Raw genomic sequence first — 57,671 nt, 5'->3', positions numbered from 1 at the left:
ATAGAGTAGTATCTACTGGTGCAGGAATATCCATACGTGATTGTCCATCAGTGTATTTAGTTTCATAATCGTAGAATTCTGTTGAAGAAATATTTACGATTTCACCTGGATCTGTAGTTTTTACTTCATTGTATCCAAGAACGGCAACTTCGATTTCTTTAGCTCCGACAGCTCCTTGTTCAACAACGATTTTTTTATCAAATTTAAGAGCTTCTTCAATACCTTTAACTAATTCAGCTTCATCGTTACAACGGCTAATACCAACTGATGAACCTAAGTTTGCAGGTTTAACGAAAACAGGGTATTTAAGGTTTTCGCTGATTTCAGCGATAATAGCTTCTTTTTTATTTTTCCATGAATACTCGATAAAGTGAACATATGGAAGTTGTGGAAGGTCGTAAGCAGCGAATAACTGTTTCATAACTACTTTGTCCATACCAGCAGCACTTGAAAGTACATTGTTACCAACATAAGCGATATCCATAATTTCTAGTAAACCTTGGATAGTTCCATCTTCACCATTTGGTCCGTGAAGAACAGGGAAGACGATATCGAATTTACGTCCATCCTCAAATAATAGTCCGCTGATGTCGTTATCAAAGTTTGAGAAGATAAGGTCGTGTTGATCTGCGATTTCTGATGTAATTTGTTCACCACGAGCCCAGTTTCCTTCTAATGAGATAAAGATAGGGAATACGTTGTATTTTTCTTTATCAATTGCGTTAATAATTGATTTTGCTGTTAATAGTGAAATTGAGTGTTCAGCACTTTTCCCACCATAAATAATTCCAATATTTTGTTTTGTCATAAAAAATCTCCTAAATAAAATTTTTATATTGTTATTTTAAAAATTGTTGTTACAGTTCATAGAATTATGTGATAATAATTTACTACGCTACTAACACACTAGATATTAAATCTAGTATTATATCGTATAATTATACCACAAAAATATAAAGTAGAGTAGTTTTATAACTAATTTAAAATGTTAATTTATTATTTTAATGCATATTAATATTGTATTTTTGTAGTATCGAATTTATAATAGAGTATGTACAAAAAATGATATTAGTAGGAGGAAGTAAGGTTTGAATAAAAAATTAGAAGATAAATATGATTTTAAAACCTTGCGTAAAAGAAAGATTAATCTAGTATATAAATTTATCTTTGTATATATTGTGTTTCTTTTTGCATTAGCTATAACTCAAATGAAACTAGGGTATAGCGATACAGTAGCTTTTATTATATTCGCAATATTTTTCTTTATAATAGTTGGTTATTTTGCTATGGAAGGATATAAAATTGAAAATGTAATTGGATTAAAGTTATTAAATAATTTAGAATTAGCTGGATTTATGGATTTTATGCATGAACAACATAAAAATAAAAAATTAACTAGAAATAGTACATATTACAACTATATGGCACTAGTTGAGCTTATCTACGGTAACTTTGATAAGAGTGAAGAATATTTAGCAAAAGTAAAACTTACTCAATCAGGTTATATTAGAGGTGCCTTAAGAGGAACTGAAATATGGTATCACTTTACTAGGTTTATGTTAAATATTTTTACTGAAAAAGAATTTGATTTAGAAGAATTAGAAAAACAATTAGTGAAAACAGTTAATAAAAATCAAGAAGCTGTTCAAATGTATAATAATAAATTAGATAATATATATAAAGTGCTAGTTTTAAAAGAACCGGTTGATAATTTTAAAGAAGAATTAAATGATAATATAGTAGAGTGTTCGAAAGTATTTAATTATTATTTCTATCTTTGTAATGAAGTACTAAAAGAAAATAAAGAAGAAGCTAATAAGTACATTGACTTATTATTACAATATAATGAAAATTATTATGTAGTAAGGCAAGCAAAAGAAATAAGAGAAAAAATTTAAGGGTTGACCAATAGGCCAGCCCTTTTTATAATTTATATTTTTCTTTAAGTTCTGCGATGGTGTCACGAAGTTTCGCGGCCTGTTCAAACTCGAATTTTTCTGCGGCAGCGAACATTTGTTGTTCTAATTCTGCTAAGTGTTCTTCGATGTTATCATCGTTGATATTTGCACTTTCTTCAAGTTCTAGAATTTCATCATCTTTAGCGACTTCTTTCTTAGCACTTATAGAATCTCGAATATCTTTGATAATAGTTTGAGGAGTTATTCCGTGTTCTTCATTGTAAGACATTTGAATTTCACGACGTCGATTTGTTTCATCTATTGCTTTTCTCATGCTTCGAGTAATATTGTCAGCATACATTATTACACGACCGTTTGCATTACGAGCTGCACGTCCAATCGTTTGAAGAAGTGCTTTATCTCCACGTAAAAATCCTTCTTTATCTGCATCTAGAATAGCTACTAGTGAAACTTCAGGAATATCTAATCCTTCACGAAGTAGGTTAATTCCTATTAGAATATCGAATTTACCAAGACGTAGATTTCTAATTATTTCAGTTCGTTCTAAAGTTTTTATATCAGAGTGTAGGTATTCTACTTTTAGACCATTTTCTTTTAGATAAGCAGTAAGAGATTCTGCCATCTTTTTCGTAAGAGTAGTGATTAGAATGCGTTCTCCTTTAGCTATAATCTTCTCAGCTTCTTTAGTTATATCGAAGACTTGATCGCTTACTGGGCGAATATCGATAATAGGATCTAATAATCCTGTAGGACGAATAATTTGTTCAGTAATTTTTGTACTGTGTTCTAGTTCGAAATCTCCAGGTGTCGCTGATACGAAAATAGCTTGATTTAATTTTTTCTCGAATTCTTCGAAGTTTAATGGTCGATTATCTAAAGCTGTAGGTAATCTGAATCCATAATCAACAAGAACTTGTTTACGAGCTCTATCTCCGTTAAACATACCACGAACTTGTGGAAGAGTAACGTGAGACTCATCTACCACGAGTAACCAATCATCAGGGAAGTAGTCTAGTAATGTATAAGGTGTGCTACCAGGTTCACGAAGAGTAAGGTGAAGAGAGTAGTTTTCTATCCCAGAACAAAATCCCATCTCCTCCATCATTTCAAGGTCGTAGTTGGTACGTTGTTCAAGGCGTTGAACTTCTAGTAGTTTGTTTTCCATATTAAGAACTTTTAGTCTTTCTTCCAGTTCAGCACGAATTCTTTTAATTGCTTCTTTAGTTTTTTCATCACCAGCTACGAAGTGACTGGCAGGGTAGATTGCTATATGTTCTAGTTCACTTAATACTTCACCAGTAAGTGGATTAATCTCACGAATACGATCGATTTCATCTCCAAACATTTCTACACGAACCGAATTTTCACTACGAGATGCTGGGAAAATTTCAATAACATCTCCACGAACTCTAAAAGTACCACGAGTAAACTCGATATCATTTCTCATATATTGAATACTAATAAGTTTTTCTAACATTTTATTACGACTTATTTCATCTCCAACGCGTAATGATAGCACTAGAGAAGAATATTCTTCTGGAGATCCCAATCCATATATACAGCTGACACTCGAAACTATAATTACATCATCACGATCGAATAAAGATGATGTTGCACTGTGTCGAAGTTTATCGATTTCGTCATTTACTGAAGAATCTTTTTCTATATAAGTATCTGTCGATGGAACATATGCTTCTGGTTGGAAGTAATCATAGTATGAAACGAAATACTCAACTCGGTTATTCGGGAAAAACTCTTTAAGCTCGTTATAAAGTTGTCCGGCTAGTGTCTTGTTGTGAGCTAGAACTAGGGTAGGTTTGCCTACATTTTTCACAATGTTAGCTATGGTGAATGTTTTACCCGTACCTGTAGCCCCCAGTAAAGTTTGATATTTTTCTCCATTATTTAAACCTTCAGTAAGTTCGGCAATCGCATTTATCTGATCTCCTTTAGGTTCATACTTACTTTGAAGGTCAAAATCTACATGTAATCTATTAATTTCCAAAAAATCCACTCCTTTTTCAATAGTTGTATTGTGAGTAATGTTTTATAAATAAAGTAACTCACACAAAATGTTCATTAATTCTTTCTATAATATTATAATATAGAAAGAATAATAGTGAAAGAGATAGAAATTGATTAATTTATTCTATTTATAAAATATTAAGTTTTAAATCTAAAAGAAGTACCATATTTTAAAACATTTCTACTATATTTCATTTTGTTTTTTTGAATGTATATGTTAAGATAGTATAGTATGAAAAAAGGAGGAAGTAATGGATACACAAAAAATTATATATACTTCACCGAAAAGTGAAAGAATCGATAAATTTTTACAACAAGAATTAACAGATGTTTCTAGAACAAATATCCAGAACTTAATTTCTGAAGGTTATATTAAAGTAGATGGAAATAATATTAAAACAAATTATAAATTAAAAGACGGAAATGTTATTACTATTGAATACAAGGAACCTGAAGAATTAGACGTTGTAAAACAAGATATTCCAATTGATATTGTATATGAAGATGATGATTTAATTATCGTAAATAAAGCTAAAGGTATGGTTGTTCACCCATCAGTAGGTCACAAAGATGGAACATTAGTTAATGCCTTATTATTCCACAGTGAACTTTCAAGTATTAATGGTACTATTAGACCTGGTATTGTTCACAGAATAGATAAAGATACTTCAGGACTATTAATCGTTGCGAAAAATGATAAAGCACACGTTAAATTATCTGAAATGATTGCGAATAAAGATGTTAAGAGAAAATATTATGCTCTTGTTCACGGTAGTATCAAACATGACTACGGAACAATTGATGCTCCAATAGCTCGTAATCCAAAAGAACGTAAAGAAATGGCAGTTATCGATGAAGGGAAACCATCTATTACACACTTTAAAGTAGTAGATAGATTCGAGAAATATACACTTATCGAGTGTGAATTAGAAACTGGTCGTACTCACCAAATTAGAGTACATATGAAATACATCAACCACCCATTAGTAGGAGATCCAGTATATGGTCCAAGAAAAACATTAAATACTAATGGACAAGCACTACATTCAAAAAGTATCGAATTCAACCACCCAATCACAGGAGAACATTTATATTTTGAAACAGAAATTCCTGAATACATGGTTGAAACTATGTCTAAATTAGATAAATAGTAAAAAAAGTATAATATATCGCCTCAAATATTAGTATAAACAACTAGTTTTGGGGTGATTTTTTCAAATTCTAGAGGTGTACTAGTATAATAAATAAATTTAGAGAAAAAATTAAATAGTTTAAATAAATGAAAATTTTAAAAAAATCAAGTTAGAAAGTTTAAAGTGCGAATTTATAAAAACTAAAAAATTAACTATGTATACGTTAACAGAGAAAACTTGTGATACCAAAGAATAGAAGAATTAATATGTTAAAATTTAATAAATATTACACTTAATTGAAAATTATAAAAGAAAATAGTTTATTTTTTCTAAAAAGTGTAGTATTATAATATATAGTAAGTAGTTATTTAAGGAGGACAAACAACATGGTATTAGTACCAGCAAAAGACATGCTTGTAAAAGCAAGAAAAGAAGGATATGCAGTAGGGCATTTCAACATCAATAACTTAGAATGGACAAAAGCTATTTTAGCAGCTTGTGAAGAAGCAAAAAGTCCAGTAATCTTAGGAGTAAGTGAAGGAGCAGTTAAATACATGACTGGTTTCAGAACTGTAGCAGCTATGGTTGAAGCTATGGTAGAAGAAATGAAAATCACAGTTCCTGTAGCATTACACTTAGACCATGGTTCATACGAAGGGACTCAAAAAGCTATCGAAGCTGGATTTAGTTCAGTAATGTTCGACGGATCACACTATCCATTCGAAGAAAACATCGCTAAATCTAAAGAAATGATCGCTTTAGCTCACTCTAAAGGTCTTTCTATCGAGTGTGAAGTAGGTTCAATCGGTGGTGAAGAAGATGGAGTTATCGGTAGCGGTGAATTAGCTGATCCAAACGAATGTAAAACAATGGCTGACTTAGGAATCGACTTCCTAGCTGCAGGTATTGGTAACATCCATGGTAAATACCCAGAAAACTGGGCTGGATTAAGCTTTGAAACATTAGAAAAAATTTCTAACATCACTGGTGGAATTCCATTAGTATTACACGGTGGTTCAGGAATCCCAACTGAGCAAATCCAAAAAGCTATCTCTCTAGGAGTATCTAAAGTTAATGTTAACACTGAATGTCAATTAGCATTTGCTGAAGCTACACGTAAATACATTGAAGAAGGTGGAGATCAAAAACCTAAAGGTTTCGACCCTCGTAAATTATTAAACCCTGGATTTGAAGCTATTAAAGCTATGGTTCACGAAAAAATCGATATCTTCGGTTCAAGAAACAAAGCATAATAACTACGAAACATATTTTAAGACTCATGCTTTGCATGAGTCTTTTTTTAATAGAAGGGAGAATTCCAATGCAAGAAACAATAAATTATTTAAAAAAACTAACAAGTATAGTATCACCTACAGGTTATACTAAAGAAATCTCTGATTACTTAGTAGAAGAATTAGAAAGACTTGGCTACAATCCAATAAGAACTAATAAAGGTGGAGTGAATGTAGTAGTAAAAGGAAAAGATGATTCTAAACATCGTGTAGTTACTGCTCACGTTGATACTCTAGGCGCTATGGTTCGTGCCATAAAACCAGACGGAAGACTTAAATTAGCTAAAGTCGGTGGTTATCCTTGGAACATGATTGAAGGAGAAAACTGTCTTGTACACGTAGCGAGTACAGGAAAAACAGTAAGTGGTACTATCTTAGTTCATCAAACTAGCACACACGTATATAGAGATGCGGGTACTGTAGAACGTACAGAAGATAATATGGAAGTAAGATTAGATGCGAAGGTAACCAACAAAAAAGAAACTCGCGACTTAGGTATTGATATTGGAGACTTCATTAGTTTTGATCCTAGAACTATTATAACAGATACAGGATTCATTAAGAGTAGATTTTTAGACGATAAGGTGAGTGCAGCAATTTTACTAGACTTACTAAGAATATATAAAGAAGAAAATATTGCACTTCCATATACAACAAACTTTATGTTTAGTGTGTTTGAAGAAGTAGGTCATGGAGCAAACTCAAGTCTTCCGAAAGAAGCGGTAGAATACCTTGCGGTAGATATGGGTGCAATGGGCGATGACCAACAAACAGATGAATATACAGTATCTATCTGTGTAAAAGATGCTAGTGGTCCATATAACTATGAATTCAGAAATCACCTAGTAAATCTAGCGAAAGAAAATGGAATAGAATACAAACTAGATATATATCCATATTATGGAAGTGATGCTTCAGCCGCCATGAGAGCAGGAGCAGAAGTAAAACATGCGCTATTAGGTGCAGGAATAGAGTCAAGTCACTCTTACGAAAGAACACATGTAGACTCAGTAGAGCAAACACATAAACTAGTTAATGCTTATTTACGAAGTAATTTAGTGTAATGAGTATAAAAAATAACAGATGATTTAATAAATTATTTAATCTATATATAGTTGTATTAAAATTATTTACCTAAGTTATATTTACAGGGAAATATGTCAACTAAATGTTATATGAAAATAGTAATGGAATAGAAAAATGCCTATTTAATGCCTAATTTTAACAAAAAATCTTAAAAAACTTAAGAAAATAACTTGACTTTTATTACAAAACTCAATATAATAACAATATATACGAATACGATCGTATTAAAAAATAATATTATTAATGAAAAGGAGATTTAATACTATGAACAAAAAAGTATTATTATCAGTATTATCAGCTGGATTATTAGCAGCAACTGTAACACCAGCTTTAGCTAACGAAAACCCAATCAATGGTGGAGCAAATAAACCAGGTGCATATGATCAACCAACAGTTGGTGGAGGAGTTAACGATGCTTACAATTCACAAACTGAATTCGTAAGTGCTCGTACAGTAGAAGAGTACCTAAGCGGACATGCTGGAGAAATCGCTGCTGAAGCAGCTAAAGATCCTGCAGTAGTAGCAGCTAAAAAAGCTTTAGATGCAGTTGAAGGTGGATCTCACAACTATACTGAAATCAAAGCAGCTTACGACAAAGCATACAATGATGCTTTCTTAAAAGTACGTAACGTATATGTACAAAAATTCCAAAAAATTCAAAACTCTGCTAAAAAAGCAGAAAGAAATTACTACATCTTAAACGAAACTCCAGAACAAAAAAATGCACGTTACCTTAAAGAACAAGGTCTAGATCCAAAAGATGGATACAAAGTAGTAAATAAAGATGGTAAAACTGTAATCGTTGATAAAGACGGAAAAGTTGTTAAAGAAATTAAAGCAGCTAAAAAAGCATTACCAAAAACTCACGCAGTTAAATAATACTGACGAAGAATTAAAAAAAGGATGTTTGATTTCAAACTCCTTTTTTTTTATAGTGATTTTTATCGGTTGTGTACTAAATCCGGTGTATTGAAAAATTTCAATCCCAGATTTAATTTTTATACACAAAAACAACCTCAAAACTCAGATTGTTTCTGATGTTTGAAGGTTGTTTTTATTCTTATCTTATTGCTTTTAATCTGGTTGCCACTACTGTTCCTATAGCTGCGATGATTGCTGATGCGTAGAACACATATGAAGTACTAATATCCCATAATGCTCCCATAATATACAGTCCTATAGCCATACTTAGTTGGAAACAAATAGCTGTATACAGGTTTTGCATATCTATTATTTCTTTATTGTTGTAATCTCTATTTAGCATTAAGATGAATGCTATATGTGCAACTGCGAATGTTATCGCATGGAATGTTTGCATTACTGTAAATACATAAATATTATGGAAAGTCGCTAAGGCTGCCCAACGTATCACGGCGCAAACTCCCGCGAACACCAATAGATTTTTTGGTTTTATTTTATCTACCAATCTCTTTGAGAAGATAAAGAAGATAATTTCTGCGATTACCGATACGTTTAAGATTACTCCCGATAACCATTTAGCTGATATGTTCATACTTTCTAAATATATAGCGTTGTAATTGTTGTATGCTGTGTGAGAAAGTTGGTATAAGAAAATAGTTACTATTAATAATATCGCATTTCTATCTTTTAATACCCAGCCATATAGGCTTTCTTCTTTATCGCTGTTACTGTTATTATCTAAGTTTAAGTTTTTTACTAATTTTGGTTGTGGTAGGAACATAAACATTAAATATAGTGCTACTAAAAATATTAGTATGTAATATAGAGCTCCATTACCTACATATCCTAAAATTCCTCCGATAAATATACCAACAACTGTATACCCAAGCGATCCGTATGTTCGTGCTTTCCCGTAGTCTATATTTTCTTCACGTAAAAATAATGAAGCTAAACCTTCTACAAGTGGATTAATCATGAAGTAAATTAATCCGAATAGGAACGTGATAATTCCTAGTAATATTTTTTCGTTCGTGAATCCATAACTTACCGCAAGGATAAGACCCGAAGCCACAGACAATTTCATCGTAATATTTAAGTTGTATTTTTTTATTAAATACGGACTTAAAAATATACCACTGATAACCCTAGCGAAATACAGCATTGAGAATATTGAACTGGCCTCTAGAACGCTTAAGTTTTTTACAGAAGTCAGATAAACCATCCAGAATGGTAAGAAAGTCCCTGTTACTAAAAATTGTAAAAAGTAGTTAGACGATAACCAAGTTTTTGATGACATATTTACCTCCTAATTTACGAAAAATTGTACTAGAACTACTAAGCTATTCATTAAAATATGAGCTACGATAGGTGTAATTATTCTCTTAGTATGTAAATATAGATAAGAAAATACGAAAGACATTCCGATATAAACGATCATAATTGGTGAAAATCCATCGTGAGGTAGTGCGAATATTATTCCTGTGATTAATGCAGGAATAGTGAATCTTATCCACTTTTTACTACCTATCATTGCGTCGTAAAAATATCCAAATACTGCTTTTCTAAAGAATAATTCTTCCATTATTGGTCCTAGTACAGCTACATATAGTACGAAGTATGGTTTTAGTTTTATTACTTCAACAACGTTACTTGTGTTTTTACTTTTAGTAGGAAAGCTAAAAAAGTTTGATAGGTATACTAACAAACCGTTTAGAAGTCCTTGTAGTAACATCATCGAAATAAACCCAATAATTCCAATTGCAAATAGGGTGATAAGGTTATATTGTGACTGTTGTCTATCTAAATCATTAGTTCCTTTTCTAGAAATAAAACCAAGAATAAAGGTCGCTGTTAAAGATAATAATAACACAATAGTTACACGACTATCAACACTAATATTTCGAGGGAGTTGAAGTGGAATAACGAATACAGCTAGTATATAAATAATTCCACTAAGAAGTAGGTGGTTAACATTACCACGAGTTAATGAAAATCTCATAGACCCTCCTTATTAAATTTTAATCATTTTCTATTATAACATCTATAAATAATGAGTACAACCTTATTGATTAAAAGTTGTATATAATGGTGAAAATAATACGCTAAAAATTTAACTTAAATAATTTATCATTTATAAGTAAACGTATTCATGATATTTTTATTTATTTAACTTGAAAATTTATAAATTTAGTGATAGAATGTAAAATAAGAAAGCGAGCTGATGATGGTGAAAGTTCAGCAACAATATTGGCATTAAATACAATTTAATATTATTAAAGTTGAGTTTTTACTAATCAGGGTGGAACCGCGGAAATTATTTCGTCCCTAGATATGCTTCGGCATATCTAGGGCTTTTTATATTTTAAAAATTAGGAGGAAACAATAATGGAGAAAATTTTATCTCTAGCAAAAAATAGAGGATTCGTATTTCAAGGATCTGAAATTTATGGTGGATTAGCTAATACTTGGGATTACGGTCCACTAGGTGTAGAATTAAAAAATAATGTAAAAAAAGCATGGTGGAAAAAATTCATTCAAGAATCACCATATAACGTAGGGTTAGATGCGGCTATTTTCATGAACCCACGTACTTGGGAAGCATCAGGACATGTAGGTAACTTCAGTGACCCTATGATGGACTGTAAAGTTTGTAAATCACGTCTTCGTGCTGATAAACTAATCGAAGAATACTACTTCAATGAAAAAAATGAAGATGTAGTAGTAGATGGTCTTCCATTCGAAGAATTAGAAGCTATTATCGATCGTGAAAACATTAAATGTCCAGAATGTGGTAGCCATGACTACACTAACATTCGTCAATTTAACCTTATGTTCAAAACTAACCAAGGTGTAGTAGAAAATTCTACAAGCCAAATTTACTTACGTCCTGAAACAGCACAAGGTATCTTCGTTAACTTCAAAAACGTTCAACGTAGTATGCGTAAAAAATTACCATTCGGTATTGGACAAATTGGTAAATCATTCCGTAACGAAATTACACCAGGTAACTTCATCTTCCGTACACGTGAATTTGAACAAATGGAATTAGAATTTTTCTGTGAACCAGGAACTGAATTAGATTGGCACACTACTTGGAAAAATAACTGTGAAAAATTCTTATTAGATTTAGGTATGACTAAAGAAAATATCCGTCTACGTGACCACGATCAAGAAGAATTATCACACTACTCTAATGCAACTACTGATATCGAGTTCAAATTCCCATTCGGTTGGGGAGAACTTTGGGGTATTGCTTCAAGAACGGATTACGACTTAAAACAACATATGGAACACTCTGGTCAAGATTTAACTTACCAAGACTTAAGTACAAATGAAAAATTCATCCCATACTGTATTGAACCATCTGTAGGGGTTGACCGTGTTCTTCTAGCATTTTTATGTGATGCATACAATGAAGAAGAGGTTGGAGAAAATGATACTCGTACAGTTCTTAAATTCCATCCAGCTCTTGCTCCATTTAAAGCAGCAGTATTACCACTTTCTAAAAAATTAAGTGATAAAGCTGTTGAAGTATATCAACAATTAGCTGCAGACTTTATGGTTGATTTCGATGAGACTGGATCAATTGGTAAGAGATATAGAAGACAAGACGAAGTTGGTACTCCATTCTGTATCACTTATGACTTCGAATCAGAAAATGATGGAATGGTAACTGTTCGTGATAGAGATACTATGGAACAAACTCGTATTCCAATCGCTGAATTAAAACAATATATTGAAGAAAAAATTAAATTCTAATTAAATGAACACTCAGAACATGATCTGACCTCAAAAAGTTAGACTTAGGATAGCGTTGTAGTTGTAATGACTGCTTCGCTATCCTTTTTAATTTTATTTGGGTTAATTTATAAAAAATAGATTAAAAAACTTAAAATCAATTATAAATACTTAAAAATACTTGAAAAAACTTAAATAGTATGTTAATATAAATGCATAGATAATTAGACTCGGAGGAATTTTATGATTAAACATTTATTTTCAGATATGGATGGAACAGTTCTTAATAGTAATGGAGAAATAAGCGAAGTAAATATAAGTGCTATAAAGGAGAGTAAATTGCCTTTTACTCTTGTATCTGCACGCTCTCCTCAAAAATTGAAGAAAACAATTGATTCGTTAGAAATCGACGGTGTTCATGTATCATTTAATGGAGGATTAATCTTCGAGAAAATAGATAAAGAAATAATAATATTGCACAAAGAACCTATTGATTTTTCATTGGCTAAAAAGTTAGTTTTAGATATAAGAAATCAATTCCCGAATACAAGTATTAGTTTATATGATATAGAGAATTGGAATACGGATAAAAAAAATGATGGAATATTATCAGAAGCCAAAATTGTACATGTAGATGTAAATGTTGTCGATTTTAATGAATATTTTAAAGAAGAAAAGGACATTTTTAAAGTTTCTTTTATAGAATATAATAAAGAAATCTTTGATGAAATTGCAGATTACGTAGATAAAGAATTTTCTAAAGAAGAATTAACTATTCAAAGATCGCTTAGTGGATATTTAGAAATTACTCATAAAAATGCTAAGAAATCAAAAGGAATTGAGTATATTAGTAAACTTGAAAAATTAGAGAAAAATGAATTATTAGCATTCGGCGATGGTCAAAATGATATACCAATGTTTGAAACTGTAGGATATTCAGTTGTCATGGATAATGCAACTGACGATGTAAAAAAGTATGCTGACTATATTACTAAATCAAATAATGAAGACGGTGTAGCATATGCTATTGAAAATTTTGTTAAGAAGATATAAGGTGAAAAAATGTATCAAGAACAGAGATTAGAAAAAATACTTGAATTATTAAATGAAAAAGGACAGGTATCTGCTAAAGAAGTAGTGGAGTACCTTGGTGTATCAAGAGATACTATTAGACGTGATTTTCGAATTTTGGGTGAACGCCAAGATGTCCAAAGAACACATGGTGGATTAATATTACCTAAAGATAGAACCAATATAAGTTCGTATAAGGAAAGACTAAGAGAGTTAACGCCTTCTAAGGCGCAGATAGCATTAAAAGCACAAAAACTGCTGAAAGAAGAAGGGGTATATTTCGTAGATGCTTCTACAATAACTACTAAAATTGTAGAAGAGTTACCTAAGAATACAAAAGTATATTCTCATTCTCTAGATGTAGCGATAACAGTAAGTGAGAATGAAAATGTTGATTTTCATCTATTAGGTGGAGAATTTTTTAAGAAACAAAGATTTTATTATGGTAATGACATTGAAATATTAAAGTCTATTAGTTTTGATATAGTATTTACAGGAGCTGCAGGCATTAAGGGGGGGGGAATAACATTAGACGATTACGAAGATGTAGTAGTAAAAAAATTAGCGTTAGAAAATGCTAAAATCAAAGTCCTAGTAGCAGAATTATCAAAATTTGATAAAGATGCGAATTTTATACTCGATAAAATAAGTAATTTTGATTATTTTATTACCGATAAGAAACCATCAGAGGAAATTATGAAGTTATTAGGTAAAGATATTCAAATAATATATTAACAATGTCCTTATAAATATAATTTTTTATTATGACGTGTATAAAATTAATTTATTAGGAAAAAATATTAAGAATCAACTTTTATGTATTTAAGAGTTGGTTCTTTTTGTTTTATAAGAGCAAATAAAATATGATTAGATTAATTTTCTATCGAGAATATATAGAATATCTGTTTTTTCGTTATGTTAACTATATATTCATGTGAGAATTAACAATTAAAGTTCTTGTTTTAATTATATATATCAAATTATTTTTGAAAATATCCGAATTTTATTCTGTTTATACTTGATTAATATTTAAACAAGTAGTATAATTTGAATTATAGACGTACGATAAGAACGTTTTACGTAAATAGATAGTTAAAAAACGTACATTCAAAATAAAAAAGGAGCTTAAAGTATGAAAGTTGCGGTAATTATGGGTTCAAAGTCGGATTATACAACGATGGAAGAAACTTGTAAATTGTTGGAAGAGTTTGAAATTCCTTTTGATAAAAAAGTAGTAAGTGCACATAGAACGCCAGATCTTTTAGTTGAATTTTCTAAAAATGCAAAGAGTAATGGTTATTCGTTGATTATAGCGGCTGCAGGAGGTGCAGCACATCTTCCGGGTATGGTTGCTTCTATGACGACATTACCAGTCATTGGTGTTCCGATTAAATCTAGTGTTCTTAGTGGAGTCGATTCATTGTATTCGATAGTTCAGATGCCTGCTGGAGTACCAGTATTAACTATGGCAATAGGGATAGCTGGAGCTAAAAATGCGGCTATAAGTGCTTTATCAATACTTGGAATTAATGATGAAAAGTATGCATCTAAGTACGAACGATTTAAAAAAGAACAAGAAAGAATAGTATTGGAAGAGATGAAACTATGATTAAGACGATATTACCAGGAAAAACTATTGGAATAATTGGTGGTGGTCAACTAGGGAGAATGCTCGCGATGAGCGCTAAGGAGATGGGCTACAAAATTGCCGTTCTAGATCCTAGTGATAGTTGTTGTGCAAAAATTTTTAGCGATATTTTTATTCAAGCTGAATTCAATGATTTTGCTAGTGTTGAAAAGTTATGTTCGGTTAGTGATGTTATCACTTTTGAATTTGAGAATATTGATGCCGCTTCTTTAGAAAAACTAGAGAAAAAATATAACATTGTTCAAAGTGCAGAAGTACTAAGAACAACTCAACATAGATATTATGAAAAAGAATTTGCTAGAAAACTAGATATTCCAACAGTAGATTATATATATGTTGAAGAAGATACAAATGTAGAAATAACAAAGCCTTATTTAATGAAAACTGTACGCTTTGGTTATGACGGAAAAGGTCAGAAAAAAATAAGCTTTAGTGAAGAAGTAGAACTATATACTTTACTTGAAGAGTTCGTAAAACTTGATAAAGAAATCTCGGTAGTTGCGGTTAAAGATAAAGCCGAGGTAAATATCGTCGCAGTAGTCGAAAATGAACATAGAAATAATATTTTATATCGTTCGAAAGTACCAACTACCGCAACTAAAGAACAAGAAGCTCTTGCAATCGAGTATACGAAAAGAATTCTTAGTAATTTTGACTATTACGGAGTACTTACTGTTGAGTTTTTTATTAGTGAAGGAAAAGTTATTTTTAATGAAATAGCACCACGAGTTCACAATTCAGGTCATATAACAATGCAGAGTGCGACGAAGAGTCAATTTAGAGCTCACATTGAAGCAATTTGTGGCTTAAAAGTAGGTAAGATAGAAAATAAAGAAACAACACTCTATAATATCCTAGGTCAAGACTTAGATTTTTATATAGATGTGTATAAAAACAAAGGTGGTTACCTACACTTATATGAAAAAGAACCACGCCAAGATAGAAAAGTAGGACATATTAATTTTTACGGTGATGTAATTTTAGGAGGAGAACATGACTAACAAACGAATTTTTGTAAAGAAACGCAATGGATATAATAAAGAAGAATTACAATTACGAGATAACTTGAACTTAGAATTTAATCTAGATATTGACTCTGTGGAATTGTATGTAATTTATGATGTCTTTAATATTGATGAAGAAACTTATGAACTAGCTAAAACTTCTGTGTTTTCTGAGATTGTTGTCGATGAAGTGTTTGAAGATATTGAGCTTAATGATGGGAAGTACTTTGCTTATGAAGTTCTACCTGCTCAATACGATCAAAGAGCTGACAGCGCAAAAGAAAGCATAAGATTGCTTAACTCAAAAAGTAAAGCAACTGTACGAAGTGGAAAGTTAGTTCTTTTTAATAAGAAACTTACAGATGAACAATTAGAACTTGTAGAAAGCTACTTAGTAAATCCTATTGAAGCTCGTAAAAAAGATTTATCAATTCTTAACTTTACACTAGACTCTACTCCAAAACCACTAAAAGATTTAGCTGGATTTTTAGAGTTTGATAAAGATGCGTTACTTGGTCTTAAAAAAGAATTTTCTCTAGCGATGAATATTGAAGATTTAGTATTTATCCAAGATTATTTCAAAAAAGAAGGTCGTGTTCCTACTGAAACTGAGATCTATGTATTAGACTGTTACTGGAGTGATCATTGCCGACACACTACATTCGAGACAGTGTTGGATGAAGTTAAAATTGAGTCAGAACTTTTCCAAAAAGAGATGCAAGATGCATTTGATTATTACTTAAAAGTGCGTGACGAACTTGATCGTAACGATAAACCTATTACACTTATGGATATGGCGAGTATTATAGGTAAATATCATGTAAAAGTATTAAAAGATGAAAATATTGAAGTAAGTGAAGAGATTAATGCATGTTCATTCTTTACTACAATAGAAAATAATGGTGAAAAAGAACGTTGGTTAATCCAATTCAAAAATGAAACTCATAACCACCCAAGTGAAATCGAGCCATTTGGAGGAGCTAGTACTTGTATAGGGGGAGCTATTAGAGATCCACTATCAGGACGTAGTTACGTATATCAAGCTATGCGTATTTCAGGAAGTGGTAATGTATTACAAAAACGTGAAGATACTTTAAAACACAAACTTCCTCAAGTAGATATAGCTAAAGGAACTGCACATGGTAACTCATCTTACGGTAACCAAATAGGACTTGCGACTACTTTTGTTCGTGAATTATATGATGATAGCTATGTGGCTAAACATATGGAAGTTGGTGCTGTAGTCGGAGCTGTTAAGGACGGAGATTATAAACGAGAAACTCTTGTCGATGGTGATATCGTTGTAATGATAGGTGGAAGAACTGGTCGTGATGGTATTCAAGGTGCGAGCGGTTCAAGTGTAGAACATACTAACGATTCATTAAATACAATGTCTAGCCAAGTTCAAAAAGGTAATGCGCCTGAAGAACGTAAGTTACAGCGTTTATTTAGAAAACCAGAAGTAACAAAACTTATTAAAAAATGTAATGACTTCGGTGCTGGTGGTGTTTGTGTAGCTATCGGTGAACTTTCTGATGGTATTGAAATTCATTTAGAAAAAGTTCTTACTAAATATCAAGGATTAAATGCAACAGAATTAGCTACAAGTGAATCTCAAGAACGTATGGCAGTAGCTATTGATAAAAAAGATTACGAGGCGTTTGTTCGTGAATGCGAGAAAGAAAATATTGAGTATGCTCATGTTGCGAATGTGACTAATAGACGTCGTTTAGAAATGTATTACAACGATGAGAAAGTTGTTGATATGAGTGCTGATTTCTTAGAAACAAGTGGTGTTCGTCAAAAATCGACAGTAACGATGAAAGATAATACTGCTGCTAATCCATTTTTAAATAAAGAAGTAACTCGTGAAAATATCTTAAGTGAATTAGGAGAGTTAAATGTAACTTGTCAAAAAGGTCTAGCACAAAAATTCGACTCTTCAATTGGTGTCACTACAGTTCTTATGCCTTTTGCTGGTAAACATAAACTTACACCAGTTCAAGCAAGTGTTCAAGCCTTACCAACATTACATACAACAAGTGATACAGCGACAATCTTAACATATGGATTTATTCCAAAAATTTCATACTACTCACCATTCCTATCATCAATTTATGCGGTGTTGGAATCAGTAGCTAAAGTTTACGCAGTAGGTGGAAATAAAGATAGCTTATACTTCTCATTCCAAGAATACTTTGAAAAACTAGGTACTGATAGTACTAAATGGGGTAAAGTTACTCAAAGTTTATTAGGAAGTATTTATGCTCAAAAAGAAATTGGTAGACCAAGTATCGGTGGTAAGGATAGTATGTCAGGTACTTTCAATGACTTAAATGTGGTTGAAACATTAATTTCATTTGCTTGTACACCAGTAAAAATAGCTGATGTAATAACTCCAGAACTGAAAAAAGTTGGCAATAAATTGTACTATGTACCTGTAGAAAAAGATGAAAAAGGATATCCGGATATTAAGAAAACTTTAGAAAATTACGAACTTGTTCATAAGTATATTAAAGAAGGTAAGATAGTATCTGCTTATGTACAAGAAGAAGGAAGTATCGCCGCTTCATTAGTGAAGATGTCACTAGGTAATGATCTTGGTTTTGAAGTTGAAAAAGAAAATATTCTTAACTTTGATCCAGCATCTCTAGTAGTTGAAGCTACAGCTGATCTACCATTTGAGAAGTTAGGAAAAGTTAGTGAAAGAATTATAATTAATAACGAAGTGTTTATGCATAAAGATATTTATGAAGCATACACAAAAACACTAAATAAAGTTTATCCATTATATCAAAATGAAGATAAAGGTAATGTTGAAAATCTTCATACAGAATATAAAGAGAAAAAATATTATCCAGAATATGTAGAGGATGTAAAAGTTGTTATTCCAGTATTCCCTGGTACAAACTGTGAGTACGATAGTGAAAAAGCTTTTATAGAAGCAGGAGCTACACCAATTACAGTAGTTATTAGAAATACTCGCGAAAATGATATTGAGCAGTCAATAGAAGAGTTCACAAAAGCTATTGAACAGTCTCATATAGTTATGTTCCCTGGAGGATTCTCTAGTGGGGATGAGCCAGATGGAAGTGCTAAATACATTGTAAACTTCTTAAAAAATGAAAAAGTTAAAGATGCGATTCATAAACACCTTGCTCAGAAAAAATTAATCTTAGGTGTGTGTAATGGATTCCAAGCGTTGCTTAAGTCGGGACTATTACCATACGGTGAAGTTAGAGAGTTGGCAGAAGATGATTTAACACTTTACAGAAATGATAGTTATGAACATATTTCAACTACAGCTTTTACTCGTGTAGCTAATACAAACTCTCCTTGGTTACAAGATTTTAATATCGGAGATCAACACGAAGTAGTATTCAGTCATGGTGAAGGTAAAGTCGTAGGACTTAATATTAACAAGTTTAAACATCTTGTAGCTTTTCAATATAGTGATTTCGATGGTAATGCTACATTAAACGGTCGCTTCAATCCTAATGGATCAGTTCTAGCTACTGAGGGATTGGTTAGTGAAGATGGACTTATCTTAGGAAAAATGGGTCACAGCGAAAGATACGGAGATACATTATATAAAACAAATACATTAAAAGTTAAACAAGATATTTTCAAAAATGGTGTGAATTATTTCAAAGGGGGAAGAAAATAATGAAACTTTTATACGAAGGAAAAGCTAAACAACTGTTCGAATGTGAAAACAATGATGAAATATATGTACATTATAAAAATAGTGCTACAGCCTTTAACGGTGTTAAAAAAGAAGAGTTTGAAGGTAAAGGAGTATTTAATAATACAATTACTTCACTAATCTTCGAGTATTTAGACAAACAAGGTGTAAAAACACACTTTATTAGAAAAGTTAATGAAACAGATCAGATTTGTAAACATGTTACTATTATTCCTTTAGAAGTAATAGTTCGTAATATAGTAGCAGGTTCTATGGCAAAAAAATACGGTTTAGAAGAAGGAAAAAAATTAAAGAAACCGGTTTTTGAACTAAGTTATAAAAATGACGAACTAAATGATCCGCTAATTAACAATGATCATGCGGTGGCATTAGAAATCGTTACAGAAGAAGAGTTAGAAAATATCAGAACTCAAGCATTAAAAATCAATGAACTATTACAAAAATTGTACTTAGATGCAAACCTAGTACTTGTTGATTTCAAAATTGAATTCGGAAAAACTAAAGATGGAGAGATAATTCTTGCTGATGAAATTTCTCCAGATACATGTCGTCTTTGGGATAAAGATACAAATGAAAAATTAGATAAAGATAGATTTAGAAGAGATTTAGGTTCAGTAATGGAAGCTTATGAAGAAGTTTTAAGGAGATTAGAAAATGCGTAGTCTTAATGAAGAATGTGGAGTATTTGGTATTTGGGGACATCCTGAAGCAAGTAACGTAACATACTTTGGTTTACATAGTTTACAACATAGAGGTCAAGAAGGAGCTGGAATAGTTTCAAAGGAGGGCACTAAACTAAGAGGACATCGTGATCTTGGTCTAGTATCAGAAGTCTTTCGTGATAAAGAAAAATTAGAAAGATTAGTAGGAGAGAGTGCTATTGGTCATGTTAGATATGCAACTAGCGGTAGCAATAGTATCCAAAATATTCAACCATTCTTATTTCATTTCTATGATATGAGTGTTGGTATTTGCCATAATGGTAATTTAATCAATGCGAAAACTTTAAGAAAAGAATTAGAAGAACAAGGTGCAATATTTCATTCATCTTCAGATACTGAAGTACTTATTCATCTTATCAGAAGAAGTAAAAAAGAAACTTTTAAAGAACAGCTTAAAGAAAGTCTAAATATTATTAAAGGTGGGTTTACATATTTAGTATTAACAGAGGAAACTTTATATGGAGCGGTAGATCCAAATAGCTTTAGACCTTTAGCAATTGGAAAAATGAAAAATGGAGCGTATGTTGCTGCGAGTGAAACTTGTGCACTAGATGTAGTTGGTGCTGAGTTTGTGTGTAATGTAGGTGCTGGAGAGCTAGTTACTATTAATGATAAAGGTATTAGAATCGAGAAATATACTGAAAATACACAAGTAGCTATAGCTGCGATGGAATATGTTTACTTTGCTAGACCTGACTCAAATATTGCTGGTATTAACGTACACAGTGCTAGAAAAAGAACAGGGCGTACACTTGCTAAAGAACAGCCTACACCAGATGCAGATATGGTAATTGGGGTTCCTAACTCATCTTTATCAGCCGCTAGTGGTTATGCAGAGGAAAGTGGACTTCCATATGAAATGGGCCTAATTAAAAATCAATATGTAGCTCGTACATTTATTCAACCTACTCAAGAACTTCGTGAGCAAGGTGTAAGGATGAAACTATCAGCTGTAAGAGGAGTAGTTCAAGGTAAGAGTATCGTCTTAGTTGATGACTCAATAGTACGTGGTACTACAAGTAAGAGAATAGTTCAACTGTTGAAAGAAGCAGGAGCAAGAGAAGTGCACGTAAGAATAGCGTGTCCACCGCTAATGTTTCCTAGTTTCTATGGAATAGATATTTCTACTACACAAGAACTTATCTCAGCAAATAAAACAAATGAAGAAATATGCGAAATTATCGGAGCGGATTCACTAGGATTCCTAAGTGAACAAGGATTAATTGATTCTATTGGTTTAAACTATGATGCACCTTATACAGGGTTATGTATGGAGTGCTATAACGGAGACTATTCTGCAGGACTATATGATTATGAAGAAAGTTATGTTAATTCAATGACAGATATTCAAATACAATTTCTAAAAGAGAGGGGTAGAATGTAATGAGTAAAAAGTATGAAGAAAGTGGTGTGAGTTTACAAGCAGGTTATGAAAGTGTGGAGCGTATAAAAAAACACGTAGCTCGTACTAAGAATCTTGGTATGATGTCAGCTATCGGTGGTTTTGGGGGAGCGTTCGACCTTAGTAGCTATAATTTTAAAAATCCTGTATTAGTTAGTGGTACTGACGGTGTAGGAACTAAACTAAAACTTGCATTCGAATTAGATATTCATAATACTATCGGTATAGATGTTGTTGCGATGTGTGCAAATGACATACTAGCTCAAGGTGCGATTCCATTATTCTTCTTAGATTATTTAGCAGTAGGTAAGAACTATCCTGAACAAGTAGAAGCAATCGTAGAAGGTGTTGCTGAAGGTTGTGTTCAAGCAGGATGTGCGATAGTCGGAGGAGAGACTGCTGAGATGGCAGGATTTTATGAAGACGGGGAATATGATATTGCAGGATTCTGTGTAGGTGCTCAAGAAAAAGAATTACTGATAAGTACAGAAAATACTAAAGCTGGTCAAGTAGTAATTGGTCTTCCATCTAGTGGAGTACATTCTAATGGATTCTCATTAGTAAGAAAAATTTTAAAAGATAATAATATTGGTTTAAACGAACAATTTAACGGAAGTACAGTAGGAAAAACATTATTAACTCCTACTAAAATCTATGTAAAAGAAGTACTTAAAGTATTAGAAGAGGTAAAAGTAGCAGGAATAGCTCATATTACTGGGGGAGGTTTCCATGAGAATTTACCTCGTGCTCTAAAAGATGGATTAGGTATGAAAATTAATAAAAGTTCATATGAAGTACCAGAAATATTTAAGTACCTACAAGAAAAAGGTAAAATTGATGGAGAAGAAATGTACCATATCTTTAATATGGGTGTAGGTATGGCATTAATAGTAAACAAGGAAGATGTAGATAAAACTTTATCATTAATAGATAATGCGTTTGTCCTTGGTGAAGTAACAGAGGAAAGTGGAATAGAGATAGTATGAAGAAAGTAGCGATATTTGCGTCAGGAACAGGTAGTAATTTCGAAAAAATTGCAGATGATGAAAGACTAAAAGATAAAATCTCAATTGAGCTACTAGTATGCGATAGAAAAGATGCAACGGTAATTAGAAAAGCTCACGATAGAAATATTAAAGTGTTTGTCTTTTCAGCGAAAGATTTTGAATCAAAAGAAGCGTACGAAAGTGTGATTTTTGAGAAAGTTAAAGATTTAGATTATATATTTTTAGCAGGATATATGAGAATTATTTCACCGTATTTCTTGGAAAGATATAAAAAAACTATTCTTAATTTACATCCATCATTATTACCGAAATTTAAAGGTAAAGATGCTATCGAACAAGCTTTTAATGCAGGTGAGAAGGAAATAGGAATTAGTATTCATTATGTCAATGAAGAGCTAGATGGTGGAGAAGTAATCGCTCAAAGATCATTTGAAGTACAAGAAGATGATACTATAGAAACTGTTACTGAAAAAGTACATAAACTAGAACATAAATTATATCCAGAAGTTATATTGAAATTAGTTGAGGAGGCACTATGACTAAAAGAGCATTAATAAGTGTAAGTGATAAAACAAATATTGTAGAATTCGCAAAAGGTTTAGAAAAACATGGTTTTGAAGTTATTAGTACAGGTGGAACTTTTACACATTTGAAAAATAATGGTGTAAGCTGTATTAGTATTGAAGATGTTACACATTTTCCGGAAATTTTAGAAGGACGTGTAAAAACACTTCATCCAAAAATTCACGGTGGATTATTATCAAAACGTGGTAATGAACTTCATAATAAACATGTAGCTGAAAATAACATTGAATATATTGATTTAGTTTGTGTAAACTTATATCCATTCGAAGCTACTGTTAAAAAAGAAGGTGTTAGCGAAGAGGAAATCATCGAAAACATTGATATTGGTGGTCCTAGTATGTTAAGAAGTGCTGCTAAAAACTTTAATGATGTAGCAGTAGTTACTGATATTAATGACTATGATAAAATTCTTGAAGAACTTGAACAAGGAGGAATCTCATACGAAACACGACGTGCTTTAGCTATAAAAGTATTTAATACAACAGCTAGTTATGATGCAGCTATCGCCAATTACTTCAATAAAAAAGATAATTTAGTACCTGAAAAATTAACTTTATCTTATAAACTTCAAGATAGTCTTCGTTACGGGGAGAATCCTCATCAAAAAGCTTATCACTATGTACAGGATAATAACGAAAGCTATGCTTTGCAAAATGCTGTGCAACTTCATGGTAAAGAAATGTCATACAATAATATTCAAGATGCCTCTGCGGCACTGGATATTCTTTCAGAGTTTGATGAAACTACGTGTGTTGCTGTTAAACACATGAATCCATGTGGAGTAGCGACAGGAAATTCTGTATTTGAAGCATATAGTCGTGCATATGAAGCGGATCCAGTGTCGATTTTTGGAGGAATCGTTGCAGTAAATGGAAAAGTAGATAAAGCAACTGCTGAGAAAATGCACAATATCTTTTTAGAAATTATTTTAGCGACAGATTACGATGAAGAAGCATTAGAAATACTAACTAAGAAGAAAAATCTACGTATTTACAAACTGTCAGAAAAAAATAATAATCATGAACAACAAATTAAAAGTGTTCGTGGTGGAATCTTAGTACAAGATTTTAACGAAAAACTTGCAGATGAATATGAAAGTGTAACTGAGAAAAAAGTTGATGAAACTCAACAAAGAGATATTGAGTTTGGCTTAAAAGTTGTAAAACATGTTAAATCAAATGCAATAGTTGTAGTAAAAGACAGACAAACTTTAGGAATTGGTGCTGGTCAGATGAATAGAGTAGGTTCATGTAAAATAGCTTTAGAACAAGCAGGGGAAAAAGCAAGAGGTGCAGTGCTAGCTTCTGATGCATTCTTCCCAATGGGAGATAGTGCTGATATTGCAGCTGAATATGGTATTGCTACGATAGTGCAACCAGGTGGATCTATACGAGATCAAGAAAGCATAGATGCATGTAACGAGAAAGGTGTGGCGATGGTCTTCAGTAAAATACGCCACTTTAAACACTAATATGGCTAAAGTGTTAGTAGTAGGAAGCGGTGGTAGAGAGCACGCTATCGCTTATAAATTCCACAAAGAAGGTCACGAAGTACATATGGCAGGAATTAATCCTGCAGTCGAAAAATTTGGAGTATGTGTAGCATTAACAGAAGACCAAATACCTAGCTATGCAAAAACAAACAATATTGATCTAGTTTTCGTTGGACCTGAAGTACCATTAGTTAATGGTATAGTAGATGAGCTTCAAAAAGTAGGTATCCGCGCCTTTGGTCCCTCTAAACTAGCAGCACAACTAGAAGGAAGTAAAGTATTCTCAAAAATGATGATGAGAAAGTACAATATTCCAACAGCAAAATATGAAAGTTTTAATGATTATGAACAAGCTAAAGAGTACTTAAGTAAGCAAAAAGCACCGATTGTTCTTAAAGCAGACGGCTTAGCTGCAGGTAAAGGTGTAATTATAGCAAACACTTTAGAAGAAGCACAAATTGAACTTAAGGAAATGATGTGTAACGCTAAGTTCAATAAGGCTGGTTCTAGCGTTGTTATTGAAGAATTTCTTCAAGGTGAAGAATTTTCGTTAATGTGTTTTGTTTCGGATAGAAAAGTTTATCCGATGAAAATTGCTCAAGATCACAAACGTGCATTCGATAATGATGAAGGATTAAACACAGGTGGAATGGGAGCATACCTGCCACTTAAGAAAATTACTCAAGATGACATTGATGAAGGGGTTAGAAATGTTGTTCAACCGATGGTTGATGCTATGAGTAATGAAGGAATGCCATTTTATGGAATATTGTATGCCGGTCTTATGAAGTGTCATGATGGCGTAAAAACTATAGAATTTAATGTTCGTTTCGGAGATCCTGAGAGTGAAATTTTACTTCTTTCTTTAGAAAGTAGTCTATATAAGATTGCTAATAATATTATCGACGGAAAAGAAGTTAAATTAACTTGGTCTGAGGATGCATTTATAGGTGTCGTAATGGCAGCGAAAGGATATCCAGAACAGAGTAAAAAAGGGGCTGTAATACATGGCTTGAATAAAATCACTACACCAGTATTCCATATGGGAACTAAGCGTGTAGGTGATGATATAGTAATTAATTGTGGTCGTGTATTATTAGTTTGCGCTCAAGGAAAGAGCTTGCAAGAAGCATATAAAAAAGTGTATAATGAGATAGTAAAAATAGAATGTGAAGAACTATTTTACAGAAAAGACATCGGTCATTTGTCTTTATAATATTTTTAGATAGACCGATTGAAATAAAAACATCAGGAGATTATTGCAATGATTGAAAGATATAGTAGAGAAGAAATGCGTAATATCTTTAGCGATGAAAATCGTTTTAAAGCATATTTAGAAGTAGAACTTTATGCAACAGAAGCTTGGAGTACATTAGGGGTTGTACCAAAAGAAGACGTTGAAAAATTATTCGCTAATGCAAAATTTGACCTACCAGGAATTTTAGAATTAGAAAAAGAAACAAAGCATGATATAGTAGCATTCACTCGTAATGTTTCTAGTTATCTAGGCGATGAAAAAAAATGGGTGCACTATGGATTAACATCTACTGATGTTGTTGATACTGCTTATGGATATTTATATAAACAAGCTAATGATATACTTTACAGAGATTTATTAAATTTCCAAGAAGTATTAAAAGAAAAAGCATTACAATATAAATTCACACCATGTATCGGACGTACTCACGGAGTACATGCTGATATCAGTAGTTTTGGATTAAAATTCGCTCTTTATTATGATGAATTTAACCGTCATATCAAACGTTTTAATGAAGTAAGAAAAATTATCGAAGTAGGGAAAATCTCTGGAGCTGTAGGAACATTCTCAAATACTCCACCAGAAGTTCAAGACTATGTTTGTAAAAAATTAGGAATTGAATCAAGTAATATTTCAACGCAAACACTTCAACGAGATAGACATGCAGATTACTATGCAACTTTAGCATTAATCGCAAGTTCAATCGAAAAAATTGGGGTGGAAATTCGTCACTTACAACGTACAGAAGTAAGAGAAGCAGAAGAATTCTTCTCGAAAAATCAAAAAGGTTCAAGTGCAATGCCTCATAAACGTAATCCAATCTCAAGTGAAAACATGGCAGGATGCGCTAGAATTATGCGTGGATACATGTTTGCAGCATACGAAAACATTCCACTATGGCATGAACGTGATATTTCTCACTCAAGTGCCGAAAGAATCTTAAGTAATGATGCAACAACATTATTAGACTACATGTTAAACAGATTTACTAATGTTGTGAAAAATCTAACAGTATTTACTGATAACATGATTAAAAATATTTACGCTACTAATGGGGTAATCTTCGCTCAAAGAACAATGAGTAACCTTATTGAAAAATACTCATTCTCTCGTGAAGAAGCGTACGATTTAGTACAACCACTAGCGATGAAATCATGGTTCGAAGGTATTCCATTTAGACAACTTCTAGAAGAAAATGAAACTATTAAAAATACAGTTTCTAAAGAAGTGTTAGATAGTTGTTTCGATCTAAATGTACACCTTGTAAATATCGATAAGATCTATAAACGTATTCCAGGATTGGAAGATTAAAATAAAAAATAACAAGCTCAAAGAAAAGAGGTAGATTAAATGAAGTCAGACTTTCAAATTTCAAACGAATGTGAAAAGAAACATATTGCTGAAGTAGCAGGTAAATTAGGGATAAAAGAAGAAGATTTAATATTATACGGAAATCACAAAGCAAAAATCCAAACAAAAAATATTAAAAAAGATATTAGTGAAGATGCCAAACTATTACTAGTTACATCTATTAACCCAACATCAAGTGGTGAAGGAAAAAGTACTGTAACTATCGGTTTATCTGATGGATTAAATAGAATCGGAAAAAAATCTTGTGTTGCATTACGTGAACCATCTTTAGGTCCTGTATTAGGAAGAAAAGGTGGAGCAGCTGGTGGTGGATATGCTCAAGTAGTACCGATGGAAGATATTAACCTTCACTTTACTGGAGATATGCATGCTATTACTACAGCGCACAATGCAATTGCGGTATTAGTAAATAACCACGTATTTCAAGGGAACGAATTAGAGATTGATAGAATCGTCTTCAACCGTGTTATGGACATGAACGCTCGTGATTTACGTCATGTAAAAGTAAATGCAGGGACGGACTTAGAACGCCTTGATGGATTTGACATTACTGTAGCTAGTGAAGTAATGGCTATTCTATGTCTGTCAGAAGGTATTGCTGATCTTAAAGAAAAATTAGGTAATATCCTTGTAGCTTACAATAAAAAAGGTGAACCAGTTTACCTAAAAGATTTGAAAATTGAAGGTGTTATAACTTCATTATTAAAAGATGCAATTAAACCGAATATTGTTCAAACATTAGAGAACAATCCAGCAATTATTCACGGTGGACCATTCGCAAACATTGCGCACGGATGTAACTCAATCTTGGCGACAAAAACAGCTTTAAAATTCGCTGATTATGTAATTACAGAAGCAGGATTCGGAGCTGACCTAGGAGCTGAGAAATTCTTAAATATTAAATGTCGTAAAGCAGGTCTTAAGCCAAAAGCTGCAGTAGTAGTAGCAACAGTTAAAGCATTAAAACTACATGGAGACATTGAAGAAAAAGATCTAAAAGAAGAAAACTTAGAAGCATTAGCTAAAGGTGTTCAAAACTTAGAAAAACACATTGAAAACTTACGTAAATTTAATTTACCAATAGTAGTAGCTCTAAATGTCTTTGTTACAGACACTGAAAAAGAATTAGCATTCTTAGAAAACTGGGCTAAAGAACAAGGTGTAGAATTCTCTCGTACAGAAGTATGGGAAAAAGGTGGTCTTGGTGGAATAGACCTAGCTGAAAAAGTAGTAAAAGCTGTAGAAGGAAATGACAAAGAACTACAATTATTGTACAAAGACGAAGCTTCAATCACTGAAAAAATTGAAACAGTATGTCGTGAGATTTACGGAGCAGATGGAGTTAACTTCTCAGATGAAGTAAAATCTGAAATCGAAAGAATCGAAAGTCTTGGATTCAAGCATTTACCAGTATGTATGGCGAAAACTCCAGCTTCATTAACAGATAATGCAAAAATCAAAGGGCGTCCTACAGGATTTAACATTACTATTAACGATGTTAAATTAAGAAGTGGTGCAGGATTCGTAGTAGCATATGCGAATAAAGTACTAACAATGCCAGGACTTCCAAAAGTACCAAGTGCATTAAATATCGATATTGATGAAGAAACAGAAACAATCATTGGGATTTTCTAGTAGTATATTCCTAAAAAAGTAAAGAGTTAGACTTGTCTAGCTCTTTACTTTTTTAAGGAAAAATATAGTGTATTAAAGAATTTTTATACATGTAACTAATGTAAATACAAAAATAAAAAATAACTATAGATTTATTTATTATTTTGGTTATAATATACTTGAGAAAGTATATATTGAGTTATTTTATGTTTATATTAATGGGGATTTCCATTAATATTTATAGAGGAATTAAGACAGGAGGAAATATAAATGATAAGAAACGAGAAAACATATGGTTTTTTCAGAAAAACTAAAAAGTATGGTTTAATTGGATGTATAAGTTTTTGTGGAATTTTAGTATATGGACTAACTGATAACAACCAAATAGTAAATAAGGAGGCACAAGCCGCAGTTGTTAAAGGTGGAGCTGATATTGTGGATGCAGATGTTCACAATAAAGAGACTAGCGGTGTGGCTATGACCTATACTAGTTTTGATAGCAATGGATCAAAACAGGTTGCTTCAGGTAGTGGAGTATTTGTCGCACCGAATGTTATGGTGACAGTTGCTCATAATTATTTAGATAAAGACAAAGCTTCTGGATCGGGTTATGTTCGTGGAGGTAATAGTGCCCAAAGCTATGTTGTTATGAACTCTGATACGGAAAAACGTAACAATACACCAGCGAATGGAACTAGTGATATCATACCAAAAGGAAATATTCATTACTATAATCAGAAAGAATTTGCTAAATCTTATGAAAATGATTTAGCAGCTGTAGTTACAGAACGACCTGTAGAGGCGATGACAAATGGTGAAGATAAACCACGTGAACTTGGTGTTGCTAGTCAAGGTGATAATATTACTTTGATAGGTTATCCGAATGATTTCTCTTCGAAAAGATTGTCAGAAGCAACGAAAGCAAGATTAAAAGATGGAAAAATGTATAAAATCTCAGGGATACTATCAAGCCTAAATACAACTACTGGTGACGGTACTTATAATACGAGTGCTTTAGGTGGATTTTCAGGAGGGCCAATCTTTAATGATAAAGGTGAAGTTGTAGGTATTCATCAACACGGTACAAATACGGACGCAGGAACTGACGCCGAGCAGCATGGAGGAGGTTTATTTTTCACTGATAAACATAGATCTTGGATAAACAAGATAATAGAAGAACATGGTATTAAAGGTTGGTTTGTTAATGGGAATGATAAATATTATTATGATAACAACCATAGGGCGTTAGTTAGTACAGAGCGAGAAATAGATGGTGCTAGATACTCATTTGATAGTAATGGACGTGGAAGATTACTATCAGGTACAGAGAAAGGAAAAGTAGTACTTAGAATTAAGAATGAAGCTGGAGAAAAACTAGTAGAAAGAGTTGTCGCGCAAGGTAACGTAGGTTCTGCGGTTAATTATGACTTTAAACAAGACAAGGAAAATAAAGATTTATTTGGTAAAAATCCTAACGCCACAATTGTGTCTATAGATGGAGAGGCGATTAATAAGAAATTTAATGAAAATTGGTCTAAAGACTTTGTAAGTAAACTATCATTAGGAAATACATATATTGATGCTATCATTAAAGGAGACAACTTCGTTAGAACACAACCTGGCCAAGTTGATACATCTGGTGATGTTACGCTTCCTAAACCGAGTGAAGAGGTGAAGAATGCACCGAACGGATTGCGTAATTTCAATGCAACAGCGATTATAGTAACTCCTGATGGCACAGGATCGGGTACATTAATTGAAAAAGATTTATTACTTACAGTTGCTCATAACTTCTTGAAGTTTGAGAACGGTAAGGTGACGGAAAAAGCTACTGGTAATAATGATAAAAAATATTATGCAGTACTTCCAAATGGGAAAAAGGTATTCTTTACAGACTCTGATATTCATTATTGGAAAAAAGATGATTCAGTTGTTGGATTTACGCATGATCTTGCTTTAGTTAAGTTTAAAGAAGTTGTGGATAATGTTACCCCTGCTGCTGTAAAAGAAGATGTATCTGTTGTAAATAGCGGTGATAAAGTGTCAGTTTATGGTTTTCCTGATGGTAAATTAAAGCCAGTTATCGACACTAAAGTTACCGATGTAGTAGATCGAGGTGCTGGATTAACTGGAATTGGATATACGGGTACTAAACCAGGTGCATCAGGTGGTGGACTTTATAATGATAAAGGTGAAATTATCGGAGTGCATCAAAATGGTGTCGTTGGGGAAAGAAGTGGTGGATTAGTCTTTTCTAAAGAACAACTCGATTGGGTAAAATCTTATATTGATGGTAATCCGAAAGCCCCTGTATATAGAGAAGAAAAAAATGTAGACTACGGCGATGTTGCTGAATTTGAATTGAAGGATTTAAAAGATGATTCTAAATTAAAACAATGGTTCAGTGATAGAATAAAAAAAATAGGAACTGAAGATAAAATAAGATTATCTGTTGATGGAAATATATTATTTGAGAAAAAAATAGATACCGCTACTAAAGAAGATTTTGAGATAAAAACAGGATTATATAAAATTGAATCATTAGTTGAGAAAGAAGAAAAAATTCCTTTTGATACAAAATATGTAGCAGACAAAGAACTAAACAAAGGCGAAAGGTCTGTAATTAAAAAAGGTATTGAAGGAACACTTAAAACGACTTACATCAAGGATGAAGATGGAGAGTTAATAAAAGAAAAAGAAACTAAAGAACCAGCTGTTGATGAGGTAGTTAAAGTAGGGGTTAAACCAATAGAAAATACAAAGGAAATTCTGTCAAATACAAAATATATAGCAGATAAAGAAAAAGCAAGAGGACTACCTAACAAGCGCATAGAAGGTTCTAATGGTTATGAAAAAGAAGTTACAAAATATACACTTAATAAAAAAGATGGAACAATAAGTGAAACTGTAGAGAAAACAGAAAAGAAAGCAACTGATACAATAATAAAAGTTCCGGCGAAAGATAAAGTAGAAATAATAGAAATCCCAAGTCCAATAAGATACGAAAAAGATAGTACGAGAGAAAAAGGCCAAAATAATATTACTGTTTTTGGAGAAAAAGGGATGAGAAAAGTAACGACAACGTACGAAGTAAATCCGAAAACAGGAGAAGTAACAGAGCGAATAGGAACGCCAGAGATAAAAGAAGCAACAGAGACAGTAGTGAAAGTTCCAGCGAAGGATAAAGTAGAAGTAACAGAGATCCCAAGTCCAATAAGATATGAAAAAGATAGTACGAGAGAAAAAGGCCAAAATAATATTACTGTTTTTGGAGAAAAAGGAACAAGAAAAGTAACGACAACGTACGAAGTAAATCCAAAAACAGGAGAAATAACAGAGCGAACAGGAACGCCAGAGGTGAAAGCCGCAACAGAAACAGTAGTTAAAGTTGCCGCGAAAGATAAAGTAGAAGTAACAGAAATCCCAAGTTCAGCAAGATACGAAAAAGATAGTACGAGAGAAAAAGGCCAAAGTAATATTACTGTTCTTGGAGAAAAAGGAACAAGAAAAGTAACAACAACGTACGAAGTAAATCCGAAAACAGGCGAAGTAACTGAGCGAACAGGAATGCCAGAGATAAAAGAAGCAACAGAAACAGTAGTGAAAGTTCCAGCGAAGGATAAAGTAGAAGTAGTTCAACGAGAAAATGGGAAGAAGGTAAAAGTAACGACTGTATATACGGTTGATGAAAAAACAGGAAACATAATTCAAACAGAAAGAGAAGAAGAAATCTCTAGTGAGGATTTAACATCTAAATCAGATGAAAAAGCCCCAACTGTAGAAGAATTAAAACCGTTCGAAGGTGGAGTGAATCCTGCAGAATCAGTAGTGACAGAAGAATTAAAACCATTCGAAGGCGGAGTAAACTCAGAAATAGCATCGGTTAAAGAAGAATTACCTGAACTAAAAGTAGCACTTTTAAGAGATGAAGAAGGAAATGTCTTAGATGTTTTAGCGAATTCTGAAAAACCAAAAGAGCTAAAAGGCTATAAATATACAGGAAAAGAAGAAGTAGATGGCGAAGGAAATAAAATCTACATTTATGAGAAAGATAAATCAGGTGTTATAACATCTAAATCAGATGAAAAAGCCCCAACTGTAGAAGAATTAAAACCATTCGAAGGCGGAGTGAATCCCGCAGAATCAGTAGTGACAGAAGAAACTATACCGTTCGAAGCTGGAGTAAATTCAGAAACAGCAACAGTAAAAGAACAATTACCTGAACTAAAAGTAGCTCTTTTAAAAGACGAAAAAGGTAATATTTTAGATGTTTTAGCAATTTCTGAAAAGCCAAAAGAGCTAAAAGGCTATAAATATACAGGAAAAAAAGAAGTAGATGGCGAAGGGAATAAAATCTACATTTATCAAAAAGTTGAATTAGAGAATTTTGATAACAAAAAACAAGAAACTGTTGATGTTTATCAATCTCAAAATACTGAAAGTCAAAATGAGACTACTGCGTCTAAGAAAGCACAAGTCCAAAAACTACCTAATACTGGAGAAACACCTGTAGAAAGTGGAGTATTAGGTGGAATGTTACTTGTCGCAACAACGATGTTATCTAAACGAAAACTAAAAAAATAATATAATAACATAAAGAGGTCGATCCAAAAGGCCTAAATTTTAACAAAGAGTATATGAAAACTCATAGACGCAGTGGTTTATTGATATCTAAAATCGCTTTTAAAACGCTTTTTAGATATCTAATAAACTTGCGGGGGTGACTCGACAAAATCTTGTTTCTTCGAAATCACGATTTTTGAGTCACTCCCAAACTATAAAAGTTTTTAATGAAAACGCATAATAGTGAACAAAGTGTGAAAATGATCTATATCGTCCGATAATTTTGAGTTTTTTATAAAAAATGGTTGTAAACGTCTGTATTTGTGATATAATAATTAATGGAAAAAATATTTGCTTTCAGGAGGCGTAACTAATGTCAATAATCGTAGTAGTAGGTTCACAATGGGGAGATGAAGGTAAAGGTAAAATTACCGACTTTTTAGCAGAACGTGCTGATGTAATTGCTCGTTATCAAGGGGGTAACAATGCAGGACATACTATTAAGTTTGATGGAAAAACTTACAAACTTCAATTAATCCCATCTGGAATTTTTAATGAAGAGAAACTTTCAATTATCGGAAATGGTCTAGTAGTAGATCCTAAATGGATTTGTGGTGAGATTGATAGACTTAAAGAAAGTGGAGTTACTTGTAAGGGATTAAGAATCTCTAATAGAGCACATGTAGTATTACCATATCACTTAAAACTTGATGAAGTTGAAGAAGCTCGTCGTGGAGAAAACAAAATTGGTACTACTAAAAAAGGAATCGGACCATGTTATGTAGATAAATACAAACGTTGTGGTATCCGTATAGCTGATTTATTAGATACTGATCTATTCAAGAAAAAATTAGAACAAAATCTGAAAGAAAAAAATGAACTATTCGAAAAAATCTATGAAACTGAAGGATTCACAGTAGAAGAAATCTTCAATGAGTATTTCGAATATGGAAAACAATTAGCTCAATATGTTACAGATACTTCTAAAGTATTAGAAGATGCACAAAATGAAAATAAAAATATTTTATTTGAAGGTGCGCAAGGTGTTATGTTAGACATCGACCACGGAACATACCCGTATGTTACTTCATCTAACCCATCTGCAGGTGGAATTACAGTAGGTAATGGATTCGTACCAACAAATGGACTTAAAGTACTAGGTATTTCAAAAGCTTATACTTCACGTGTAGGGGATGGACCATTCCCAACAGAATTATTCGATGAAATCGGAGATACAATTCGTGAAGTTGGTCATGAGTACGGAACAGTTACTAAACGTCCACGTCGTATTGGATGGTTCGATACTGTAGTAATGCGTCACTCAGCTCGTGTATCTGGTATGACTAATCTGTCAGTAAACTGCTTAGACGTTCTTACAGGACTTAAAGAAATTAAAATCTGTACAGCATACGACTATAAAGGTGAAATCTTAACTGAATACCCAGCAAATGAAAATATCATTAAAGATTGTAAACCAATTTATGAAATATTACCAGGATTTGATGAAGATATCACAGGTGTAACATCACTAGATGAGCTTCCTGAAAATGCAAGAAAATATTTAGAAAAAATTGAAGAACTAGTAGGAGTTAAAATCTCTGTATTCTCTACAGGACCAGACAGAACTCAAACTCACTTATTAGAAGATTTATGGAACTAGTATAAAGATTAATATAAGAATTAAACCTCGAGGTATAGAGTGTTATGCCTTGAGGTTTATTTTTAAGAAAAATTATTCTAAGCAAAAATAATTATGTGACGAAAATGTCACGTCGTTAAATGTTTAAATAGAAAAAAAGAGTTAACACTAAGGTGTGAGACAGTTTTGTCACGATTTCAAAATAAGAATTAATTTAATGATAGAATATAGAAGAAATCACTATTATAATAGTATTTACTTACATCTATTTTAGATAAATATAGTAATAAATTTTAGCTAGTATTAAATTTAGGAGATGAAGAATGAACGATAATAAAATGCATGGACGAGTTTAAAAAAAACTAAGAGAGGAAAGAGGGTATAAATTAAAAGATGTAGTAGGTGATGTGATATCTACAAGAACATTAATGCGTTTTGAAGCTGATGAAACTAGTATTTCTATTTCTATTTTTGAAAAATTATTAGACAATTTGAATATTAATTATTTAGATTATTTTACTTTTTATTTAGATAATACAGACTTCGAGACTACTGAATTTGCTAATAAATTACAGAAACTGTTGCAATCAGGTTCTTCATCAAAGTTAGTAAATGAATGTAAAAAAGAGTTAAAGAAAAAAGATATAGATTTTAGTAAGAGATTAACTATATTGATTTATTTAAATAATATTCTATGGGATAAGGATAAAGAATTATTTGAAGAGAATAGAAGATTAATAAAGGATAGAATTGATTCATTGGATAAATTGGGATCTGATGAAATTTACGGACTGTTTATTTTAATATATTTGTCTTCAAAAGGTGATTATTCAGTAGAATATATTGAAAGGGTTATTGAAGATTGCTTTAAAAATATCCCAGTAAGAAATTATTTGAGTAAATATATGAGTGCTGCATATTGTGATTTGTTAAAAGTAGCGCTATCGTTCTTAGTAAGAGCTGGTTACTATGAATTAGCTGAGAAAAGATGCAAAGAGACGCTTAAGCTATTTAATGAAAATCCGTTGTTAATAAATAGAGCTGCCTTTTCTAAGGAAGTCGTTGCAATAATGGCTACGCTATACTTAAGGCAAAATAAGGAAGAAGGAGTTATTTTAGCGAATAAAATTCTGAAATATGAAAATATTGTTGCTGAGATTACTGGTGATTCTTATTACAGACAGGTAAGGGATGTAACTTATGAAGCTTATTGTAAAGTTAATAAGACAGGTATTGATATAGAATTTTAACAATAGATGTATTTATAAAATAATATATTTTAAAGAAACTAATTTGCTACATAGTGACTTAGTTTCTTTTTTACATGTTCAGTTTTAGACAACGCAAAAAGATTAAGCGACTAAAAAAGCAGAATATGATGCTGTAGTGATGCCTTATGGTAAAAATGTAAAATATAAAATTGCATTAGATCTACGTTTCGTAGATAAATTCAAAGAATACATGGATTATACTCTAAACTGGAAACAAGAAGGTATAACTATGGATGAAATGTTCGCTAAACGTAAGGAGTTGCGTAAAGAATTAAAATCTATAGAAAAAGAAATTAACCACAAATTCCTTTACGACAGATATAGCCATGAAGATGATTACGAAATCAATCTTAAAAATATGTCTGAAGAAGAAAGACTTAAAATGTCACAATATGGTATTTACTTATTAAATCAAATCCGTAGTCAATTCGGACTTGAACCATTAAAAGTAAACAAAAATTCAATGCAATTAGCAAAAGAAATCACAGAAACTGTAATGAGAGATAACCACTCTAACCTAAATGCAGGTCACTACATCAAAGGTATCTCTGAAGTTGCAGCAAAACATGGTTTAATTAGAGACGCTAACTACTATGAAAACCTTTATAATGCAGGTTCAACAACATTCAGTGACCACAAAATGTCACGAAACGCTCTATATGAACATGTTTATAACTCAGTAACGTTATTCTTTTATGAAGGAACTATTTCAGGTGGTTATGGTCATGCTGAATCATTATATAGAGCGAAAACACCAATGGGACTTGCTGTAGCTCACTTCGAAAACGTAGGGGATGATTACAATATCAACAGACTACCAAAAGAATTTATTGAAAAAATAAACAGTATATTGAATACGATGAATTTGGAAACATTCTAAAATTCAAGCCTATACCACTTGATTTTCTTGAAGAATATTATAAATTACTACTTAAGTTACCAAACCGAGGTATAATTAAAATTTCTTATGTTAAATTTGAAGAAAATGCGGCAATTCCAGGTAGAAGCGAAGGTAGAAGTTTCATCTATGATGACCCAAGTGCTGACGCAATGGAAAGAGCTAAACAAAACTTCATTGCTAAATACTCTAATGAATCAAAAGATACAGTTGAATTACCAGCAGTACCAGATCTTGAAAGTTTCAAGAAAGCATACGTTGATGCTGTAAAAGTTCGCGAAAGTAAAGAACAACCAGTAGTAGATGCTAAAGCTAATCTAGATAGTGCTACTAAAGTATTAGATAAACTTAAAGCTACTGAAAAACAAACAGAAAAAGCAACAGCTAAAGTACAAGAAGTTGATGTTAAAATCAACAACTTAACTACTAAAGCAGATGAACAACAAAAAGTTGTAGACCAACTTGAGTTAGATAATGTTAGGTATATTGAAAAAATGACTAAATCAGCTGCTGACTTAGACTCTGCACAAAAAGATGTAGAAGAAAGTGCTAAATTATTAGACCAAGCTAAAGAATTGCAGAAATATATTGAAGGTGAGATTAGTAAAGTAAATACTAAGATTGCTGAGCTAGAATCTGATGTAAAAGCAACTGAAGAAGAATTGAATAAAGCAAAAGCTGATTTAGAAAAAATAAGAATGGATAGAATTCAGTTAGATCAAAATAAAGAAAAACTAGCTAAAGCTCAAGAAGCAAAATCTAAGTTAGAAGAAGAATTAAAAGCTCTTAATACTGAATTAGATACAATTAAAAAACAATTGATAGAAGATACTAAAGAATTCGAAAAGATTAAAAGACAGTATAAATTAGAAAACTTCAAATGGGCTGTATTAGATGAAGATAATTCAATAGAACCAATTGAGTTTGATTTAGAGAAATACTTAAGACAGGAAGAAGAGAGGAAAAGACAATCTGAAATAATTCCAGAAGATCCAACTCTTCCAGAAACTCCTATTAAAGAAGAAAAACCTAATTTACCAGGAACACCGGAAGATAAGAATCCTGAAAAAACAGGAGAACCAGGAAAAGGATCAAAAAAGATCAAAACCCAGGTAAAGAACAAGATTCAGGAAAAGAACAAACTCCAGGTAAACTAGGAGACCTAGCACCAGGTAAATTAAACAACAAACCTAACTTACAACATCCAAGAGTTAATTCAAATGGATTAACTACTCTACCTAATACAGGTGAAAGCCAAACAGGAACGGCAATTATAGCAGGATTAGTAGCGCTAGTAGTAGCTGCGAGACTACGTAAAAACAAAGAAAATAATTAAGATAAATAATAGTTTAATTGTCTCCCTTTTTATTAGGAAGGGGGATAATTATTTTATAAATATTAGGTAGAAAAGAATATAGTTGAAAAGGAATATTGAAAAAATAAAGATAATAAAATTTAAAAATAAATTAATGAAATTTTAGTGCTAAATTTTTATTAAAGAAATTTTAAGGCAATGAATTTCTTAGAATTTAATACATTTAATAGATTCCGATTTTCACGTGATTTTTACTGTTATATGATAATGGAAATTAATTTAAAGAATTTTAGAAAATAATTACCTAAAAAATAATTTTAGTATTAAATTCAAAAGAGTGTCACTGATGTCACTTTCCTGCGAATATTAACTATAATATGCTTGAAAGTGACAATTTTAACACAAAACGTAAATTATGAAAAAATAATGCTATAATAATAAATGTCTATAAGAGTCCGTACTTATTATTTACTATAACAAAGGATGAAGTATCATGTTAACACTTTTGGTTATTTTTTCGTTAACAATGATATTCTAAGGGAAAAAGTTATAATAATTTTATAGAAAAGAAAGTTGAAGTTTATAAAAATAATTTTGTTAACTTGCCATTAAAAATTAATTTAAGAAAAGTTGTTTAAATTAATTTGTTTTTTAACAAAATTGGAGAAGAAAATATATTATGTACCTAAATATAATTAAGAAAAAATATAATAATGATGAGAAAAGTATTAATTTTGAAGTTTATAAACAAGGGTAATTAAACGGAAAATAATATAGGCATAAAAAAGAGTAACTGTGTTGTGTTGTGTTGTCGGTTACTCTTTTTTAATTTGTCTAAATTATCAGACGTTATAGAAAAATATTTAAGAAAATATCAAAATAATAGAAGTATCATAACATAAATTACATTATTTATGATATAATTGATATAAAATTTATTTAGGAGGCGGATACTTAAATGGACAACAAAAATATGCATGGAAAAATCTTTAAGCAGATTAGAGAAGAGCGTGGGATTAAATTAAAGGATGCTGCTGGAAATGCTATTTCAGTAAGAACACTAATCAGATTTGAAGCAGATGAAACAAGTGTTTCGTTAGAAGTATTTGAACAGTTGCTTAGAAATATAGGGATTTGTTATCAAGATTTTTTTTCCGAGTATTTACCTCTTGTAGAAGTAGATCAGACAGGATTTGTAGCAGAATCAAAACGATTAGAAATAGCGGGTGGACAATCGTTAATTAAAAGTTTAGCGATTAAAACGCTGGAACAAAATGAGAATATTTCGATTACTACTAGACTTTATATCGAACAGTTTCTATGTGTACTAGGAGAAACTCAAGGACCACAGATCATAAGAGATAATAGGAAAATTGTTTTAGAGCACTTAAGAAGTCTAGATAAGCATAATATTAATGAATTGTTTACTTTAACTTTTATTATGGGAACAACTAATGATGATGAATTTTCAGATGAATTTATTCGTCGTGTAATTAATGAGTCTTTAGTTCCTATAAAGTCTGACAATATGTTTTCTTCTGACAAAGGTGAAAGATTGTTACTATTGTTAAATAGTGCTATAGCCCTTTTATCTAGAAGAGGTCATGTAGAAGAAGCAGAAGGATACTGTATTAAGGCTATTGAATTATTGAAGGAACATTATGTACATGTTACGTATTTTATTTTTCATGTAACTTCATTTAATTATATATTGGCACAGATTCAACTTAAATTGAATAAACCAGAAGGTGTTGAACTTGCAAATAAATGTATTCGTCTACTAGATGCTCAAATAGATTTAAATCACATACTTGTAGATAATCTAACGAAAGATAAATTAGTTAAATGGTTTTATGAAAGAAATAAAACGGGAATTGATTTCGAGTTCTAATAAAACTATATTATGTTCTAATATAATTTATAATAAAGAAATTCAAAACGTGAGGATAGTATTCTATACTGTTTTGAATTTTTTATTGAATTATATATTAAAGCGTTTTAATTTTATATGAATAATATAAGTTTAATTTTAAGTAAAAGCGGTATCATATAATTATAGGGTGATAACAGTAATTAATCCTATTTAGAAAAAAACAATAAAAAGAGGTGTAAATAATGTCAATATTAAAAAAAGCATGGTTATATATAACTAGGAAAAGTTTTAAGTCATTTGTTATATTCTTGATATTAGTAACAATGTCATCATTAATTTTAAGTACTATTTCAATAAAAAAATCAACAGATGCTTTGTCTAAAGAAACTTTCCAGAATATAACTAGTAGTTTTTCTATGGAGATTAATAGAAAAACTAATCCAGGAACTGCTAGAGGTGCTGGTAACTTAATCGGTGAGGATATAGAAAAGATTAAGAATCTTCCTGGTGTGAAAAAATATATAAAAAGAATGAATGTGAGTGCTGATCTAGTTGATTTAGAACCGTTAAAACTGGCTAATCATCAACAAGAAGAGAAAAACAACAAACAAAGACAACTTTTCTCTAAAACTGTTATTGTAAGTGGAACTAATGATTCTTCATTAGATGATAGATTCTCTGCAGAGACACTAAAGTTACAAGAAGGTAGACATCTTAAAGATGATGATAAAAATTCTGTTTTAATTCATGAAGGTTTTGCTAAGAAAAATAAAGTAAAAGTAGGAGATAAGATCAAACTAAAAGGTAATCCAAATGATGCTGATAATGAGAAAAAATCTGATAAAGAGGTTGAAGTCACAGTAGTTGGTATTTTTGGAGGACAGAATAAAGGCGCAACTTCTAGTCATATGGAGCTATATGATAATATTTTTATAGCTGATACGCAAACAACAAAAACTTTATATAACTATGAAGATGGAAAAGAAATATATCAAGATGCAACGTTCTTAGTTGATGGAAAAGATAAGGTAGATAGCATAATTAATGATGCTAAGAAATTACCTATTAACTGGAAACAATATATGCTTGTTAAAAGTAATCAAAACTTCCCAGCATTACAACAATCATTAGATACAATATATAGTTTAACTAATGGTGTATTTATAGCTACAATAGTATTTAGTATAGTAATTCTTTCTCTGATTTTATTCCTATGGATAAACAGTAGAAGAAGGGAAATTGGTGTAAGTTTAGCAATTGGGATGACAAAAGCAAGTATTATTGGTCAATTTATACTTGAAGTATTGCTAATTAGTATTCCAAGTTTCATAGCTTCGTATTTTGTTGGAAGTGCAATAAGCCAAAGTATTGGTAATCAGATTTTACAACAGTCTATTAAGTCTGTAAGTAAGACGATATCAAATCAAGCTAATGGTGTTAATCTTGGAGCAAATGCAGAAGTTGAAGGTGCGAATAAAATTATTACAGCGCTAGATGTAAGTGTAGGCCTTGGCAATATGTTAACAGTAGTTATTGTAGGAATTGTAATTATTATCGTTGCTGTAGGTATTGCTTCTAGTAGATTGGCTTATAGAAAACCAAAAGATTTATTATCGGATATTAACTAATGTAAGGAGAAACTGATGAGTATTTTTAATAGGGCATATCTTTATATTATTAGAAAAAAAGTTAGGAGTAGCATTTTATTTTTCATTGTTACTTTAATATCATTTTTCTTGCTAAGTGGAAGTATACTAAACACAACTGTAGGAAGCATCTCTAAGAACTTATATAAAGATGTTAACTTTGGATTTACTATTGAAAGCATAGATAAATCAAATAAGGAAATAGAAAAGGATACTTTGAAGAAAATTAATGAAGTTGCTGGAGTAAACGAGAAGAACTATCTTTATGCGAAGTCTGTTAATGTAGTAGATAAAAAAGTTGTTCAAGAAAATCAAAATATTACAATTACTGAGGAAATGAAAAATAAAAGTAATTTAGTAATGATGAATGGAATAACTTCTACAAAAAATAATATAGATTTCAAAAGTGAAGTTCTGAAGCTAGAAAAGGGAAGACATATAGAAGAAAATGATCAAAATAAAATCTTAGTTCATGAAAAATTTGCTACAATCAACAATTTAAACTTAGGTGATAAGATTAAATTAGAACAAAATGGTAAAACTGTTGAATTTGAAGTAGTTGGAATTTTTTCAGGGGAGAAGACTAATAACTTTGAAGGATTAAGTTCAGATTTTATAGAAAATACTGTTTATACAGATTATAACTCTAGTCAGGAGTTATTAAATTATTCAACAAGTAATCGAGTGACATCTGTTGAGTATGGAGTAAATAATCCGACTAATTTAGATAATATTATACGAAACGTTGAGAATTTAGGAATTAATAATATTTCAGTATCAAAATCTAACAAAAATTACGAATTGATTACTTCTTCAGTTGAAAGTGTTACAAAACTTACGAACATGATTAGAATAGGTAGTGTTATTGTAGGAGTTGTGATTTTATCGTTAGTACTTATGTTTTGGATAAGAGAACGATTATATGAAATTGGTATTTTACTTTCGTTAGGTATAAGTAAAATCAATTTAATTTTACAATTTGTTGTAGAAACATTAATGGTTACGATATTCGGCTTTTTATCAGCTTTAGGACTAGAGTTTATCTTACTTAAATACATTAGCGGTAATGCTACAAGTATTTTTTCAGAAGATTTACCAAAGATAATTAGCGATGAATTAACAAAAATTTCGATTAATGGTTCGAATATCATAGGTGTGATAATAGTTATGGTAACTATTGTGATAATTTCAGTCGTAGTTGCTTTATTACCAATATTAAAAATGAAACCGAAGAAAATTTTAACGCAAATAAATTAGAGAGGAATAAGAAATGTCGATTTTTAAATTAAAAAATGTAGATTACTTATATGAAAATAGCAGATCTAAAGTGCTAAGTGGAATTACTTATAACTTTGAAGTAGGAAAGTTTTATGCAATAATAGGGAAATCAGGAGCAGGTAAATCAACTTTATTATCTTTATTAGCAGGGCTAGATAGTCCTTCAAATGGGGAAATATTATTTAATAATGTTAATATTGAAAAAATAGGATATAGTGAACATAGACGAAAAGATATTTCTCTAGTATTTCAAAATTATAATCTAATTGATTATTTAACACCACTAGAGAATCTTAAATTAGTTTCGAAAAATGCGAACAAGGATACTCTTCTAAAACTTGGATTGGAAGAAGAACATATTAATCGTAATGTTATGAAACTTTCAGGGGGTCAACAACAACGTGTAGCTATTGCAAGAGCATTAGTATCAGAAGCTCCGATTATTCTTGCTGATGAACCGACAGGAAACTTAGACGAGAATACTGCACAAGAAATTATAGATATTCTGAAAAAAGTTGCAGTTGAGAATAATAAATGTGTAATTGTTGTTACTCATAGTAATCAATTAGCAAATGCTGCTGATGTGGTATTAGAATTAAAAGATAAGAAGTTGAAAGTTAGATAATATGTATATAATGGGCTCAAAAGTAAATAGTTGGGTCCATTTTTATTTATTATGGTATAATATTTAAAAAGATATATAGTGATAGAGGTGCTTAATGAAGTTATTTTTTGTTAACGATTATGGAAGGGGAGCGCATCCAAAAATATTAGAAAAATTATCAGAATCAAATTTTGAGATAGAATATGGTTACGGTAGTGACAGTTATTCAGAGCAAGCGAAAAACAAGATTAGAGAAGCTTGTGGTAAAAACGATGCGGAAATTTTTTTCTTATCAGGTGGAACACAAACGAATGCTGTTGTTATTAATGGATTGCTACGTTCATACGAAGGAGTAATAGCTACTGATACGGGACATATTAGTACTCATGAAGCGGGAGCGATTGAAAATACTGGAAGAAAAGTAATAGAACTACCTAATGCTGATGGTAAACTTAAATTTGAAGATGTCAAAGAGTGCTTAGAAAACTTCGAAAAAGATGCTAATAATGCTCACATGGTAAGACCTGGTATGGTGTATATTTCTTACCCAACTGAATATGGAACATTATACAGTAAAGAAGAATTACAAAACTTATATGAGCTATGTAAGGAATATAAAATCCCATTATTCGTCGATGGTGCAAGATTAGGATATGGATTAACGTCTAAAAAATGTGATTTAACATTTGAGGAATTTGCTAATTTATGTGATGTTTTCTACATCGGTGGTACGAAAGTTGGAGCATTATGTGGAGAAGCTATTGTATTTTCAAATAATAAGTATGTTCCTAAACAATTTATTACAATAATTAAACAACAAGGTGCATTACTAGCAAAAAGTAGATTGCTTGGTATTCAATTTGATGTTTTATTTACTGATAATTTATATTTTGAAATTAGTAAACATGCTATAGAGATGGCTGAATTATTAAAGAAAGGTCTTATAGATAAGGGATATAAACTATACGTAGATTCACCAACAAATCAACAATTTGTTATTATAAATAATACAGACATGGATAAATTAAAAGAAATTGTTGAATTTGCATATTGGAAAGCGTTCGATAAAGATCATACTATTATACGTTTTGTTACAGACTGGGGAACTAAAAAAGAAGATGTTGAAAAATTAATTGAAATATTATAATATAAAAAGCTTTAAAAGTAGAAAATCTATTTTTAAAGCTTTTTATCGTGTTAGTTATAGTTTAGTTTTTAGACAAAACAGTTTTTCTAGTTCGTTCATAGCTTCTTCAAAACTGTAAACTAGTGTACCATGTTTTAAAATACCACCAAGAACATAATGGTTCATTGCATAGCTAGGTATATCGTATTTGTTAGCAGATTTTAATCTAATATCTGAATTTATTGCAATAATTTTTTTGTTTAGTGCAATAGCTATTCCTAATTCTACCATAACTCCGCTGTCTTCGTTAGTTACATCTGCTAAGAAAATATCACAATTTTCTACTGCGTATGTATCTCCATTGAAAATATCTTGAGGTGTTGGTAATGTTTGTTTATCTTCATTGAAAGGTTGCTCGATTGGATTGAATACAGATAATCTTTCTCCAAATCTTTCACTTAATAATTTCCCCTCTTTTAAACGTTGAGCGATTTCCGCTTCATTAAATAGTGCTCCTGCTAAATAAAGTTTCATAGACAAATCCTCCTTTGTTGTTATATAAATTATAATATATATGAGGTGTATTTTACAACTAATGTTGGAGGGAAGTGATAGTGATTATAAATTCTACTAGTTATTTTAATCTATTTCTATTATAATAATTATAGTAGTAAAGAAAATATGTGAGGATATTATTGATGAAAAGTGTAGTACTTTGTGAAAAGCCGTCGGTTGCTCGTGATATAGCGAGAAATCTTGGGGCGAAAAATAATAAGAATGGTTGCCTAGAGGGAGATAAATATGTAGTTACATGGGCATTGGGACACTTGATTACCCTTCAAACACCGGATAAATATAAAGAATTTAATAATGTGAACTTAGAAAGTTTGCCGATGATTCCAAAATTTATGAAGACTGAAATTATTAAGAAGACTTTTAAACAATATAAAGTAGTGGAGAATGCTCTAAATAGAAAAGATGTTAAAGAAATTATTATTGCAACTGATGCTGGACGTGAGGGAGAGTTAGTTGCGCGCTACATTATTGATAAAGCTAAATGTAATAAAAATATTAAACGTCTATGGATTTCATCTGTAACTGATAAAGCTATAAAAGATGGATTTAAAAATTTAAAAGATGGAAAAGAATATCTTGGATTATATCATTCTGGTATAGCTCGTGCTAATGCGGATTGGTTAGTCGGGATTAATGCTTCAAGAGCCTTAACTTTAAAATATAATGCATCTTTAAACTGTGGCCGAGTTCAAACACCAACTTTACAGATGGTTTTCGAAAGAGAAGAAAAAATCAAACAGTTTAAGCCAAAAGATTATTATACATATGAAGCTCAAATTGATGGTGTTAAATTTAGCTGTGGTAACAGTGAGTTTAATCTAGAAAAAGCAGAACAGTTTATTAAGAAGAATATTAATAAAGATATTAAATTTAATGATGTTCAAAAAAAATCTAAGACTTCTTCGGCTAAACCATTATATAATTTAACAGATATTCAACAAACAGCAAGTGCTTTATTTGGGATGTCACCGAAACAGACACTAAATATTGTGCAAAGTTTATATGAAAGACATAAAGTCTTAACGTATCCTAGAACTGATAGTAGATATTTAACTAGTGATATGAAAAATACTCTAAGAGATCGTGTACAAGCTATAGGTGGAGATTTTAAAGAAATTATTGCAAAACTATTAAGAGAAAAAGACTTAAATGCTAAGAAAATTATTAATAATGCAAAAGTAAGTGATCACCACGCGATTATTCCTACAGAACAAAGACCAAATTATATGTCGATGTCTGAGATGGAGATGAAAATTTATAATTTAGTAGCGAAAAGATTTTTAGAAAACTTATTACCTGAATATAAATATGAAGAAACAACTTACTCGTTTACTTTGGAGAATAAGGTATTTTCTGCAAAAGGTCTAAAAGTTCTTCAGGAAGGTTATAAAGTTTTAAGTAAAGAAGAAATCCAAGATAAAGTTATTAATCTAAAGAATAATAGTCTTAAACTTGAGTCATTAGTCTATAATAAGAAACAAACTACTCCTCCAAGTTATTATACTGAAGGTAGTTTAATATATGCAATGGAAAATCCATTTGAATTTGTTGATGATGAGAATGAAAGAAAAATTCTTAAGGAAACAAATGGTATCGGAACTGTTGCGACTAGGGCGGACATATTAGAGAAACTGTTCACGAATGATTATTTAGTATTGGACAATGGAAGAATTAAAACTACTAATAAGGCTAAACAGCTTTTAAATTTAGTTCCGAAAAATCTAAAGAGTCCGTCTCTGACAGCGGTATGGGAAAAACAACTTGATAATATTGCTAGAAATAAACTTTCTAAAGATAAGTTTCTAAATGATGTTAAACAATATACAAAATCTTGTATCGCAGAAATTAAAGATAGTGAAGATAAGTTCAAACACGATAATATTAGTGGTAAGAAATGTGAAGAGTGCGGAAGCTTTATGTTAGAAGTAGATAAAAAAGGAACTAAAATGCTAAAATGTTCTAATCCGAGCTGTCGTAATCGCAAGGTCATTAGCCGTTTAACAAATCTTCGTTGTGATAATTGTCATAAGAAAATGACATTATTCGGAAATGGAGAAAATGCTACATATCGTTGTCAATGTGGAAATTCTTTAAAACAAAAAGAAGTTGATAAGAGAATTAAATCAAGCAAAAAAGATAAGGCTAGCCGTGTAGATATGAAAAAATACATGAAGCAGGAAAAATTAGAGAATAATGCACTGGCTGGATTAGCAGGATTGAAGCTTAAGTAGAATTATAGAGTTACATCTTGTTAAATTTATAGATTGTGTTTAATTAATATTGATGATAAAAAATTTTTTTTCGTATAAATGTAGTGTTAAAAGCAAGTCTGTGCTATAATGTATATTGAAAAAATTTGTCTGAGAGGTATATAATGAAATATGTATCAGTGGCTGTAGATGGGCCAGCAGGATCTGGAAAAAGTACGATAACAAAAATGGTAGCTGAAAAACTAGGATTTAACTATGTTGATACTGGTGCTATGTATCGTGCATTAACGTATAATTTTCTATCTAATGATTTAAAAGAATTGGAAGAAAATAGAATTAAAGAATTACTTGAAGATTTAGATTTTAGAGTAGAATATGTTGATGGTGTTCAATATGTATATGTAAATGATGTAGAGGTTAGTGATAAAATACGTACTGCAGAAGTTAGTCAGTATACATCTTTATTCGCTAAATCTCCTGCAGTGAGAGAATTCCTAATTGATACTCAAAGAAATCTAGCTCATACTAATAATATTATTATGGATGGACGTGATATTGCTTCTGTTGTCCTACCTAATGCAGATGTTAAAATTTTTTTAACAGCGTCTGTTGAAGAAAGAGCAAGAAGAAGAGTATTGGATTTTGAACGTCAAGGTTTAGAAAATGTTGATTTCGAAAAAGTTAAGGAAGATATTAAAGCTAGGGATTGGCAAGATGAAAATAGAGATATTGCTCCACTAGTAAAAGTTGACTCTGCAACATTAGTAGATACAACATCTATGACTATTGGTGAAGTTGTTGATAAAATGACTGAACTAGTGAAAGTTGTAGAAAGATAATATATAATAGGAGTGTAGCATGTATAATTTTGTAAGAAAATTATTAAGTTTATTTTATAAAACATTTTATAAGGTTACGATTGTTAATAAAGAAAAAATAGAAAATGCTAAAGGTGTAGTAATCTCAGGAAATCACTTGAGTAATCATGATCCATTATTATTCCCAGCTTTTTTCGAGAAAAATATCCGCTTCATAGCTAAAGAAGAATTGTTTAAAATATTTTTTGTTAAACAAGCTTTAGAAGCGACAGGAGCAATTCCTATAAAAAGAGGTACGTTTGATAGAACTGCGATAAATAATAGTATTAAATTACTTAAAGAAGGTGAAGTTGTCGGGATTTTTCCTGAGGGTACTCGTTCTCATTCAAAAGATTTAGACCTTGGTCAATCTCATAACGGAGCGTCATTTATTGCTACGAGAGCAAAAACAAAAATTATTCCATTTGCTATTATCCCAAATAAAAATTTTAGAATTTTTTCTAGTATTAAAATTGTAATTGGTGATGAGATAGATGCAACTTCTTTAAAAGAAGAAGGTAAGAGTCACGATGAAATTACTGCTATTTTAATGGAAAAAATTTCAGAATTGATTGCAAAGGAGAAATAAAGTGTACGAAAAAACGATTAAATTTAAATTAGAAAAGAAATTTTTCAATCAAGCTGGTTTTTTAGATAATAAATATGTTTATGAATGGATGAATCTTGCTAAGAAGTATTATTTAAACGGTTTGGGTATAGATATCGATTCTTTAATTAACTATAATTTATATTATGCTGATATTGATGTTAAGTATTCGATAAGATCTAATATAAGATATAATAGTCAAGATATTTTTATTAAAGCATGGATTGAAAAACATAGCGGAATTAAAACTATTTTTTCTTATGAATTTTTTGTAGATGGAGAAGTAGTTATTATTGGTTCAAGTTCGCACAATATTCTAGGAACAGATAGTGATCGAGCTATAAGAATTGATAGAAATTTACCAAAATGGGATCAAATTCTTAAAGACGTTGTAGCAAATGAATATAAAGATTAATTATAAATAATTAAAGGAGTTTCTCACTAGTATGAAAATTTCATATTTCTGAGAGACTCCTCTTATAATTTTAAAACTTTTCAATGGATTTACGAATGTAGATATATTAAATATAGCCTGTTTAATTGATAAATAATTGATTTTATTATATACTTTATAGTGGTTTAAAATATGTTTATTTTTTGAAAAACATATTTAATTATTGAGAAAGAAAGGTAGATAGTATGATATATTTAGATAATTGTGCTACGACTAAACCGTATAAAGAAGCTCTAGATGCTTTTGTGGAAGTTAATACGTCTTACTATGGAAATCCAGCTAGTATCAACAAATTTGGAAAAACAACTAATAAACTTCTTTCAGCTGCAAGAGCTCAAGTGGCAACTATTCTTGGTGTAGGGGAAGAAAATATCTTTTTTACTTCATGTGCTACCGAGAGTAATAATATTGCATTATTAGGAAGTGTTGAACACAAGAAAGATTTTGGAAATAGGATTATAGTTTCTAAGATTGAACATCCTTCAGTTTTAGAAACATTTAGAGAACTAGAAAAACGTGGTTTTATTTTAGACTATGTTAATGTTGATGAGAATGGTATTATAGATTTAAATCATTTAAAAACATTATTAACGAAGGAAACTATATTATTAAGCGTGATGCATGTTAATAATGTATTCGGGGCAATTCAACCTATCAATGAAATTTCTGAGATACTAAAAGAGTATCCAAAAGTTCATTTTCATGTTGATGGTGTTCAAGGAGTTTTAAAAAATAGCATTGACCTTTCAAAAGTTGATAGCTATTCTATTTCTGCACATAAATTTCATGGTCTAAAAGGTATAGGAGTGTTGTATTTAAAATCTAGACGAACAGTCCATAATATTACTTTTGGTGGTGGTCACGAGGATGGATTACGTAGTGGAACAGTAAATGTTGCAGCTGCGGTGAGTTTAGCAAAATCGTTAAGATTATCACAGGAAAAAGTTGAAGCGATAAAAGCTAAGCATAAGGAATTTAAAAAACTTATCGTTGATGAATTCTCTAAATATAAGCATATAGTAATTAATTCGCCATTAAGTGAAAATTTTGTGGATTCTATTGTTAACATTAGCTTACCAAAAATTAAAGGTGAGGTAATTGTTAATGCCTTGAATTATAGAGGTATCATGGTATCTACTACAAGTGCTTGTTCTTCAAAAACATTCCATCTTAATGAGGCGTTGTATGCAAGGGGATTATCTAAAGAAAATATAGAAGGTAGTATTCGAGTTAGTTTCTCATATGAAACTACAAGAAAAGAAGTTGAAACGTTTATTGAAGTACTAATAGATGAGTACAATAAAAAATTTAAAGAGGTAATTGAAAGTGGAATTTAGTCATATTATAGTAAGATATGGAGAGCTTACTCTAAAATCTGGGAATAGAAATGAATTTCTAAAAAAACTTACAAAAAATATTAGATATAATTTACAAAGGTTAACAGGTTTTCATGTTCAAACAAAAAGAGATAGAATGTATATACATTTAGATCACAATGAAGATGTTCATGAAATTATGGAAAGATTAAAAAGAGTACCAGGTATTCATAATTTTTCACCTGTATTAAGAGCAGGATTAGATGTTGAAGAAGCTAAGAAGGTTATTGATAAACTGCTTGAAACTAAGTTAGATAAAGAATACAAATTTAAAATTCAAACTAAACGTCCAAATAAGAACTTCCCACATACTACAAATGAATTAAATAATGTGTTTGGAAGCCATGTGTTAATAAACTACAAAAATTTAAAAGTGAATGTAAAACAACCGGATTTTGTTATAAATGTAGAAGTTCGTAGTGAAGGGATATTTATTTTTACAGACTTTATAAAAGGGGTGGGTGGTTTCCCGGTTAATACTTCTTCGAAAGCTTTATTACTATTATCCGGTGGTATTGATTCACCAGTAGCCGCACATACTCTTCAAGTTAAAGGTGTAGAAGTTGAAATGATTCATTTCCAATCACCACCGTTCACTTCTGCTGAAGCATTACAAAAGATTTTTGATTTAACTATTAAGTTAAGTGAAGTAGTAGGAAAAATTAAATTACACGTTGTTAACTTTACTAAGTTACAAACAGAGATTGTTAAACGTGTTCCATCGAATTATACTATGACTTCAACAAGAAGATTCATGTTACGCATTGCTGAAGAAGTGGCTAAAAAGGAAGGCTGTTTGGCTATTGCAACTGGAGAATCTCTTGGACAGGTAGCATCACAAACTTTAGAGTCGATGAATTGTATTAATGAGGTCACTAACTTACCGATATTAAGACCATTATTGACAATGGATAAAGTTGATATAATTAAAATTGCTCAAGAAATTGAAACATTAGAAATTTCTAATCTTCCTTTTGAAGATTGTTGCACAATTTTCACGCCAAAAGCACCAAAAACAAAACCAAGATTAGAAAAAATTAAAGCTTATGAAGCACGTGATGACTACTCAGATTTAATAGCTGAGACATTAGATAGTGTTCAAACATATTTTTTTGATAAAAATGGTAGAGTTATTACTCAAGATATGAGAGAACAAGAAGTTAAAAAAGAAGAAAAAGAAGATTTTTCAGATTTATTATAAAATAGAAAGTGAGATAATTAATGAAAAAAAAAGTAATAGTAATTGGGGCAGGGCTAGCAGGAAGTGAAGCTGCTTGGCAACTAGCAAAACGTGGAGTAAAGGTTGATCTTTATGAGATGAGACCTAAGAAGATGACTCCAGCTCATAAAACACAAAACTTTGGGGAGTTAGTTTGTTCTAACTCATTAAGAGCCAATAATATAACAAATGCTGTTGGATTATTAAAAGAAGAGATGAGAATGTTAGATTCAATCATTATTAAATGTGCGGATGCAACACAAGTACCAGCTGGTGGAGCACTTGCGGTAGATAGAGATAAATTCTCAGAAATGATTACTGAAACTATTAAAAATCATCCAAATATTAATGTTATCGGTGAAGAACTACCACAAATTCCTAAAGGAGATGTACCTGTAATAGTTGCAACAGGACCACTTACATCAGATGCCTTAAGCCAAGATATTAGAAACTATACTAAACAAGATGGATTATATTTCTATGATGCTGCAGCACCAATTATAGAAAAAGATTCTATCGATATGGAAAAAGTTTATCTAAAATCAAGATATGATAAAGGTGAAGCGGCTTATTTAAACTGTCCGATGACAAAAGAAGAATTTACAAATTTCTATAATGAATTAATAACAGCTGAAGCTGCTCCGTTAAAAGAATTTGAAAAAGAAATTTACTTTGAAGGGTGTATGCCTTTTGAAGAAATGGCTAAACGTGGAGAGAAAACTTTATTATTTGGACCGATGAAACCAGTAGGATTAGAAGATCCAAAAACTGATAAACGTCCATATGCCGTTGTTCAATTGCGTCAAGATAATAGTGAAGGAACTCTATACAATATTGTTGGGTTCCAAACTCACCTTAAATGGGGTGAACAAAAGAGAATTATTAATATGATTCCTGGGCTTGAAAATGCTAATATCGTACGATATGGTGTTATGCACAGAAATACATACTTAAATTCACCACAATTATTAGAAAAAACAAATAGATTAAAAGAAGAAAAAAATATTTATTTCGCTGGTCAAATGACAGGGGTAGAAGGATATGTTGAAAGTGCAGCTTCAGGGATTGTTGCAGCGTTAAACGCGCTTTATAATACTGAAGGTAGAGAAGTAGTATTTCCAACTGAAACAATGATTGGGGCAATGGCTAACTATATCGTTGATAGCACAAGTAAAAACTTCCAACCTATGAATGCAAATTTTGGTATTATTAAACCACTTCCTGAAAGAATCAAAGATAAAAAGGAAAAATATGAAAGATATGCTAAAAGATCGCTAGAAATTTTAGAAAATTTCAAAATTGATTAAATTAATTTTTAAAAAGTCTTACAATTTATTAAAATAAATGTTATAATAGTCAGGGAAGTATTTTGTAAGGAGAAAATTAATGGCAAGTTTATTACAAAAAACAAGAAAAATTAGTACAATTTTACAAGAAGGACGTCATGACAACGTAGACTTTGAAGCGATGGCTATGCGTCTTAGTCCCATTTTAGATTCAGTAGTTTATATTCTAGATACTGAAGGGAATATTCTTGGTTATGATTCAATCGTTGATTATTCAAATGAACGTATGGAAAAAATCATTCAAGATAGAAAAGTTCCTAAAGCTTATCTAGATGCAACATTAAAAGTTTATGCCACAAAGGTTAATATTCCTTTCCAAGAACCATTATCAATTTTCCCTGAAGAAGAAGAAGAACGCTTTGAAGGAAACAGTTATACTGTAATCCTACCAATTAGAGGTGGTGGAGAACGTTTAGGTACACTTGTAATTGGTAGAATGGATAATGATTTCAAAGATGATGATTTAGTTTTAGCTGAGTATGCATCTACAGTAGTAGGTATCGAGATTTTACATGAAAAACAAGATAAAGAGAAAAACTTAGCAAGAGATAAAGATATGGTTAATATGGCTCTAAACTCATTGTCATTCTCTGAGAAAGAAGCTATTGAACATATCTTTAGAGAATTAGATGGAACAGAAGGATTATTAATCGCTAGTAAAATTGCTGATAGAGTAGGGATTACAAGATCTGTAATCGTAAATGCTCTTAGAAAATTAGAAAGTGCTGGTATTATTGAATCTAAATCATTAGGTATGAAGGGTACATATATTAAAGTATTAAAAGAATATTTCTTAGAATTAATGTTTTCTAACGAATTTTAATAAGTAAAATTGTATAATAAAAGAAAGGTTGTAGATTTGCAGCCTTTCTTTTTTACGTAAATAATATTTAGTATTTTAGTTAGTTAATTTATCGATAAATTTTTTATTATTAATAATTACCCTTGTATGAGAAGCGTCGCCGATTTTTTTATCTTCTTCGAATGCTTCTAAAGAAAAAATAATGACTTTTTCTTTAATAACCTCAGTAATTTCTCCTTGAATTGTAATTTCTTTTCCAACTAAAGTAGGAGCAAGATGGTTTATATTTATATTGCTTCCAACACTCCCAAATTTATTTGATAAGAAAGTGTTCAGGTATGTTTTAGCAGCATTTTCCATAAATGCCACAAGACTTGGAGTAGCTAATACTTCAAGATCACCGCTTCCCATGAATTTAGCTGTGTTTGTATCTGACACGATATATTTTTGTTTGAATTGCTTATTGATTTCTATATTCATAATTTTACTCCTATTAAATTATTCATAAAATGTAACTTCGTAGTCTACGAATTCATTATTTTTGTAATTGAATTTAGCTGAGAAGAATGGTTTATCTTTAACCAACCAATCTAGAAAGATATAATCACCTTCCCAAGTTTTTATATTTTGGATTTCAGATTTTTTCACCCATACTAAATCACCTTCATTACAATCTTCTGTCAGTTTACCTTTGTAGTTAGGTGCAGTAAATACATATGTATACCAGTCACGTTCACCATCGAAATTAGGGAAGGTAATGATACCTCTTAATTTAGGGTTAATAATATCTAAGTTTGTTTCTTCTTTTACCTCTCTAATTATGCAATCTTCAGGACTTTCCCCAGGCTCAAACTTACCACCCACACTAATTGTTAATCCTTCGTGAATATCGTTTTCTTTCTTTGTTCTTTTTAACATCAAGAAACTATCGCCATTATCAATATAGCACATAGTAGCTAATACATTATTCATTTTATTATCATCTCCTCATATTTAAAGAAAAAGTAGGAAAGAGGATTTACCTCAATGCCTACTTTCTTCTGTGAAAAATTTTTATTGAATTAATAAATAGCTTCGTTTAACGTTTTTTATCTAAACCTACAGCGTCTAGTAATGCAACAAATACTGTAAACATTACAGAAAGAATAGCACAGTCACGAAGTGTGTTAACTTCACCATTGCTACCTAAAATAGATGATACGATAAATATTACAATAAATGCGAATATAAATGACCAAATTAGTGAAATAATATATTTCATCGTTATCACTCCTTAATTTTTTCTTACACTACTTATTATACAACTATTATTGAAATCTAGCAACATTTTTATTAATAAATTGTATTTATAACATTTGTGTGTAATAATTATAGTATAAGTATGATTAATTTATTAGTTCTAGAAAACTATGAAAACGAATTGGAATTTTCATTATTTTTCTAGAAATTTACAAAAAATATGATATAATAAAATAAATAAAATTGTGGAGGTAGTTTATGTATCAAAAATTATATATCGATAATAATTTAAAAGATAATATTTCAACTGATATAAAACAAGTGTTTTTTGATAACGAGATACCTTTTGAATTTATTGAAAGTTCAGTCATTTTTGAATCTAATGTTTTGTTTTTAACTGATAATAAAAATAACCTTAGTTCTACATTGGTTAATGTATTCTTAATGAAAAAAGAGTACGATTTTCTAGATGTAAAAGATGCTATTTTCATTAGGAATATTGAAGATGTAGTAAGAGTGTTTAAAAATGATGTTTGGAAAAAATGGGCACAAGAGCTTCAATTTCTTTCTCAATGTAGTTTAGCTTATAGTAAAGATAAATTTGATAGAGAGCGATCAGAAAGAATTAGAGAAATTGCTTGCGAGATGTTATCGTTTAAATATGATATTCCTATAGAGAAAGTTAAGCTGGATTTTGCTGGAGAATTGGGGTATCAAACACCTAAAGTAGAAACAAGAGCTGCTGTTATTAAAGATAATAAAATTTTACTAGTTAAAGAGCAATTAGATGGTAAGTGGGCTCTTCCAGGTGGCTATCAAGATGTTAATATGAGTATTAAGGAAAATGCGATAAAAGAAGCTAGTGAGGAAGCAGGAGCGGTGGTTAATCCTGTGAAAATTATTGCAGTACTTGATTATAATAGACATCACCATGTCAATTTTCCATTTGGAATGGTTAAGGTGTTTGTTTTATGTGAATATGTGAGTCATAGTTTTGTTGAAAATACTGAAACATTGGGAGCAGAATTTTATTCACTTGATGAATTACCAGAATTATCAACAACAAGAACGACGAAAAAACAATTAGAAATGTGTTTTGATTGTTATAATAATATCGAAAATTGGAAAACTATATTTGATTAATTTTTATGAGGAGTGATTTTAGAGTTTATGAATTTACGAGAGACATTGATCAATAAAAATCTTCCAGTACATGAACAATTGATGTTCTGTTTATTATTAACGGTTATGGGTGGTTTTTTTGATGCATATACATTTGTTAACTGTGGAGGTATTTTTGCTAATGCTCAAACGGGGAATTTAATTTTTGTAGGTATTGATTTGATCGAGGGGAATTTTGGAGAAGTACTACATTATTTAATTCCTATATTTTCTTTTGTTGTAGGAGTATTAGTAAGTAAATTTATTGAGTATAGATACAAAGAGTTATCTATTTTCAAGCATATATTTATGTTATTATTGATACAAATGACAGCTTTAATAGTAATTTCAATAAAACATCAGTTTTTTGGAATTGATGTAAGACCTATCGTTATTTCTTTCATTTGCGCAATTCAATATGATGGTTTTAGAAAAGTTAATAATTTAGTATTTGCGAGTGTATTTTGTACTGGTAACTTACGTTCTATGAGTGAGCATCTATACAAGCTTGTTGTTTTGAAAAAACAAGAGAGTAAAACTCCATTGATTATTTATTCTACAGTAATTAGTGTATTTTTATTCGGAGTAATTTTAGGAGCTGCTATGTCGAAATATTA

48 protein-coding genes (2 of these 48 running past the window's edge) are annotated in these 57,671 nt (G+C 31.0%); 40 read left to right on the top strand and 8 right to left on the bottom strand.

Annotation, left to right across the window (positions count from 1 at the left end; all coding sequences use genetic code 11):
* Positions 1-808: the 5' portion of a D-alanine--D-alanine ligase gene (locus ACWOA3_RS03120; protein ID WP_456884054.1), read on the bottom strand. The gene continues 260 nt to the left of window position 1, outside the view; only the first 808 of its 1,068 coding nucleotides appear in the window; the start codon lies at positions 806-808; the stop codon falls past the left edge of the window.
* A 280-nt stretch (positions 809-1,088) separates the two neighbouring features.
* On the opposite strand from ACWOA3_RS03120, the gene ACWOA3_RS03115 reads away from it, so the two are divergent.
* Positions 1,089-1,898, top strand: coding sequence for a hypothetical protein (locus ACWOA3_RS03115; protein ID WP_456884052.1), 810 nt, complete (start codon positions 1,089-1,091; stop codon positions 1,896-1,898).
* A gap of 25 nt (positions 1,899-1,923) precedes the next feature.
* Here the strand turns inward: ACWOA3_RS03115 and uvrB are convergent, their stop codons facing one another.
* The gene (gene uvrB / locus ACWOA3_RS03110) at positions 1,924-3,924 is read right to left on the bottom strand and encodes an excinuclease ABC subunit UvrB (protein ID WP_456884050.1); all 2,001 of its coding nucleotides are present in this window, start codon (positions 3,922-3,924) and stop codon (positions 1,924-1,926) included.
* 271 nt (positions 3,925-4,195) lie between these two features.
* Here uvrB and ACWOA3_RS03105 point away from each other — a divergent pair, with 271 nt between their 5' ends.
* The 4 genes from ACWOA3_RS03105 (at position 4,196) to abpA (ending at position 8,334) form a co-directional block, all read left to right on the top strand.
* On the top strand, positions 4,196-5,095 hold the full coding sequence (locus tag ACWOA3_RS03105) for an RluA family pseudouridine synthase (RefSeq protein ID WP_442566673.1): 900 nt from the start codon (positions 4,196-4,198) through the stop codon (positions 5,093-5,095).
* Between the two features lie 368 nt (positions 5,096-5,463).
* Complete coding sequence (fba, locus tag ACWOA3_RS03100) at positions 5,464-6,330, top strand: class II fructose-1,6-bisphosphate aldolase (protein ID WP_003145913.1); 867 nt, start codon at positions 5,464-5,466, stop codon at positions 6,328-6,330.
* 68 nt (positions 6,331-6,398) lie between these two features.
* Positions 6,399-7,433: a M42 family metallopeptidase gene (locus ACWOA3_RS03095; RefSeq protein WP_456884048.1), complete on the top strand. Its 1,035-nt coding sequence runs from the start codon at positions 6,399-6,401 to the stop codon at positions 7,431-7,433.
* Positions 7,434-7,719: 286 nt separating this feature from the next.
* Positions 7,720-8,334, top strand: coding sequence for an amylase-binding adhesin AbpA (gene abpA / locus ACWOA3_RS03090; RefSeq protein ID WP_456884046.1), 615 nt, complete (start codon positions 7,720-7,722; stop codon positions 8,332-8,334).
* A 181-nt stretch (positions 8,335-8,515) separates the two neighbouring features.
* Here the strand turns inward: abpA and ACWOA3_RS03085 are convergent, their stop codons facing one another.
* Both ACWOA3_RS03085 and ACWOA3_RS03080 read right to left on the bottom strand, forming a co-directional pair.
* A complete protein-coding gene (locus ACWOA3_RS03085; protein WP_003145916.1) occupies positions 8,516-9,673 on the bottom strand; it encodes an MFS transporter in 1,158 nt (385 codons plus the stop codon).
* 9 nt (positions 9,674-9,682) lie between these two features.
* Positions 9,683-10,375 (bottom strand): CPBP family intramembrane glutamic endopeptidase, encoded by a 693-nt coding sequence (locus tag ACWOA3_RS03080; protein WP_456884044.1) that lies wholly within the window; start codon positions 10,373-10,375, stop codon positions 9,683-9,685.
* A 386-nt stretch (positions 10,376-10,761) separates the two neighbouring features.
* Here ACWOA3_RS03080 and ACWOA3_RS03075 point away from each other — a divergent pair, with 386 nt between their 5' ends.
* The 25 genes from ACWOA3_RS03075 to ACWOA3_RS02955 all read left to right on the top strand — a co-directional run bounded on the left by ACWOA3_RS03075 (position 10,762) and on the right by ACWOA3_RS02955 (position 45,228).
* On the top strand, positions 10,762-12,135 hold the full coding sequence (locus ACWOA3_RS03075; RefSeq protein WP_003145920.1) for a glycine--tRNA ligase: 1,374 nt from the start codon (positions 10,762-10,764) through the stop codon (positions 12,133-12,135).
* 222 nt (positions 12,136-12,357) lie between these two features.
* Positions 12,358-13,167, top strand: a complete 810-nt coding sequence (locus tag ACWOA3_RS03070) for an HAD family hydrolase (RefSeq protein WP_456884042.1) — start codon at positions 12,358-12,360, stop codon at positions 13,165-13,167.
* Between the two features lie 9 nt (positions 13,168-13,176).
* Positions 13,177-13,920: a DeoR/GlpR family DNA-binding transcription regulator gene (locus tag ACWOA3_RS03065; RefSeq protein WP_456884038.1), complete on the top strand. Its 744-nt coding sequence runs from the start codon at positions 13,177-13,179 to the stop codon at positions 13,918-13,920.
* Between the two features lie 397 nt (positions 13,921-14,317).
* On the top strand, positions 14,318-14,794 hold the full coding sequence (gene purE / locus ACWOA3_RS03060) for a 5-(carboxyamino)imidazole ribonucleotide mutase (RefSeq protein ID WP_456884036.1): 477 nt from the start codon (positions 14,318-14,320) through the stop codon (positions 14,792-14,794).
* The gene (locus ACWOA3_RS03055; RefSeq protein WP_456884033.1) at positions 14,791-15,834 is read left to right on the top strand and encodes a 5-(carboxyamino)imidazole ribonucleotide synthase; all 1,044 of its coding nucleotides are present in this window, start codon (positions 14,791-14,793) and stop codon (positions 15,832-15,834) included. Before purE ends, ACWOA3_RS03055 begins: the two co-directional genes overlap by 4 nt.
* Positions 15,827-19,504 (top strand): phosphoribosylformylglycinamidine synthase, encoded by a 3,678-nt coding sequence (locus tag ACWOA3_RS03050; protein WP_456884032.1) that lies wholly within the window; start codon positions 15,827-15,829, stop codon positions 19,502-19,504. The genes ACWOA3_RS03055 and ACWOA3_RS03050 overlap by 8 nt, the downstream gene beginning before the upstream one ends.
* On the top strand, positions 19,504-20,205 hold the full coding sequence (gene purC / locus ACWOA3_RS03045) for a phosphoribosylaminoimidazolesuccinocarboxamide synthase (protein ID WP_003145926.1): 702 nt from the start codon (positions 19,504-19,506) through the stop codon (positions 20,203-20,205). The genes ACWOA3_RS03050 and purC overlap by 1 nt, the downstream gene beginning before the upstream one ends.
* On the top strand, positions 20,198-21,649 hold the full coding sequence (purF, locus tag ACWOA3_RS03040; RefSeq protein WP_003145928.1) for an amidophosphoribosyltransferase: 1,452 nt from the start codon (positions 20,198-20,200) through the stop codon (positions 21,647-21,649). Before purC ends, purF begins: the two co-directional genes overlap by 8 nt.
* Positions 21,649-22,653: a phosphoribosylformylglycinamidine cyclo-ligase gene (gene purM, locus ACWOA3_RS03035; RefSeq protein ID WP_456884029.1), complete on the top strand. Its 1,005-nt coding sequence runs from the start codon at positions 21,649-21,651 to the stop codon at positions 22,651-22,653. Before purF ends, purM begins: the two co-directional genes overlap by 1 nt.
* A complete protein-coding gene (gene purN / locus ACWOA3_RS03030; protein ID WP_456884027.1) occupies positions 22,650-23,213 on the top strand; it encodes a phosphoribosylglycinamide formyltransferase in 564 nt (187 codons plus the stop codon). Before purM ends, purN begins: the two co-directional genes overlap by 4 nt.
* Positions 23,210-24,730 (top strand): bifunctional phosphoribosylaminoimidazolecarboxamide formyltransferase/IMP cyclohydrolase, encoded by a 1,521-nt coding sequence (gene purH / locus ACWOA3_RS03025; protein WP_456884024.1) that lies wholly within the window; start codon positions 23,210-23,212, stop codon positions 24,728-24,730. Before purN ends, purH begins: the two co-directional genes overlap by 4 nt.
* A 1-nt stretch (position 24,731) precedes the next feature.
* Positions 24,732-25,967 (top strand): phosphoribosylamine--glycine ligase, encoded by a 1,236-nt coding sequence (gene purD, locus ACWOA3_RS03020; protein ID WP_456884022.1) that lies wholly within the window; start codon positions 24,732-24,734, stop codon positions 25,965-25,967.
* Between the two features lie 48 nt (positions 25,968-26,015).
* On the top strand, positions 26,016-27,320 hold the full coding sequence (gene purB / locus ACWOA3_RS03015; RefSeq protein WP_316446735.1) for an adenylosuccinate lyase: 1,305 nt from the start codon (positions 26,016-26,018) through the stop codon (positions 27,318-27,320).
* Positions 27,321-27,359: 39 nt separating this feature from the next.
* On the top strand, positions 27,360-29,015 hold the full coding sequence (locus ACWOA3_RS03010) for a formate--tetrahydrofolate ligase (protein ID WP_456884020.1): 1,656 nt from the start codon (positions 27,360-27,362) through the stop codon (positions 29,013-29,015).
* A gap of 249 nt (positions 29,016-29,264) precedes the next feature.
* The gene (locus ACWOA3_RS03005) at positions 29,265-33,578 is read left to right on the top strand and encodes a trypsin-like peptidase domain-containing protein (protein ID WP_456884017.1); all 4,314 of its coding nucleotides are present in this window, start codon (positions 29,265-29,267) and stop codon (positions 33,576-33,578) included.
* A 352-nt stretch (positions 33,579-33,930) separates the two neighbouring features.
* Complete coding sequence (locus tag ACWOA3_RS03000) at positions 33,931-35,217, top strand: adenylosuccinate synthase (RefSeq protein WP_456884014.1); 1,287 nt, start codon at positions 33,931-33,933, stop codon at positions 35,215-35,217.
* Between the two features lie 386 nt (positions 35,218-35,603).
* Positions 35,604-36,446 (top strand): hypothetical protein, encoded by an 843-nt coding sequence (locus ACWOA3_RS02995; RefSeq protein WP_456884013.1) that lies wholly within the window; start codon positions 35,604-35,606, stop codon positions 36,444-36,446.
* Between the two features lie 139 nt (positions 36,447-36,585).
* Positions 36,586-37,347 (top strand): SEC10/PgrA surface exclusion domain-containing protein, encoded by a 762-nt coding sequence (locus ACWOA3_RS02990; protein WP_003145948.1) that lies wholly within the window; start codon positions 36,586-36,588, stop codon positions 37,345-37,347.
* A gap of 170 nt (positions 37,348-37,517) precedes the next feature.
* Positions 37,518-38,522: a hypothetical protein gene (locus ACWOA3_RS02985; protein ID WP_456884012.1), complete on the top strand. Its 1,005-nt coding sequence runs from the start codon at positions 37,518-37,520 to the stop codon at positions 38,520-38,522.
* Positions 38,456-38,701, top strand: a complete 246-nt coding sequence (locus ACWOA3_RS02980) for an LPXTG cell wall anchor domain-containing protein (RefSeq protein ID WP_456884133.1) — start codon at positions 38,456-38,458, stop codon at positions 38,699-38,701. Before ACWOA3_RS02985 ends, ACWOA3_RS02980 begins: the two co-directional genes overlap by 67 nt.
* 937 nt (positions 38,702-39,638) lie before the next feature.
* Positions 39,639-40,571 (top strand): helix-turn-helix domain-containing protein, encoded by a 933-nt coding sequence (locus tag ACWOA3_RS02975; protein ID WP_003145950.1) that lies wholly within the window; start codon positions 39,639-39,641, stop codon positions 40,569-40,571.
* A 224-nt stretch (positions 40,572-40,795) separates the two neighbouring features.
* Positions 40,796-42,181 (top strand): FtsX-like permease family protein, encoded by a 1,386-nt coding sequence (locus tag ACWOA3_RS02970; protein WP_442566139.1) that lies wholly within the window; start codon positions 40,796-40,798, stop codon positions 42,179-42,181.
* Positions 42,182-42,196: 15 nt separating this feature from the next.
* Positions 42,197-43,456 carry an ABC transporter permease gene (locus ACWOA3_RS02965; RefSeq protein ID WP_456884011.1) on the top strand — a complete coding sequence of 420 codons (1,260 nt, stop codon included), beginning with the start codon at positions 42,197-42,199 and terminating at the stop codon, positions 43,454-43,456.
* 13 nt (positions 43,457-43,469) lie between these two features.
* The gene (locus tag ACWOA3_RS02960; RefSeq protein WP_456884010.1) at positions 43,470-44,102 is read left to right on the top strand and encodes an ABC transporter ATP-binding protein; all 633 of its coding nucleotides are present in this window, start codon (positions 43,470-43,472) and stop codon (positions 44,100-44,102) included.
* Positions 44,103-44,196: 94 nt separating this feature from the next.
* Positions 44,197-45,228: a threonine aldolase family protein gene (locus ACWOA3_RS02955; RefSeq protein ID WP_456884009.1), complete on the top strand. Its 1,032-nt coding sequence runs from the start codon at positions 44,197-44,199 to the stop codon at positions 45,226-45,228.
* Positions 45,229-45,282: 54 nt separating this feature from the next.
* Here the strand turns inward: ACWOA3_RS02955 and ACWOA3_RS02950 are convergent, their stop codons facing one another.
* Entirely contained in the window at positions 45,283-45,741 is a 459-nt protein-coding gene (locus ACWOA3_RS02950; protein ID WP_204642336.1) for a nucleoside 2-deoxyribosyltransferase, read from the bottom strand.
* A 164-nt stretch (positions 45,742-45,905) separates the two neighbouring features.
* On the opposite strand from ACWOA3_RS02950, the gene ACWOA3_RS02945 reads away from it, so the two are divergent.
* From ACWOA3_RS02945 to codY, 8 genes are all read left to right on the top strand, one after another.
* On the top strand, positions 45,906-48,014 hold the full coding sequence (locus ACWOA3_RS02945) for a DNA topoisomerase III (protein ID WP_456884008.1): 2,109 nt from the start codon (positions 45,906-45,908) through the stop codon (positions 48,012-48,014).
* Between the two features lie 143 nt (positions 48,015-48,157).
* Entirely contained in the window at positions 48,158-48,832 is a 675-nt protein-coding gene (cmk, locus tag ACWOA3_RS02940) for a (d)CMP kinase (protein WP_442566144.1), read from the top strand.
* 19 nt (positions 48,833-48,851) lie between these two features.
* A complete protein-coding gene (locus tag ACWOA3_RS02935) occupies positions 48,852-49,439 on the top strand; it encodes a lysophospholipid acyltransferase family protein (protein ID WP_003145962.1) in 588 nt (195 codons plus the stop codon).
* 1 nt (position 49,440) lies between these two features.
* Complete coding sequence (locus ACWOA3_RS02930; RefSeq protein ID WP_456884007.1) at positions 49,441-49,872, top strand: hypothetical protein; 432 nt, start codon at positions 49,441-49,443, stop codon at positions 49,870-49,872.
* 224 nt (positions 49,873-50,096) lie between these two features.
* Positions 50,097-51,248 carry a cysteine desulfurase family protein gene (locus tag ACWOA3_RS02925; protein WP_456884006.1) on the top strand — a complete coding sequence of 384 codons (1,152 nt, stop codon included), beginning with the start codon at positions 50,097-50,099 and terminating at the stop codon, positions 51,246-51,248.
* Positions 51,238-52,488, top strand: coding sequence for a tRNA uracil 4-sulfurtransferase ThiI (thiI, locus tag ACWOA3_RS02920; RefSeq protein WP_456884005.1), 1,251 nt, complete (start codon positions 51,238-51,240; stop codon positions 52,486-52,488). The genes ACWOA3_RS02925 and thiI overlap by 11 nt, the downstream gene beginning before the upstream one ends.
* Before the next feature lie 20 nt (positions 52,489-52,508).
* Positions 52,509-53,813 carry an FADH(2)-oxidizing methylenetetrahydrofolate--tRNA-(uracil(54)-C(5))-methyltransferase TrmFO gene (gene trmFO / locus ACWOA3_RS02915; protein ID WP_456884004.1) on the top strand — a complete coding sequence of 435 codons (1,305 nt, stop codon included), beginning with the start codon at positions 52,509-52,511 and terminating at the stop codon, positions 53,811-53,813.
* A 79-nt stretch (positions 53,814-53,892) separates the two neighbouring features.
* Positions 53,893-54,675, top strand: coding sequence for a GTP-sensing pleiotropic transcriptional regulator CodY (codY, locus tag ACWOA3_RS02910; protein WP_003145967.1), 783 nt, complete (start codon positions 53,893-53,895; stop codon positions 54,673-54,675).
* A gap of 75 nt (positions 54,676-54,750) precedes the next feature.
* Here the strand turns inward: codY and ACWOA3_RS02905 are convergent, their stop codons facing one another.
* The 3 genes from ACWOA3_RS02905 to ACWOA3_RS02895 all read right to left on the bottom strand — a co-directional run bounded on the left by ACWOA3_RS02905 (position 54,751) and on the right by ACWOA3_RS02895 (position 55,915).
* Complete coding sequence (locus tag ACWOA3_RS02905; RefSeq protein ID WP_456884003.1) at positions 54,751-55,134, bottom strand: thioesterase family protein; 384 nt, start codon at positions 55,132-55,134, stop codon at positions 54,751-54,753.
* Between the two features lie 18 nt (positions 55,135-55,152).
* Positions 55,153-55,626: an NUDIX hydrolase gene (locus ACWOA3_RS02900; protein WP_003145969.1), complete on the bottom strand. Its 474-nt coding sequence runs from the start codon at positions 55,624-55,626 to the stop codon at positions 55,153-55,155.
* A 106-nt stretch (positions 55,627-55,732) separates the two neighbouring features.
* Positions 55,733-55,915, bottom strand: a complete 183-nt coding sequence (locus tag ACWOA3_RS02895) for a DUF2929 family protein (protein WP_003145970.1) — start codon at positions 55,913-55,915, stop codon at positions 55,733-55,735.
* A gap of 236 nt (positions 55,916-56,151) precedes the next feature.
* Between ACWOA3_RS02895 and ACWOA3_RS02890 the strand changes: the two genes are divergently transcribed.
* Positions 56,152-57,036 carry an NUDIX hydrolase N-terminal domain-containing protein gene (locus ACWOA3_RS02890; protein ID WP_442566152.1) on the top strand — a complete coding sequence of 295 codons (885 nt, stop codon included), beginning with the start codon at positions 56,152-56,154 and terminating at the stop codon, positions 57,034-57,036.
* 27 nt (positions 57,037-57,063) lie between these two features.
* Positions 57,064-57,671: the 5' portion of a YoaK family protein gene (locus tag ACWOA3_RS02885; protein ID WP_456884002.1), read on the top strand. 100 nt of this gene lie beyond the right edge of the window; 608 of the gene's 708 nt are visible here — the first part of the coding sequence; the start codon lies at positions 57,064-57,066; its stop codon lies off the right edge, out of view.

The sequence above is a fragment of the Gemella taiwanensis genome, from assembly GCF_054054385.1.
This window is presented reverse-complemented; position numbering and strand designations above follow the sequence as displayed.

What these genes read in the sequence shown, in the direction of transcription:
- ACWOA3_RS03055 (WP_456884033.1), top strand. Translation starts at nt 14,791, where the DNA reads ATGATTAAGACGATATTACCAGGAAAAACTATTGGAATAATTGGTGGT.
- purD (WP_456884022.1), top strand. Translation starts at nt 24,732, where the DNA reads ATGGCTAAAGTGTTAGTAGTAGGAAGCGGTGGTAGAGAGCACGCTATC.
- ACWOA3_RS03050 (WP_456884032.1), top strand. Translation starts at nt 15,827, where the DNA reads ATGACTAACAAACGAATTTTTGTAAAGAAACGCAATGGATATAATAAA.
- ACWOA3_RS02935 (WP_003145962.1), top strand. Translation starts at nt 48,852, where the DNA reads ATGTATAATTTTGTAAGAAAATTATTAAGTTTATTTTATAAAACATTT.
- ACWOA3_RS02970 (WP_442566139.1), top strand. Translation starts at nt 40,796, where the DNA reads ATGTCAATATTAAAAAAAGCATGGTTATATATAACTAGGAAAAGTTTT.
- ACWOA3_RS02895 (WP_003145970.1), bottom strand. Translation starts at nt 55,915, where the DNA reads ATGAAATATATTATTTCACTAATTTGGTCATTTATATTCGCATTTATT.
- purB (WP_316446735.1), top strand. Translation starts at nt 26,016, where the DNA reads ATGATTGAAAGATATAGTAGAGAAGAAATGCGTAATATCTTTAGCGAT.
- purC (WP_003145926.1), top strand. Translation starts at nt 19,504, where the DNA reads ATGAAACTTTTATACGAAGGAAAAGCTAAACAACTGTTCGAATGTGAA.
- ACWOA3_RS02945 (WP_456884008.1), top strand. Translation starts at nt 45,906, where the DNA reads ATGAAAAGTGTAGTACTTTGTGAAAAGCCGTCGGTTGCTCGTGATATA.
- ACWOA3_RS03010 (WP_456884020.1), top strand. Translation starts at nt 27,360, where the DNA reads ATGAAGTCAGACTTTCAAATTTCAAACGAATGTGAAAAGAAACATATT.
- ACWOA3_RS02975 (WP_003145950.1), top strand. Translation starts at nt 39,639, where the DNA reads ATGGACAACAAAAATATGCATGGAAAAATCTTTAAGCAGATTAGAGAA.
- ACWOA3_RS02960 (WP_456884010.1), top strand. Translation starts at nt 43,470, where the DNA reads ATGTCGATTTTTAAATTAAAAAATGTAGATTACTTATATGAAAATAGC.
- ACWOA3_RS02905 (WP_456884003.1), bottom strand. Translation starts at nt 55,134, where the DNA reads ATGAATATAGAAATCAATAAGCAATTCAAACAAAAATATATCGTGTCA.
- trmFO (WP_456884004.1), top strand. Translation starts at nt 52,509, where the DNA reads ATGAAAAAAAAAGTAATAGTAATTGGGGCAGGGCTAGCAGGAAGTGAA.
- ACWOA3_RS02890 (WP_442566152.1), top strand. Translation starts at nt 56,152, where the DNA reads ATGTATCAAAAATTATATATCGATAATAATTTAAAAGATAATATTTCA.
- ACWOA3_RS03000 (WP_456884014.1), top strand. Translation starts at nt 33,931, where the DNA reads ATGTCAATAATCGTAGTAGTAGGTTCACAATGGGGAGATGAAGGTAAA.
- ACWOA3_RS02955 (WP_456884009.1), top strand. Translation starts at nt 44,197, where the DNA reads ATGAAGTTATTTTTTGTTAACGATTATGGAAGGGGAGCGCATCCAAAA.
- cmk (WP_442566144.1), top strand. Translation starts at nt 48,158, where the DNA reads ATGAAATATGTATCAGTGGCTGTAGATGGGCCAGCAGGATCTGGAAAA.
- ACWOA3_RS03105 (WP_442566673.1), top strand. Translation starts at nt 4,196, where the DNA reads ATGGATACACAAAAAATTATATATACTTCACCGAAAAGTGAAAGAATC.
- ACWOA3_RS03075 (WP_003145920.1), top strand. Translation starts at nt 10,762, where the DNA reads ATGGAGAAAATTTTATCTCTAGCAAAAAATAGAGGATTCGTATTTCAA.
- ACWOA3_RS02985 (WP_456884012.1), top strand. Translation starts at nt 37,518, where the DNA reads ATGGAAAGAGCTAAACAAAACTTCATTGCTAAATACTCTAATGAATCA.
- ACWOA3_RS03070 (WP_456884042.1), top strand. Translation starts at nt 12,358, where the DNA reads ATGATTAAACATTTATTTTCAGATATGGATGGAACAGTTCTTAATAGT.
- ACWOA3_RS03005 (WP_456884017.1), top strand. Translation starts at nt 29,265, where the DNA reads ATGATAAGAAACGAGAAAACATATGGTTTTTTCAGAAAAACTAAAAAG.
- abpA (WP_456884046.1), top strand. Translation starts at nt 7,720, where the DNA reads ATGAACAAAAAAGTATTATTATCAGTATTATCAGCTGGATTATTAGCA.
- ACWOA3_RS03095 (WP_456884048.1), top strand. Translation starts at nt 6,399, where the DNA reads ATGCAAGAAACAATAAATTATTTAAAAAAACTAACAAGTATAGTATCA.
- ACWOA3_RS02950 (WP_204642336.1), bottom strand. Translation starts at nt 45,741, where the DNA reads ATGAAACTTTATTTAGCAGGAGCACTATTTAATGAAGCGGAAATCGCT.
- ACWOA3_RS02965 (WP_456884011.1), top strand. Translation starts at nt 42,197, where the DNA reads ATGAGTATTTTTAATAGGGCATATCTTTATATTATTAGAAAAAAAGTT.
- purF (WP_003145928.1), top strand. Translation starts at nt 20,198, where the DNA reads ATGCGTAGTCTTAATGAAGAATGTGGAGTATTTGGTATTTGGGGACAT.
- ACWOA3_RS02900 (WP_003145969.1), bottom strand. Translation starts at nt 55,626, where the DNA reads ATGAATAATGTATTAGCTACTATGTGCTATATTGATAATGGCGATAGT.
- ACWOA3_RS02925 (WP_456884006.1), top strand. Translation starts at nt 50,097, where the DNA reads ATGATATATTTAGATAATTGTGCTACGACTAAACCGTATAAAGAAGCT.
- codY (WP_003145967.1), top strand. Translation starts at nt 53,893, where the DNA reads ATGGCAAGTTTATTACAAAAAACAAGAAAAATTAGTACAATTTTACAA.
- ACWOA3_RS03065 (WP_456884038.1), top strand. Translation starts at nt 13,177, where the DNA reads ATGTATCAAGAACAGAGATTAGAAAAAATACTTGAATTATTAAATGAA.
- purH (WP_456884024.1), top strand. Translation starts at nt 23,210, where the DNA reads ATGACTAAAAGAGCATTAATAAGTGTAAGTGATAAAACAAATATTGTA.
- purN (WP_456884027.1), top strand. Translation starts at nt 22,650, where the DNA reads ATGAAGAAAGTAGCGATATTTGCGTCAGGAACAGGTAGTAATTTCGAA.
- purM (WP_456884029.1), top strand. Translation starts at nt 21,649, where the DNA reads ATGAGTAAAAAGTATGAAGAAAGTGGTGTGAGTTTACAAGCAGGTTAT.
- ACWOA3_RS03085 (WP_003145916.1), bottom strand. Translation starts at nt 9,673, where the DNA reads ATGTCATCAAAAACTTGGTTATCGTCTAACTACTTTTTACAATTTTTA.
- purE (WP_456884036.1), top strand. Translation starts at nt 14,318, where the DNA reads ATGAAAGTTGCGGTAATTATGGGTTCAAAGTCGGATTATACAACGATG.
- ACWOA3_RS03080 (WP_456884044.1), bottom strand. Translation starts at nt 10,375, where the DNA reads ATGAGATTTTCATTAACTCGTGGTAATGTTAACCACCTACTTCTTAGT.
- ACWOA3_RS02990 (WP_003145948.1), top strand. Translation starts at nt 36,586, where the DNA reads ATGCCTTATGGTAAAAATGTAAAATATAAAATTGCATTAGATCTACGT.
- fba (WP_003145913.1), top strand. Translation starts at nt 5,464, where the DNA reads ATGGTATTAGTACCAGCAAAAGACATGCTTGTAAAAGCAAGAAAAGAA.